This window comes from Idiomarina loihiensis L2TR, assembly GCF_000008465.1.
GTDB lineage: Bacteria > Pseudomonadota > Gammaproteobacteria > Enterobacterales > Alteromonadaceae > Idiomarina > Idiomarina loihiensis.
On sequence record NC_006512.1, the window covers coordinates 2,189,582 to 2,246,489 of the forward strand.

At 46.8% G+C, this 56,908-nt stretch carries 60 protein-coding genes and 1 other RNA gene (2 of these 61 cut by a window edge); 26 read left to right on the forward strand and 35 right to left on the reverse strand.

The window, feature by feature from the left end:
* The 3 genes in view from IL_RS10530 to IL_RS10540 are tightly spaced (at most 41 nt apart) and all read right to left on the reverse strand, a layout consistent with a single transcriptional unit that may run on beyond the window.
* Positions 1 to 354 carry the 5' portion of a cytochrome b gene (locus tag IL_RS10530; RefSeq protein WP_011235279.1) on the reverse strand. 171 nt of this gene lie to the left of the window's left edge, so only the first 354 of its 525 coding nucleotides appear in the window; the start codon lies at positions 352 to 354; the stop codon falls past the left edge of the window.
* Positions 347 to 1,327: a catalase family peroxidase gene (locus tag IL_RS10535; protein ID WP_011235280.1), complete on the reverse strand. Its 981-nt coding sequence runs from the start codon at positions 1,325 to 1,327 to the stop codon at positions 347 to 349. Before IL_RS10535 ends, IL_RS10530 begins: the two co-directional genes overlap by 8 nt.
* A gap of 41 nt (positions 1,328 to 1,368) precedes the next feature.
* A complete protein-coding gene (locus IL_RS10540; RefSeq protein WP_011235281.1) occupies positions 1,369 to 1,767 on the reverse strand; it encodes a thiol-disulfide oxidoreductase DCC family protein in 399 nt (132 codons plus the stop codon).
* Between the two features lie 194 nt (positions 1,768 to 1,961).
* Here IL_RS10540 and IL_RS10545 point away from each other — a divergent pair, with 194 nt between their 5' ends.
* The 9 genes from IL_RS10545 to IL_RS10585 all read left to right on the forward strand — a co-directional run bounded on the left by IL_RS10545 (position 1,962) and on the right by IL_RS10585 (position 10,947).
* The gene (locus tag IL_RS10545; protein ID WP_011235282.1) at positions 1,962 to 2,837 is read left to right on the forward strand and encodes a DNA ligase; all 876 of its coding nucleotides are present in this window, start codon (positions 1,962 to 1,964) and stop codon (positions 2,835 to 2,837) included.
* Positions 2,838 to 2,919: 82 nt separating this feature from the next.
* A complete protein-coding gene (locus IL_RS10550; RefSeq protein ID WP_011235283.1) occupies positions 2,920 to 3,198 on the forward strand; it encodes a type II toxin-antitoxin system RelE/ParE family toxin in 279 nt (92 codons plus the stop codon).
* Entirely contained in the window at positions 3,198 to 3,494 is a 297-nt protein-coding gene (locus tag IL_RS10555) for a HigA family addiction module antitoxin (RefSeq protein ID WP_011235284.1), read from the forward strand. The genes IL_RS10550 and IL_RS10555 overlap by 1 nt, the downstream gene beginning before the upstream one ends.
* A gap of 312 nt (positions 3,495 to 3,806) precedes the next feature.
* Complete coding sequence (locus IL_RS10560) at positions 3,807 to 5,075, forward strand: efflux RND transporter periplasmic adaptor subunit (protein ID WP_011235285.1); 1,269 nt, start codon at positions 3,807 to 3,809, stop codon at positions 5,073 to 5,075.
* 40 nt (positions 5,076 to 5,115) lie between these two features.
* Positions 5,116 to 5,814 carry an ABC transporter ATP-binding protein gene (locus IL_RS10565; protein ID WP_011235286.1) on the forward strand — a complete coding sequence of 233 codons (699 nt, stop codon included), beginning with the start codon at positions 5,116 to 5,118 and terminating at the stop codon, positions 5,812 to 5,814.
* Between the two features lie 10 nt (positions 5,815 to 5,824).
* Complete coding sequence (locus IL_RS10570) at positions 5,825 to 7,123, forward strand: ABC transporter permease (RefSeq protein WP_011235287.1); 1,299 nt, start codon at positions 5,825 to 5,827, stop codon at positions 7,121 to 7,123.
* A gap of 5 nt (positions 7,124 to 7,128) precedes the next feature.
* A complete protein-coding gene (locus IL_RS10575) occupies positions 7,129 to 8,322 on the forward strand; it encodes an ABC transporter permease (RefSeq protein ID WP_011235288.1) in 1,194 nt (397 codons plus the stop codon).
* Between the two features lie 2 nt (positions 8,323 to 8,324).
* A complete protein-coding gene (locus IL_RS10580; protein ID WP_011235289.1) occupies positions 8,325 to 9,650 on the forward strand; it encodes a sigma-54-dependent transcriptional regulator in 1,326 nt (441 codons plus the stop codon).
* Positions 9,651 to 9,699: 49 nt separating this feature from the next.
* On the forward strand, positions 9,700 to 10,947 hold the full coding sequence (locus tag IL_RS10585) for a sensor histidine kinase (protein WP_231378588.1): 1,248 nt from the start codon (positions 9,700 to 9,702) through the stop codon (positions 10,945 to 10,947).
* On the opposite strand, the gene IL_RS10590 is transcribed toward IL_RS10585, so the two are convergent.
* Positions 10,931 to 11,506 (reverse strand): hypothetical protein, encoded by a 576-nt coding sequence (locus IL_RS10590; protein ID WP_011235291.1) that lies wholly within the window; start codon positions 11,504 to 11,506, stop codon positions 10,931 to 10,933. The genes IL_RS10585 and IL_RS10590 overlap by 17 nt on opposite strands.
* 177 nt (positions 11,507 to 11,683) lie before the next feature.
* Here IL_RS10590 and IL_RS10595 point away from each other — a divergent pair, with 177 nt between their 5' ends.
* Positions 11,684 to 12,994, forward strand: coding sequence for a methyl-accepting chemotaxis protein (locus tag IL_RS10595; protein ID WP_011235292.1), 1,311 nt, complete (start codon positions 11,684 to 11,686; stop codon positions 12,992 to 12,994).
* A gap of 29 nt (positions 12,995 to 13,023) precedes the next feature.
* Here IL_RS10595 and IL_RS10600 read toward each other — a convergent pair whose 3' ends face one another.
* The 10 genes from IL_RS10600 to IL_RS10655 all read right to left on the reverse strand — a co-directional run bounded on the left by IL_RS10600 (position 13,024) and on the right by IL_RS10655 (position 19,494).
* Positions 13,024 to 13,950 (reverse strand): diguanylate cyclase, encoded by a 927-nt coding sequence (locus IL_RS10600; RefSeq protein ID WP_231378589.1) that lies wholly within the window; start codon positions 13,948 to 13,950, stop codon positions 13,024 to 13,026.
* Between the two features lie 56 nt (positions 13,951 to 14,006).
* Positions 14,007 to 14,213 carry a ParD-like family protein gene (locus IL_RS10605; protein WP_011235294.1) on the reverse strand — a complete coding sequence of 69 codons (207 nt, stop codon included), beginning with the start codon at positions 14,211 to 14,213 and terminating at the stop codon, positions 14,007 to 14,009.
* 188 nt (positions 14,214 to 14,401) lie between these two features.
* The gene (locus tag IL_RS10610; protein ID WP_011235295.1) at positions 14,402 to 14,713 is read right to left on the reverse strand and encodes a cupin domain-containing protein; all 312 of its coding nucleotides are present in this window, start codon (positions 14,711 to 14,713) and stop codon (positions 14,402 to 14,404) included.
* An 80-nt stretch (positions 14,714 to 14,793) separates the two neighbouring features.
* Positions 14,794 to 15,339 carry a GNAT family N-acetyltransferase gene (locus IL_RS10615; RefSeq protein ID WP_011235296.1) on the reverse strand — a complete coding sequence of 182 codons (546 nt, stop codon included), beginning with the start codon at positions 15,337 to 15,339 and terminating at the stop codon, positions 14,794 to 14,796.
* Positions 15,340 to 15,722: 383 nt separating this feature from the next.
* A complete protein-coding gene (locus IL_RS10625) occupies positions 15,723 to 16,061 on the reverse strand; it encodes a thioredoxin family protein (protein WP_011235297.1) in 339 nt (112 codons plus the stop codon).
* A 132-nt stretch (positions 16,062 to 16,193) separates the two neighbouring features.
* The gene (locus IL_RS10630) at positions 16,194 to 16,475 is read right to left on the reverse strand and encodes a type II toxin-antitoxin system Phd/YefM family antitoxin (protein WP_011235298.1); all 282 of its coding nucleotides are present in this window, start codon (positions 16,473 to 16,475) and stop codon (positions 16,194 to 16,196) included.
* A 91-nt stretch (positions 16,476 to 16,566) separates the two neighbouring features.
* A complete protein-coding gene (locus tag IL_RS10635) occupies positions 16,567 to 17,094 on the reverse strand; it encodes a DUF4269 domain-containing protein (RefSeq protein ID WP_011235299.1) in 528 nt (175 codons plus the stop codon).
* Complete coding sequence (locus IL_RS13565; RefSeq protein WP_016341389.1) at positions 17,091 to 17,480, reverse strand: hypothetical protein; 390 nt, start codon at positions 17,478 to 17,480, stop codon at positions 17,091 to 17,093. The genes IL_RS10635 and IL_RS13565 overlap by 4 nt, the downstream gene beginning before the upstream one ends.
* A gap of 52 nt (positions 17,481 to 17,532) precedes the next feature.
* Positions 17,533 to 18,072, reverse strand: a complete 540-nt coding sequence (locus IL_RS10645) for a ClbS/DfsB family four-helix bundle protein (protein ID WP_011235300.1) — start codon at positions 18,070 to 18,072, stop codon at positions 17,533 to 17,535.
* Between the two features lie 390 nt (positions 18,073 to 18,462).
* Entirely contained in the window at positions 18,463 to 19,494 is a 1,032-nt protein-coding gene (locus IL_RS10655) for a DUF4062 domain-containing protein (protein WP_011235301.1), read from the reverse strand.
* Between the two features lie 336 nt (positions 19,495 to 19,830).
* Between IL_RS10655 and IL_RS10660 the strand changes: the two genes are divergently transcribed.
* Entirely contained in the window at positions 19,831 to 20,178 is a 348-nt protein-coding gene (locus IL_RS10660) for a VOC family protein (protein ID WP_011235302.1), read from the forward strand.
* Here the strand turns inward: IL_RS10660 and IL_RS10665 are convergent.
* Entirely contained in the window at positions 20,144 to 21,724 is a 1,581-nt protein-coding gene (locus IL_RS10665; protein WP_011235303.1) for an ATP-binding cassette domain-containing protein, read from the reverse strand. The two genes, IL_RS10660 and IL_RS10665, sit on opposite strands and share 35 nt — an antisense overlap.
* 348 nt (positions 21,725 to 22,072) lie before the next feature.
* Here IL_RS10665 and IL_RS10670 point away from each other — a divergent pair, with 348 nt between their 5' ends.
* The 7 genes from IL_RS10670 to IL_RS10700 all read left to right on the forward strand — a co-directional run bounded on the left by IL_RS10670 (position 22,073) and on the right by IL_RS10700 (position 25,524).
* The gene (locus tag IL_RS10670) at positions 22,073 to 22,711 is read left to right on the forward strand and encodes a Crp/Fnr family transcriptional regulator (RefSeq protein ID WP_011235304.1); all 639 of its coding nucleotides are present in this window, start codon (positions 22,073 to 22,075) and stop codon (positions 22,709 to 22,711) included.
* A 93-nt stretch (positions 22,712 to 22,804) separates the two neighbouring features.
* Positions 22,805 to 23,431 (forward strand): nitroreductase family protein, encoded by a 627-nt coding sequence (locus IL_RS10675; protein ID WP_011235305.1) that lies wholly within the window; start codon positions 22,805 to 22,807, stop codon positions 23,429 to 23,431.
* Positions 23,428 to 23,880 (forward strand): DMT family transporter, encoded by a 453-nt coding sequence (locus IL_RS10680; RefSeq protein WP_011235306.1) that lies wholly within the window; start codon positions 23,428 to 23,430, stop codon positions 23,878 to 23,880. Before IL_RS10675 ends, IL_RS10680 begins: the two co-directional genes overlap by 4 nt.
* Positions 23,877 to 24,620: a GNAT family N-acetyltransferase gene (locus IL_RS10685; protein WP_011235307.1), complete on the forward strand. Its 744-nt coding sequence runs from the start codon at positions 23,877 to 23,879 to the stop codon at positions 24,618 to 24,620. The genes IL_RS10680 and IL_RS10685 overlap by 4 nt, the downstream gene beginning before the upstream one ends.
* A gap of 47 nt (positions 24,621 to 24,667) precedes the next feature.
* Positions 24,668 to 24,883: a DUF4177 domain-containing protein gene (locus tag IL_RS10690; RefSeq protein WP_011235308.1), complete on the forward strand. Its 216-nt coding sequence runs from the start codon at positions 24,668 to 24,670 to the stop codon at positions 24,881 to 24,883.
* 8 nt (positions 24,884 to 24,891) lie between these two features.
* Positions 24,892 to 25,131, forward strand: a complete 240-nt coding sequence (yidD, locus tag IL_RS10695; RefSeq protein ID WP_011235309.1) for a membrane protein insertion efficiency factor YidD — start codon at positions 24,892 to 24,894, stop codon at positions 25,129 to 25,131.
* A gap of 9 nt (positions 25,132 to 25,140) precedes the next feature.
* Positions 25,141 to 25,524, forward strand: coding sequence for a TM2 domain-containing protein (locus IL_RS10700; protein WP_011235310.1), 384 nt, complete (start codon positions 25,141 to 25,143; stop codon positions 25,522 to 25,524).
* A gap of 7 nt (positions 25,525 to 25,531) precedes the next feature.
* On the opposite strand, the gene IL_RS10705 is transcribed toward IL_RS10700, so the two are convergent.
* From IL_RS10705 to IL_RS10735, 7 genes are all read right to left on the reverse strand, one after another.
* Positions 25,532 to 26,857, reverse strand: a complete 1,326-nt coding sequence (locus tag IL_RS10705) for a type II toxin-antitoxin system HipA family toxin (protein ID WP_011235311.1) — start codon at positions 26,855 to 26,857, stop codon at positions 25,532 to 25,534.
* Entirely contained in the window at positions 26,854 to 27,174 is a 321-nt protein-coding gene (locus IL_RS10710) for a helix-turn-helix domain-containing protein (protein WP_011235312.1), read from the reverse strand. Before IL_RS10710 ends, IL_RS10705 begins: the two co-directional genes overlap by 4 nt.
* 239 nt (positions 27,175 to 27,413) lie before the next feature.
* Complete coding sequence (locus IL_RS10715; protein WP_011235313.1) at positions 27,414 to 27,656, reverse strand: hypothetical protein; 243 nt, start codon at positions 27,654 to 27,656, stop codon at positions 27,414 to 27,416.
* Positions 27,657 to 27,743: 87 nt separating this feature from the next.
* Positions 27,744 to 28,304, reverse strand: a complete 561-nt coding sequence (locus IL_RS10720) for a hypothetical protein (RefSeq protein WP_011235314.1) — start codon at positions 28,302 to 28,304, stop codon at positions 27,744 to 27,746.
* Between the two features lie 55 nt (positions 28,305 to 28,359).
* Positions 28,360 to 29,409 carry a DUF4062 domain-containing protein gene (locus IL_RS10725; protein WP_011235315.1) on the reverse strand — a complete coding sequence of 350 codons (1,050 nt, stop codon included), beginning with the start codon at positions 29,407 to 29,409 and terminating at the stop codon, positions 28,360 to 28,362.
* Between the two features lie 385 nt (positions 29,410 to 29,794).
* Positions 29,795 to 30,634 carry an alpha/beta hydrolase gene (locus IL_RS10730; RefSeq protein WP_011235316.1) on the reverse strand — a complete coding sequence of 280 codons (840 nt, stop codon included), beginning with the start codon at positions 30,632 to 30,634 and terminating at the stop codon, positions 29,795 to 29,797.
* A 229-nt stretch (positions 30,635 to 30,863) separates the two neighbouring features.
* Positions 30,864 to 33,455 (reverse strand): AAA family ATPase, encoded by a 2,592-nt coding sequence (locus IL_RS10735; protein ID WP_011235317.1) that lies wholly within the window; start codon positions 33,453 to 33,455, stop codon positions 30,864 to 30,866.
* A gap of 555 nt (positions 33,456 to 34,010) precedes the next feature.
* On the opposite strand from IL_RS10735, the gene IL_RS10740 reads away from it, so the two are divergent.
* Both IL_RS10740 and IL_RS10745 read left to right on the forward strand, forming a co-directional pair.
* Positions 34,011 to 34,586, forward strand: a complete 576-nt coding sequence (locus tag IL_RS10740) for a hypothetical protein (RefSeq protein ID WP_011235318.1) — start codon at positions 34,011 to 34,013, stop codon at positions 34,584 to 34,586.
* A gap of 46 nt (positions 34,587 to 34,632) precedes the next feature.
* The gene (locus IL_RS10745) at positions 34,633 to 35,610 is read left to right on the forward strand and encodes a hypothetical protein (protein WP_231378590.1); all 978 of its coding nucleotides are present in this window, start codon (positions 34,633 to 34,635) and stop codon (positions 35,608 to 35,610) included.
* Between the two features lie 205 nt (positions 35,611 to 35,815).
* On the opposite strand, the gene gcvP is transcribed toward IL_RS10745, so the two are convergent.
* From gcvP to gcvT, 3 genes are all read right to left on the reverse strand, one after another.
* Positions 35,816 to 38,704, reverse strand: a complete 2,889-nt coding sequence (gcvP, locus tag IL_RS10750) for an aminomethyl-transferring glycine dehydrogenase (RefSeq protein ID WP_011235320.1) — start codon at positions 38,702 to 38,704, stop codon at positions 35,816 to 35,818.
* 125 nt (positions 38,705 to 38,829) lie between these two features.
* Positions 38,830 to 39,219, reverse strand: a complete 390-nt coding sequence (gene gcvH, locus IL_RS10755) for a glycine cleavage system protein GcvH (protein WP_011235321.1) — start codon at positions 39,217 to 39,219, stop codon at positions 38,830 to 38,832.
* Between the two features lie 50 nt (positions 39,220 to 39,269).
* A complete protein-coding gene (gene gcvT, locus IL_RS10760) occupies positions 39,270 to 40,349 on the reverse strand; it encodes a glycine cleavage system aminomethyltransferase GcvT (protein WP_011235322.1) in 1,080 nt (359 codons plus the stop codon).
* A 141-nt stretch (positions 40,350 to 40,490) separates the two neighbouring features.
* On the opposite strand from gcvT, the gene IL_RS10765 reads away from it, so the two are divergent.
* Positions 40,491 to 41,333: a LysR family transcriptional regulator gene (locus IL_RS10765; protein ID WP_011235323.1), complete on the forward strand. Its 843-nt coding sequence runs from the start codon at positions 40,491 to 40,493 to the stop codon at positions 41,331 to 41,333.
* Positions 41,334 to 41,507: 174 nt separating this feature from the next.
* On the opposite strand, the gene IL_RS10770 is transcribed toward IL_RS10765, so the two are convergent.
* Genes IL_RS10770 through IL_RS10785 form a run of 4 tightly spaced genes read right to left on the reverse strand, consistent with a single transcriptional unit; the run spans position 41,508 to position 45,744 of the window.
* Entirely contained in the window at positions 41,508 to 42,686 is a 1,179-nt protein-coding gene (locus tag IL_RS10770) for an FAD-dependent oxidoreductase (RefSeq protein ID WP_011235324.1), read from the reverse strand.
* A complete protein-coding gene (gene ubiH / locus IL_RS10775) occupies positions 42,683 to 43,849 on the reverse strand; it encodes a 2-octaprenyl-6-methoxyphenyl hydroxylase (protein WP_011235325.1) in 1,167 nt (388 codons plus the stop codon). The genes IL_RS10770 and ubiH overlap by 4 nt, the downstream gene beginning before the upstream one ends.
* Positions 43,831 to 45,153: a Xaa-Pro aminopeptidase gene (pepP, locus tag IL_RS10780; RefSeq protein WP_011235326.1), complete on the reverse strand. Its 1,323-nt coding sequence runs from the start codon at positions 45,151 to 45,153 to the stop codon at positions 43,831 to 43,833. Before pepP ends, ubiH begins: the two co-directional genes overlap by 19 nt.
* Positions 45,154 to 45,177: 24 nt before the next feature.
* Positions 45,178 to 45,744 (reverse strand): UPF0149 family protein, encoded by a 567-nt coding sequence (locus IL_RS10785; protein ID WP_011235327.1) that lies wholly within the window; start codon positions 45,742 to 45,744, stop codon positions 45,178 to 45,180.
* A 133-nt stretch (positions 45,745 to 45,877) separates the two neighbouring features.
* Here IL_RS10785 and zapA point away from each other — a divergent pair, with 133 nt between their 5' ends.
* Both zapA and ssrS read left to right on the forward strand, forming a co-directional pair.
* Complete coding sequence (gene zapA / locus IL_RS10790) at positions 45,878 to 46,189, forward strand: cell division protein ZapA (RefSeq protein WP_011235328.1); 312 nt, start codon at positions 45,878 to 45,880, stop codon at positions 46,187 to 46,189.
* Positions 46,190 to 46,224: 35 nt separating this feature from the next.
* Positions 46,225 to 46,409, forward strand: a non-coding RNA gene (gene ssrS, locus IL_RS13675) — 6S RNA.
* Between the two features lie 3 nt (positions 46,410 to 46,412).
* Here ssrS and IL_RS10795 read toward each other — a convergent pair.
* Positions 46,413 to 47,984, reverse strand: coding sequence for an amidohydrolase family protein (locus IL_RS10795; RefSeq protein ID WP_011235329.1), 1,572 nt, complete (start codon positions 47,982 to 47,984; stop codon positions 46,413 to 46,415).
* A 50-nt stretch (positions 47,985 to 48,034) separates the two neighbouring features.
* Here IL_RS10795 and IL_RS10800 point away from each other — a divergent pair, with 50 nt between their 5' ends.
* The 3 genes from IL_RS10800 (at position 48,035) to serA (ending at position 50,593) form a co-directional block, all read left to right on the forward strand.
* Entirely contained in the window at positions 48,035 to 48,622 is a 588-nt protein-coding gene (locus IL_RS10800; RefSeq protein ID WP_011235330.1) for a 5-formyltetrahydrofolate cyclo-ligase, read from the forward strand.
* A 73-nt stretch (positions 48,623 to 48,695) separates the two neighbouring features.
* On the forward strand, positions 48,696 to 49,367 hold the full coding sequence (gene rpiA / locus IL_RS10805) for a ribose-5-phosphate isomerase RpiA (RefSeq protein WP_011235331.1): 672 nt from the start codon (positions 48,696 to 48,698) through the stop codon (positions 49,365 to 49,367).
* Complete coding sequence (serA, locus tag IL_RS10810) at positions 49,367 to 50,593, forward strand: phosphoglycerate dehydrogenase (protein WP_011235332.1); 1,227 nt, start codon at positions 49,367 to 49,369, stop codon at positions 50,591 to 50,593. The genes rpiA and serA overlap by 1 nt, the downstream gene beginning before the upstream one ends.
* On the opposite strand, the gene phoU is transcribed toward serA, so the two are convergent.
* From phoU to IL_RS10835, 5 genes are all read right to left on the reverse strand, one after another.
* On the reverse strand, positions 50,590 to 51,309 hold the full coding sequence (gene phoU, locus IL_RS10815; protein ID WP_011235333.1) for a phosphate signaling complex protein PhoU: 720 nt from the start codon (positions 51,307 to 51,309) through the stop codon (positions 50,590 to 50,592). The genes serA and phoU overlap by 4 nt on opposite strands.
* A 10-nt stretch (positions 51,310 to 51,319) precedes the next feature.
* Positions 51,320 to 52,138: a phosphate ABC transporter ATP-binding protein PstB gene (gene pstB / locus IL_RS10820; RefSeq protein WP_011235334.1), complete on the reverse strand. Its 819-nt coding sequence runs from the start codon at positions 52,136 to 52,138 to the stop codon at positions 51,320 to 51,322.
* 46 nt (positions 52,139 to 52,184) lie between these two features.
* On the reverse strand, positions 52,185 to 53,840 hold the full coding sequence (pstA, locus tag IL_RS10825; protein WP_011235335.1) for a phosphate ABC transporter permease PstA: 1,656 nt from the start codon (positions 53,838 to 53,840) through the stop codon (positions 52,185 to 52,187).
* Positions 53,841 to 53,863: 23 nt separating this feature from the next.
* Positions 53,864 to 56,128 (reverse strand): ABC transporter permease subunit, encoded by a 2,265-nt coding sequence (locus tag IL_RS10830; protein WP_011235336.1) that lies wholly within the window; start codon positions 56,126 to 56,128, stop codon positions 53,864 to 53,866.
* A gap of 162 nt (positions 56,129 to 56,290) precedes the next feature.
* Positions 56,291 to 56,908, reverse strand: the 3' portion of a protein-coding gene (locus IL_RS10835; protein ID WP_011235337.1) for a PstS family phosphate ABC transporter substrate-binding protein. It continues 360 nt past the right edge of the window; only the last 618 of its 978 coding nucleotides appear in the window; its start codon lies beyond the right edge, outside the window; it ends in the stop codon at positions 56,291 to 56,293.

Here is a 56,908-nt window from a genome sequence, read left to right on the forward strand (position 1 = left end):
GCCAAATACGTCAATTGGCCGCCCGGCAAAGTACTGCATTAAGTACCCTGAAATTGGCATGGCGAACAACAGCAAATAAAGCAGCCAGTGAGAAGCCTTGGCGACAAATGTCTGCAAGCTTGATAAGTCTCCGGGTAATGCCGGAATTTGATGGAACAAACGATTCATTAAACGTGCAATAACCAGTGCGGCCGCCACAACACCAAAGGCTTTGTGCACGGTTAAAATGCTTAACTGCCAAGGTTCTAAAGAACGAACCATCAATAGACCAGCCGCCAGCATCGAAATAACCAAAGCCGCCATAGCCCAGTGGAACAAGCGCATCGACAAGGAAAACTGTTGTGTGTTATTCATTACCCTGGTCCTCCCGCTCGCCCATTAACGCTTCTTTTGCTCTGCGCCTATAAGACTCAGCATAAGCCGCGGAACGAGCCCGTAGTATGGGATCTCGGGTTGCCTCAATACCGGTTGGTAACACCAGAGGATCGTAATTTATACCGTGGCATTCACCCTGTAACTGCGGCGTTACCCCGGTAATAACAATTTGTCCCGCTGTAATCTTCTCACGGCTGTCCGGCCATGCTTTTGCTGGATTGTTCTCATCATCTTTCTCATTTGCCAAAGTAAAAACCCAGTCGAAAATGATATTTTCTTTCGCTACCCGGTTGGTAATTTCCTGGTGCAGAGCATCCACACCCTCTAAGTTGTCAGCAGAAACTGAAACCGTCGGCTGCATAGTCCAGCGCACGGCTTGCTTTTCACCGTTTGAATTCACCAGATAAAACGCGTTAATACTGTTATAAGTCTCGGCAGCAAAGCTTCCGCCGGGTTGATATTGCGCTTTCCAGCTTAAAAAGTCACTGCTCTCCGGGTGTTCGGCAAAAAACGTTTGTATTGCTTTGGGGCCTGCCTGAATCGCCTGAATTTGCTGATAAAAAGTATGCGGATCTTTAACCGCCATAACTGGCGGCGTATTCATTGCAATACGCCATTGCTCGGTCGAATTCATGGCAAAGCTCAGAGCTAAACTGCGTACCGGTGCTTTTAAGTCAGGCGCTGTTGGATTATTACCGGCTACCGAAAATCGGCCGATAAAAGACATGGATCCCGTTTCAAATAGTGCCGTTTTTGAATAGCTGGCTAACTGCCCGTTTGAACGAAACTCACCACTAACGCAAATGCCTTTTGCGTGAGCACGCCGAAAGCCTTCATGGGCGGTTTCTCCCTGCTGTAAATTCACAAACTCTTGCGCACTAACTTTGGGGGGATCATCGGCTGCCACGCTCATTATTGGCGCCAACAATAATGCCAGATATTGTTTTTTCATGTCGAAAGTACTCTTGTTATCATTCTTTCGGTTAGAGTATATCAGTCAATCGAGCACTGCGAGCAGCGTTCTTTACCTGTTAATAGCTTGGAAATGCGGTTGCGGTAACGCGCGAAAAATAAGTACGCTTTATCGGCAAACCATCGAATCACAGGCCAGCGTAAAGGGGCAATCATCCAGCCTTTCCCCACCAGCGACCAGGCCGCATAGGTGACATCCAGACCATAAATCATTTCACCTGAACGGGTCTGTCCGTGTAAATACTGGTTAGCCTTAGCAACGTCTACTGCAGGATAGCGCTGATTAAAATCCGACTCGTTAATATTCTCAAATTGGATCTTTCTTTGTTCATCCAGCTTCCTTAAATGACGCATCTCTTTCACGCATAACGGACATCCACCGTCGAAGAAGATAACAAGTTTCGAACTTTGCTCTGACATTAGAACCACCGTTTTGCGAATTACACCTTCTTATACGCTGTTTTTGCGTATTTGACTCATAATGTAATGCGAAAATCGGTCTGCTTATCTCACAATACGACATTGCCACGCAGCCAGACTTAATAAGCAGTGCTAGTCTCTTTATGATACTTGGCGCAGACGCGCTGCAACTCGCTCCAAAATAAGAGGCAAGGATGCCAAAACTCTCTAGAATTCATCTTGTTTATTTAGTGGCATTTTTTATCGCTGCCTTTTGTACCTTGCCTGCAGCCGCATGGCAGAACTCAACGCAAACCCAGCTCGCAAAAGTGTATGAACAGGACAATACCATCCCCATTAGCAACTACTTAGTAAGTGAAAAATACGATGGTATCCGGGCCATTTGGACAGGATCGCAACTACTGACCCGACAAGGCAACCTGATATCAGCTCCGGAATGGTTTACTGCACCGCTACCCGCCGTTTGGCTTGACGGTGAACTGTGGACAAAACGTCAGAACTTTGAGGCGCTAAGCTCTATTGTGCGCACCCAAACACCAAAGGACAACCGTTGGCGGAAAGTGAAGTATATGGTGTTTGATATGCCTGACGCACAGCTACCTTTTGAGGAACGATACAAAAACTACTCAAAGTTAATTGAGCAAGTAAACGCTGAACATATTAAAGCAGTACAACAACAGCGGTTTCATTCCAATCATGAATTAAGCGAGCACCTGCAAGCCATGGTTGATCAAGGCGCAGAAGGCCTGATGTTGCACTTAGCTACAGCGCTTCATCAGTCGGGTAGAAGCGACGCTTTATTGAAGCTAAAGCCCTATTTCGATGAAGAGGCCGAGGTCATCGCGCATTTACCCGGCAAAGGTAAATACACCGACATGCTCGGTGCGCTGCGCGTGCGCAATCAGCAAGGCATTGAATTTTCTGTTGGCACCGGATTCACCGACGCGGAACGCGCTAACCCTCCGCCTGTCGGCAGTATCATTACCTACAAGTATCACGGCTACACCAGTAATGGCGTGCCACGCTTTGCCAGCTTTTTACGAATTAGGGAGGTTGTAGAGGGTGAATAAGCTTTTAGACACGGTGCGTATGCAAAAAATACAAAGAAACCACGAATTGACAACGTTGCGCAACACGCTACACTAAGAGCTCATGATCAAAACTTTCAAGCACAAAGGACTGAGGCTTTACTTCGAAATTGGAAGTACTCGTGGAATTCAAGCGAACCATGCAGCAAGGTTACGTATGCAGTTAGTGGCATTAAATACAGCTATGAAAGTTTCAGATCTCGACATTCCGGGATACAAACTGCACCCGTTAAAAGGTAGTCGAAAAAATATTTGGTCGATAGCGGTTAGTGGCAACTGGCGTTTAACCTTCGAGTTTCGTGATGGTCATGTATATCTACTTAATTACGAGGATTATCACTGATGTCTATTATGTTTAACCCAGCCCACCCAGGCGAATTTATTCTAGCAACTTATATGCAGCCTTTTGGCTTGAGTTGCCGGTATTTAGCTACAAAGTTAAATGTTTCTCCATCCACTTTAAACAGAGTTTTGAAATGCCAAAGTGGTATAAGCCCTGAAATGGCGTTGCGTTTATCCAAAGCTTTGGGCAGAAGTCCGGAGAGTTGGCTAGCGATGCAGGATGCATACGATTTATGGCATGCTGGAAAAAACTTAAGTTTAGATAAGGTTCAGAAGCTTGATCTTACGATCGCATGATAAATGCCTAACAGGCTCGCTGCTATATCCAGCGTTGACTCGCGTAAACGCTCAAATACCTACATTCGATGAGCGCAATACAAAAGATCAAGTTAAAGCGCGTTTGCATGGCAAAAAGCCAAGCTGATTAAGAATACAAAACAGCAGACCATTGTCCGCGAGATCATAACGGACAGTGTGACTGTCCGCGGACACTTGATTAAAAACTCAAAAAATAACTAAATCCTTTAAAATCAAAAGGTTAAATTCTGGCACCGAAAATGCAATGGAGATATAAGACTTAAACATATCGCATCGCCAGGATAACAACGCATGATTGAAGGAACCAGCCAACAAGACCATATTATTCAGCGTCCAGCGAAAAGCACGCTACGCCGATTTCTCCCTAGCGTCGCCGCTGTCAGTCTTCTGCTTGTGTTGGCAGTGGCTATTTTTCAGTCGTTTGGACAAAGCGCCAGTTTGACTTTACCGCGTAACCAGATGCAATTCGCCACCGTACAACGTGGCGATTTAGTACGCGACATTTCAGTGCAAGGTAAAATTGTGGCTGCCAACGCTCCTACGCTGTACAGCCAAGAAATCGGTCAGGTGCAGCTGTTTAAACAGCCCGGTGAAGCTGTAAAACAGGGCGATTTACTCGCGACTATCACCAGCCCGGCGCTACAGAATGATTTACAGCAGCAAGAAGCCGTGCTCGCCGGAATGCAAAGCGAAGCCGAGCGCGCTGAGTTGGCCGCACGCGAGCAGCAATTAGATACTGAACAGGTCATGAATACAGCTCAGGTCAACTTGTTGGCTGCACAGCGTGAGCTGCAACGAGCCCACCAAGCCATTGAATTCGGTGTTATCCGACAACTGGATTTCAACATTGCTGAAGACAACCTGGCAACCTCCGAGCTTGAATTCGAGCATGCCAAACGCAAAGTCGAACTGGCTCGCGATAAGCTGAGCTTTGAACAGAGTTCCCGCGTCCAGTCAATTCACCGCCAGCAACTGGTAGTCGACGAGCTACAACGCAAAGTGAGGGCTCTCAATATTACCGCTCCTGTCACGGGTCAGCTGGGTAACTGGCTGGTTGAGCAACAAAGCCACGTACTACCGGGACAAGCGCTGTTGACCGTAATTGATTTAAGCCAGTATGAAGCAGAACTCTCGATCCCGGAAAGCTACGCACGCGATTTGCTAGCCGGGCAAGCAGTGGAAGTGCAATTAGGTCGACAGCAGTTGCGCGGAGCCATCAGTTACATAGCGCCGGAAGTACGTGACAACCAAGTTAGCGCCCGGGTGCGCTTCAGCGAAGCGGACAGCAGCCAGTTACGCCAAAGCCAGCGCGTGACCGCCCGCGTGGTTCTGGAACATAAGGAAGATGTACTGATGATTGCCCGCGGTGATTTTGTCAGCTCAGGAGGTGGTCGAGAAGCCTACCAGGTTATCGATGATCAGGCCGTGCGTAAACCGGTACAACTCGGAGCACTGTCGGTGCAGTGGGTAGAAATACTTGAGGGTGGCACCGAAGGCGAGCAATGGGTGATTTCAAATCTGAGTGAGTTTAAAGGCCAGGACAGGGTCAATCTAAATTAATAACACGACAAATTTTATGACTTAACACAAGGAACAACCAATGATAACGCTAACAAATTTAAGCAAGATCTTCCGCACTGAGCTCATTGAAACCCATGCGTTGCGCGAGGTGAATTTGCAGGTCAACGAGGGCGAATTTGTCGCTCTCACCGGCCCTTCCGGTTCAGGCAAGTCAACGCTGTTGAATATTCTAGGCACCCTTGAGGGCTTTGATAGCGGTGACTACTTACTTGATGGGCAATCCGTAAAAGGCTTGTCGGACTCAGCGCTGTCACAGTTACGCAACGAAAAAATTGGTTTTATCTTTCAAAGTTTTAACTTAATTAAAGACTTCAGTATCTACGACAACATCGAGCTGCCTTTACGTTATCGTGGCTTAAAAGCAGCGGAACGCAAACAGCGTATCGAACAAGCATTAGAGCTCGTCGGCCTCCACGCACGACGTGACTATCTGCCTGCTCAGTTGTCCGGTGGTCAGCAGCAGCGTGTCGCCATCGCTCGCGCAATTGCCGGTCAACCCCGCATTCTGCTTGCCGATGAGCCCACCGGTAACCTCGACTCGTTAATGGCTCGTCAGGTTATGGAACTGTTAGAAAAAATTAATCAGCAAGGCTGTACCATTTTAATGGTTACCCACGATCCGGATCAGGCTCGCCGTGCTGCCCGCAATATTCAAATTGTCGATGGCCAACTGCATGACAGCACGCTGTACGAGCCACTGGCAGCTCACAGCGCTTAAAGGAAAGACTATGGAACAGTTTATTTATTACCTTAAAGTGAGTCTACTCAGCATTAAGCGAGCACCACTACCTTACGCCTTAACCGTTTTTATTCTGAGTGTCGGCCTGGGCGTATTTTTCGCTAATGCCACTTTCTATTACCAGTTGAACTCTGACCCATTGCCGCACAAAAGCGACAAGCTGTTTTTTCCCATGACATTGATAACACCAAACGACTGCAATAACTGTCGCCCTCCCCGAGTGCTTAGTTACAGCAATGTCCAGAAACTGTCAGCAAGTGATATACCTTCCGCTCAGGCGGCTATGTATAGCAGCGATGGTTACGCCCGGTTAAGCGTTGACCAGCCACCAACCCCAGTTTCTATACGTATTACCCAACGTGACTTCTTCAAAATGTTTGAGGTGCCGCTATTACACGGTTCGATGTGGGCCGACGATGAAGCCCACAATGAAGTTTTGCTTACCCGCGCCATGGCATTAAAACTACTCGGTCGTACCGACGTGGTGGGCGAATCAATACTGCTGGATGACCGCAATGTCAGTGTCATCGGGGTTCTGGATGACTGGCAGATGTTACCGCGCCTATATGATGCGAATGGACGTAATCATTTAAGTGCTGGCGAAGACATTTTTCTCCCTCTGGAAACGGGTTACGACCTAAATTATCTGTCTAGAACCAACTCACAAACCTTTGACGATACAGACTATCGTCAATTAGCCACGGAAGGTCGAACAGGTGCCTTGCACCAGTTGCAATACTGGGTGCAACTGGATACTGAAGAACAACAGCAAGCTTACAAACAATTTATGCAAAGCCTGGCCGAAGACGAAAAAGCAGCGGGTCGCCACCCGGCTCCGATCAATAATCAGCTTGTACCCATGCGTAATATTGTCGACTACTTTGGGGACGACCCCGGCGATATCAAAGCCTTTGCTCTGGTCACTTTGCTGTTCCTGGTGGTGTGTTTGTTTAATGCCAGTCATTTAGCGCTCAACCGTTATTTGAGTAATCAATATGAATTTAGCCTGCGCCGGGCGTTGGGGGCCAGCCGTAGCCAGTTACAGTTGCAAATGCTTGCTGATGTGCTTTTGATGACATTCCTTTCCATTACCGGCGCATTAATTATTGGCTACGCAGGCGTTTCATTAATGAATACGCTACTACCCCGCAATAGCCTGTTCTCTGACTGGAACCTTACCTTAATGGCAGGGCTAATGTTGACTGCGTTTTTCTGTAGTTACCTAGTCACTCTGTACCCGTCAATTCGTGCCTCGTTTGGTTCATTGAATCAGCAGTTAAAGGAATAAACACCATGTCATTACCACTACTTTTCAAAGTATTGCTGACCCGTAAAGTGGTTACCATTTTATTGCTGTTACAGCTGGCTATTACTCTGGCACTCTTACTCAACAGTGTGCTGCTGGCACAGCAAACGCACCAACAACTGAATCAGCCAACCGGCCTCGATTTGGAAGAGACCCTGTTGGTACAAATAAAACCTACCACACCGCAACTTCGGGCGTACCCGCTATTAGAAGATCTGCTGGAACGTCAGCTCAATGCACTGCGGAATATTCCCGGTGTTGTCGCAGCAGCCTATAGCAATCAGGGCATGCTGCTCCAGGGAGGAAATAATGGCAACGTCTATAATGTCGATGACGAAGAGCGAAGCAACACCTCAAGTGTGCCAATCTACTTCGTCTCAGCCGACTATTTTAAGGTTCTGGGCGTCGATGTGTTGCAGGGTAGACTTCCACAGCAGTCCAGCCTTTTTACTAAAGAGAGTTTCCCCAGCGTGGTCCTCACTCAAAGTCTCGCTGAACATCTGTTTCCAGAGCAGTCAGCTGTGGGCCGCCAGCTTAACCGCGGTTCGGTAAGTGCGGTAATAAGTGATTTTTATGGTCAACGTAATGGTGAGAACGTAATGTATAACAGCATTCAGGTTACCCGTCCCTTCAGCGTAGACTGGGGGTACACATTGTTGCTGAGAACATCGCCCGGTCAAACCTCAGCTGTTCGCCAACAATTAACCACCGTATTACAGCAGGTCGAACCCAACATCGAAATTTTCCATATTCGGAGCCTTGCCGAGCAGCAGCAACAGCTCTATCGCAATGAATATGGCCTGGCTACTCTGCTCACTATTCTCAGTGCTTTAATGCTAGTCGTCACCATGATTTCGAGCTACAGCAGTACCCACTTTCAGGTATTAAAACGCCAGCAGGAAATTGGCATCAAGCGCGCTTTGGGTGCCAGTAAGCGGCTGATTTTTATTGAGCTATTAAGTGAAGGTTGGTTATGTACCTTAATCGGTACACTGCTTGGCATCGGTTGCGCGCTGCTTCTCAACCATGGTTTATCACAGGTTATCAGCTTGCCATCACTCAACTGGTGGCTGCCGTTGTTGACCGGCGCTATTTTGTTATTCTCTGTCACCCTGGCCATATGGTATCCTGCAACCATTGCTACCCGGGTGTCTCCCGCCACTGCTACCAAAGCTTTATAACAATGCTTAATATATTGGTTATTGATGACAGTTCATCCATTTGCCAGGCTCTGCAGACGCTGTTTTCTCTGCAGGGCTACCAAGTGTGCTGCGCAACAACGCCTGAACAGGCGTGGCAGGTGTTAGGTGAACAACCTATCGATTTGATTCTGCAGGACATGAATTTTTCCGTGGGTGAAATGCAGGGGGATCAAGGAAAAGCCTTGTTCTACCAATTGCGCCAGCAATATCCTGGCTTGCCTATTGTGTTGATGACGGCCTGGACTCAGTTGGATATGGTAGTCGAGTTGGTGAAAGCTGGAGCCACCGACTACATTGCCAAACCCTGGGACGATCAGCGTTTATTGCTCACTGTGGCCAATGCGCTCAAGTTAAAGCAGCTAAGCGAGCAACAAGCGCGTAGAGACGAAGAGCGACAGGCAGCTTTTGCCGACAAAGATCTCTGTGGGCTAGTCTTCGCCAGCAATAAGATGCAGCAATTAGTGCAAATGACATTGCAGCTCGCCCCGGCTAATGCAGCAGTGCTTATAACCGGCCCCAATGGAGCCGGTAAAGAAGGCATTGCCAACGTGTTGCACGCTAACTCGCCACGTAAAGACAAGCCGTTTGTTAAGGTCAACATGGGGGCTCTGCCTGCCGACTTAATGGAAGCTGAACTCTTTGGTGCGGAGGCCGGTGCCTATAGTGGTGCGAACAAAACTCGTATTGGACGTTTTGAAGCCGCCGATGGTGGCAGTCTATTCCTGGACGAGATTGGTAATTTGTCATTATCCGGCCAGGCCAAGCTACTGCGGGTACTGCAAACCGGTGAATATGAACGCCTAGGCTCCAGCGTCACTCGCCGCGTTGATGTCCGCCTAATTAGTGCTACCAATACCGATTTAACTACCGCTATTGCGCAGGGAGAGTTTCGTCAGGACTTATACTATCGGGTTAATGTGGTGCAACTTGCCCTCCCCGCATTAGCCGAACGCCCGGACGACATTCTGCCACTGGCACGTTACTTTCTCGGCGGCGAGAAAAACCTCTCCCACGATGCCGAGCAACTCTTGTTAAGCTACCACTGGCCGGGCAACGTGCGGGAACTGCAGAATGCCTGCCAACGGGCGCTTTTGCTAAGTAACAACAGCACTATTAACAGCGCCAACTTAGGACTTCCCGATACATCAAGTGCCGGTAAACGCGCATTGGATGATATTGACCGAAGCGCTATCGACCAGGCCTTACTGCAAGCTGGTGGCGTCATTTCACGCGCAGCTAAACAACTCGGTATAAGCCGTCAGGCACTGTATCGACGCATGGAGTTTTACGGTATTGAAACGCCTTAAATTAAGACCTTCTCAATTTAGATTAGGTACGAGTCATCGACTCATTCTGGTGTGCATATTACTAACCTTACTGGCGTTAGTCGTTCAGTTTGCTTATTGGGGCTATGCGCCGCTCATCAGCGGTGCCATTTGTGTCGCAGGGTTGTTATTCGCAGGATTGCTGCGATGGATGCTAAGGCCTTTGATGACAGAAATACAAGCTCTCAACCTGCACGCTCAGAACCTACAGGACGGCAGCTTTAATACCAGCGCCAATCAATTAAAAATACGCGAGCTTAGTAGCCTTGCCGAGAGCTTACAAAACATGTCGTCCCAGTTACGGGCTGAACGCGCGAGTTTGTACCAGCGAGAATTGTTACTGGATACGGTATTACAAAATAGTCCGCTGGCTTTACTATTAACAGATGCCAGTGACACCGTCGTTATGAGCAATCCGGCGGCACGCCAGCTATTGAGCGCAGGCAACGCAATTAATGGCAGCAAACTGACTGACGCCGCAGCACAGGTTTCAGTTCTGGCTGATGCAATAGAGAGAAAGCTACAAGGTTTACTGCGTTTACCAGACCACAGTGTGTGGCATCTATCGGTTAATCAATTTAATCTCAATCAAAACCAGCACTGGTTATATCTACTTAAACCCCTAACTCGCGAGATACAACGAGAAGAGTTGACGGCCTGGAAGAAGTTACTACGGGTAATAGGTCACGAGTTGAATAATTCGTTGGCACCTTTATCATCATTAGCCTACTCAGGTCAGCAGCGAGCCCAGCAATTACAGCAGACGGAACTGGCCGGCCTGTTTGAAACCATCAGTGCACGCGCCGCCGATATCAACCAGTTTGTGCAGGCATATATCCACTTTGCCAAACTGCCACCACCACAAATGACTACGGTTAACTGGCCCCGATTAATCAATCAATTGCAGAACTTATACGATTTCGAACTGGTTGGCGATTTGCCGAAACGCCTCTGGCAAGCAGACCCCGGCCAGCTGCATCAGGTACTGTTGAACTTGCTAAAAAATGCCCATGAAAGCGGTTCACAACCAGAGCATATCCGCCTTCAAATCATCGAACACAGCCAGCAACTGGAAATTACTTTACAAGATGGCGGTAGCGGTATGAGCGAACAGCAACTTGAACACGCGCTTATCCCCTTTTACAGCACTAAAGTCAGAGGCTCAGGTATTGGCTTAACACTGTGTCGCGATATTGTTGAAGCCCACGGAGGTAGCATTAACTTACGTAATCAACCGAGAGGGCTTGAGGTTAAGCTGTTGCTTAAACTCCCATCATAACGTCCCAAAACGAATATTGATATTTGTACTCCAGTGGAAGCGTATAAGAAACGGTTTTTTCTTTTCCATTAACAATGAGCTTAAAACTGACTTTTTCCAGGAGCTTTTCAGGCATACCTTTTTCGTAGTGCATAACAACAGACTCCCGGCAACCCACCTTACCCGCGCATTTAGATACAGTGGACTCAACCTTTGACGGTATGATGCGTTCACCCGATTCAGAATAGTGCTCCAGAACCACCGACTCGGGTATAAGCTCTACGCCGGACTCATCACTCAAGTTGAAGCTTAAAAATGACTTTCTCCGGGTCGACTCTGGCGTTCCTTGATGACTATTGTACACATCGTTCAAATGCGTAATCTCGACCAAATCGCTAAACCGACTGTCTGCGTTTACTTTATAAAGAGTGCTGTAAAACTCGTACGGGTTGTCATCATTGTCAGCATACTTATTTTTATAGGGAACAGGTGACCCATCCCGCTTTACGGCATAGTTGTAATGCCCGCAACCAGCGAGCAATAAAGAGGCCAGAGCTGTCAAAATTGTCAGTCGTTTCATAATAAGGTCTCGACACCGTGTAGCCGATTTTCAAATATTTTAAAGTACGCAGTCATCTGCGCAGTAGCAACATCTTTTACAATAAAGGCTACATACTCATGCGTTTTCTTGCCCGTAAGCTCAAGAGCTGGTTAGACCTGCCGATAAAGATGGATTATTGTTGACTGGAATATCCAGATGTTTAATCGCCGCCTCAAAAATGAACTCGAAGATCAGCGTAAAGAATTAGCAATGCTCCGCCAACTGGCTAGCCAGATGGATCGTGGCATGCTGTCCATCACACTGAACTCCGACTTCTGCATATCTGCCGTAAACCAAAGCTTTGCCGATGTTCTAGGCTACCAGCGCGAACAGCTGTTAGGGCGACCCATGTCAGAGATTGTACCAGCTTACGTCCCGAAACTAGCTTGTTTTCGAGACTTTAATCAGGCCGTTGCAAAGCTCGCACCAATAAGCGATGACTACCGCTACTTGCGCGCTGATGACTCCCTTGCCTGGCTTCGTATCAGTTGGCTTCCGATACAGAACCCGGACGGCAAACTATCCCATGTGCAGGGATATGGCCGCGATGTAACCAAAACAATTGAAGGCAAAAAAGAGAGTGAAGCATTCATTGATGCACTGATCCTCTCCACTGCGGTTATTCAGTTCAACCTTGATGGCACCGTAATTACCGCAAACGAACAGTTTCAGCAGGCCATGGGCTATCGGCTCGAACAAATTGCAGGCAAACACCACCGTATATTCTGTACACCAGAAGAGGTTCAGTCGCCCGAATACGCCGCCTTCTGGAAAAAACTAAACAACGGTGAGTACGTAGCGGACCGCTTCAAGCGAGTCGACAGCCGAGGTCAAGAAGTCTGGCTTGAAGCAACTTATAACCCGGTGTACGACGCCGAGGACAACTTATCTAAGGTTGTGAAATTTGCCAGCGTGGTCACCGACCAAGTGGAACGGGAAGCTCAGGTAAGAGAAGGTGCAAGCGTCGCCTACGACGTTTCACAACAAACTGATGTAAGCGCTCAAAAAGGCTCCGCTGTGGTTCAGAAGACGGTCGAAACCATGCAGCAGATAGCCAGACAAATGCAAGGGACGAGCGAAAGCATTGAAGCGCTGGGTAAACAGTCCCTGCAGATAAACGCCATAGTACAAACCATCGGTGGCATCGCAGAGCAGACAAACCTGCTGGCACTAAACGCCGCTATTGAGGCCGCCAGAGCCGGTGAACAAGGGCGCGGGTTTGCCGTGGTTGCCGACGAGGTTCGGAATCTGGCTGCCCGCACCAGTAAAGCCACAGAAGAGATTGTAAGAGTAGTCGAGAAAAACCAAACTCTCTCTGATGAGGTGATGCGTCAAATGTCCAGTACCCGAGAGGAGGCAGAACAAGGCCTGGAATTAGCCAACCAGTCGGGAGCCGTCATTGTCGAGATTCGGGAAGGAGCTAAGCAGGTGGTCAACGCTGTAGAACGCTTTGCCAATGAATTATAGTAATGCCTGATTAAGTCATGACAGCGATGTTAAACATCGAGCACCACACGATCTCGGCCGGCGCTCTTTGCTTCATACATCGCTTTATCAGCACAGTTTATTGACTCTTTAACGGTTTGAGATTCCCTCAGAACTGTGACCCCAAAGGATGCCGTCACCTGAATATCACCAAATTCAAAATGCTGTTCTGAGATAGCCAAGCGCAGTCGCTCCATCATCTCACCGGCTTGCTCTAGGGTTGTGCTGGGCATGCAGATAATAAACTCCTCACCGCCATATCTATAAATTCTGTCGTATGGCCGAAGGTGGGACTTTACGCATTGTACGGTTGAGGCTAGCACCGTATCACCAGCAGCATGGCCGTATGAATCGTTGATCCTCTTGAAATGATCAAAATCCAACATAGCCAGTGCATACGTTTGCTTTCCCCTAAGAACAAGAGAGTGCTGTTTTCGAAGGTCTGCAAGCAGGCCGGTTCGGGTTTGAGCTTCGGTCAGTGAGTCTCTATTTTTAAGGGTTTCAGCAAACTCATGTCGTGCCGCCCAAATTTCTCGCCGCATTCTTTCTCGACCACTTTCGAAATTGTCCCAGTCATCAACAGGAATAACTAAACCATTCGAAATCCGCTGAAATAAATGTCGCGCACCACTATGTACTTTTTTATGTGCTTCAAAAAGTGATTTAAGCTGCTGACTTTCAATAAAAAAACTTTCAGAGTGGTCTTCATACCATTTCCCGAAAGCGCATTTTAGATGTGCATCTGGCATCAAATCTGATTGCTCGGGTGATACCCGAGAAACCAATACACGCAGCAAATTTTTGTACCACTGATCATGGAGATAAATCGCATGGTCAAGTTCTGCAATACCCGCCTGCAATTGTTGGTTAGTTAAGGAATCCAAATTTATGTCTCTTCGAAGTTTAACAGTGCCAGTGATGGTCAAAAACCATTGCAAGAAGACGGCCTGACTCACGCATGACATTTAATTCGTCAGTACTTTTCAGCTTTACACTAGCCACCAACAGCCTTCCTTATGTCTACGTCGGCCAACTTCATTTGGTCGCGCATGATATCCGAAAAAGACATGTTGGGGTTCGCCTCAGCAAGCATACCTACTTTTATCCAATACTCGGCCTGAGCATTAATAGAGCGAACCATAACTGCACTCGCCTTGCGAATTTCCCCATGCAGTTCGTCATCAATTTTGACAATTCCCATAGCAGCCCCTGAATATATGATTTGTATACGAATCATATATTCAAAATGGGAGTCTTGCAATGTTAGCGCTTATTATGCCTTCTTCTTTTTGCTGAAGTGTTCCATACGAAAACAGTAGTAGTATTGTTACTCCAATATTTGGGTTTCATTAAATGTATAGCGCCCCGGCATACTTAGTAAACGCTTGGTTATACGCTGCCTTCACGTTCTACCACCAGAATTCGAGCCGAGCCTTTGGGGTGAGCAACATGCTCGGTACCAATTGAAGCAAAGAAAATGTCCCCGGCGTTTAGTGTCGCAGATTTCACTTCGTTATTTTCTTTGTACAGCATTTCTACAGTGCCATCCATTACAGCGAAAACCTCTTCGCCGTCATTTACGTGCCACTTATAAGGTTGATCTGTCCAGTGCAACCGAGTGGTAACGCCGTTCATGTTGGCAATATCTTTTGCACCCCATGCCTTATCTGCTGTGAATTGCTTACTTCTAATGACTTCCAATTTATTATCCTCCTTACTGCTACTTTTAAAAACGCATCGGCGAAGTGGAGACGAAAATAAACGTCACCGTACAGGCTAAATTATAAGGAGTGTTGCTCCCACTGCTCTCTGTTTATCTTATACAAAACGTGCTCACAAAGCGGGTGAGAAGGTTCTAAGTCTGGGTGCTTAAAATTACAGGCATAGGACATTCCAATTTTTTTCATGACGGCTTGAGAACGTATGTTTTGCGCTGTTGTAAAAGAGACCACCTCTTCTAAACCCAAGTGAGTAAAAGCATAGTGCAGTGACGCTTTAGCAGCTTCAGTCGCATAACCCTTTCCCCAATATGGTTTCGCCAGGCGCCAGCCAACTTCAACACATGGTGAGAACGGCATATTTTCTTTGGGGGTGTGCAGCCCGACAAATCCGATAAATTGACTCTGTTCAGGAAGCTCTACAGCCCAGAAGCCCCAACCTCGATCAGCAATGAGAGACTGAATTCGTCTCGCTCCACTAAAACTTTCTTCCGCTGTCAGAAGCTTCGGAAAAAACTCCATCACGTCCTTATCGCTACACATCTGCGAAAAGAGCAGGAGATCTTCGTCATCCCATTGCCGAAGTATCAGTCTTTCCGTTCTAATCATAATTCATGTCATTTGATGCCATGTTTGCTAAATGCTTATCTCTTTTACTATTGCCCACAAGGAAAAGACTATGCTGACAATAAAGCCCAGGGCCACGAGCCCTAATAAGGTGTAGAACCCGAATCGAAAGGCGTTCAAAATGCATTCGTAAACTACGGACAGCGGTGGCTTTGCTTTTAATAGAAGGCTTCCTGTCCGAGAATTCGCGCTAAAATAGGCTGTGTAAATTGAATACAATACACCCACCGCCATCCCAACATAAGTGACTGAGAAATATGCTTCAAGAAAATGTATCCAGCCCACTTTTTATCCTATATACATGTAATGCTCTTTAAACAGCGGCTCAGTTTACAGCGTCCGATGCCTTCACTTGTTAGCAGATTCTAATCGACTTCCGAAATGAATTCGCGAACCTCGTCAGAACGTAATGGCCTCACTAGACGAGCCACTTCATTGCCATTGTGCAAGAGTATCAGAGTCGGCCAAAGCTTTACCTTGAACGCGCGCCCCAGCGGTTTGCCTTTGCCGTCGTATATTTTAATATGACGTAGCCCTGCACGTTCAGTTATTGCTTCTTTTATCGCGGGATTTGCCGCCTGACAATGTCCACACCAGGGCGCGCCAAACTCAAGTACAACGTTACCGGATAACTCGCCAGTTTGTTCAAAGGTAAACGCTTCTTCCGCGTAATCGGAGTTAGAGCCAATATCATCGGTTTTCATCCCACTTACTCCTCACCAAGCTCGGACATCCGCAATAGCTGACTACTGCGACGCACAGTCAGAATATCAACCTGATCTTTGATGCTGTAAATAACCCGATACGATCCAGCGCAAGCGGGGATCAGATAATCTTCATTGAGCAAGCCTACTCAAAACCCGAGCCTTCGCATCTTCATGCGAAATACCGTTCCCGGAAGCAATCTGTTCTTCCGCCTTGTACACCTCTTCTAGTATTTCCAGACGTTGTTGCATCTTCTCATATTCGTGAACATCCACCAGTACTGCAACGCCTCGACCTCTTTGTGTCAGCACTATAGGACGACGGGTTTCATGGAGCTGCTTTACGAATGTGGCTACCCCTGCACGAAATTCAGACAGAGGGCGGATATCTTCATCTACTCTAACCCTTGACATGGAAATCACCTCAGTACTTTTTAATGTACATCAAAGAGTACAATAGGGCTTGGAAGCAAGCAAGGTATCTGTAGGAAAAACCAGCGCTCTGCTAAAGAGATGCCTGAGCGAAATTAAGCAACTTCGTAAGCTCCTTTTCGGACCAGTTCTCCAGTTCAAGAACGGCAGCGTAGGGGTCTCCAGAAATTCCCATAACCCGACAAATAGCAGGTTCTGTTTTGAGACCGCTTTCTTTAAGCTGCCGTATTCTGTCGATAAACTCATTGTCCCCGATTTTTACAAGGCGTTTCATCACCTGATAATGGCGATATGCAGTCTGCAACTCCACTGGCGTTTCTGACGCATAGACTTCAATTAAAAATTGGTTACAGTGAAAACGACCTAAAGCGTGATCTTTGCGTGGGCGCATGCTGTATGCTTCATAGCCGGAATATGCCGACTCAAATGCCTCGATAAACGCTTCCTGCTCCTGGTACGTACAAACGATATCGATGTCGCTTTCCTTCGTATCCAGAGAAACAAATATCGTACTAACAACTTCCGGCGAATATGCGTCGAGTTTGATCAGAACTCCCGATTCTTCTATCGCTTTGTTGGCGCGAGCTATTTTGCTATTCATTCCAGTCTATTGTTATATTTTTTTGATTTAAATACATAGAACCTAAATATTAGAGCCTGAAGCGTAGCTGCCACACCGAAAACGATACCCGTCTCTAAGCCACCAAATGTTGCTATAGCGAATACTATCAATGCGCCGGGCAACAAATAGTATAGGTATTTTGGCTTTGACCACTTACATATTGCCCAATGAAACGGGAGACCAATAGTAAGCCAACCCACAACAGATAAAGCAAGGTAAACTGAAGCAACCCACCCAAATAATGCCAGGAAATCTTGTATTGGATACATAAAAACTGGAATACCAATTTCATAAAAAGAGTAGCCCACTCCGAGAAGTAGAACCCACCCAATACTGCGGAATATTGCCCCATCCCAATTACCCATTAACGCTGACTCCTGGTGAAATATAACGCCCACAGCATGGTTATGTGAGACTTCACAGTAACCCTTTATTTTTCTTAAACCGCCTAACCTTACTACGCATGTTTTTCATTGGTGATGATGTATTGAACTGAATCATGCGGCCCAACGTCCATTTATCGTACCAAGTAGTTTCGTAGAGATCATAGTTACTTAAGCTTGAAATCAGTGAAAGCAGTTCATTAACTGTCGATTCAAGCTCCTTTAGCAGGGCTTCATATTTCCAATCAGCATATTGTTCATGGAAATGCTCTGCAAGCAAACCCAACTGATTCCATTTAAAACCTGATTCTGGAAATTCAACTGGCAGCCCTTGAGCCTTCAACCTATGCCATTTCAATACCAACTTACCCCAACCAATAAGGTAAGCAACCGTGTCACAGACGCTTACTTGCGTGCCTTTTATGTTTCCCTCAACATTACGTTCTCGTGTCAATTCGACAGGTATTGTCCGATAATCTGCCATAAGCTTGTCAAATATTGAGTTGATAGCAAGTTCCAACTCTTCTTTTGATTGTGGAATGGATGAGACCGGCTTGTTATGTATTTTTCTCACAACCAGAACCTTGCACAAAAAATTTGAACGCGAAAAATAGCGGCAGCAAAATAGCTGACCAAATAGTTGATAAAAACAAGATAGCCATGAGGATGGATATACCGCCTCCCTCCAGCTCGAAATTAATGGCGTATGCTGTTATCACAGATAAAACCACGCATAAAAAAGTCATTTTAATAGGTGGAAAGTAATACTTCTCAGGAAGCCATTTAGCTGATAGTGACCAAACCAGCAAACATGGCCCAGCCGAAAGACATGCCAGTAAAGCTACTGCGCCTATGAATATGATTATTTCCAACTACAGAATTCTCCCGGATACATAACGCCCGCATTTGCGGTTGGTTTGAAGCGAAGCGGAAAACCAATCCGACAACATGCGCTTGTTAACTTCTAAAAATCCTCTTCAGATTTGTCCTCTAACGTATCTATACCTTCCTCTAGTTGAATTCTCCGAGCTCGCTTCAATATTGAATTTCCTAGTTTAGTAAGACTCCAATATTCTTCTTTATCATTTACTGAATGCTTTTTCTTAGAGGGTTGCACCAAATCTAAAGCGACCAAATCAGCTATCATTCCTTTTATCTTGTTATCTCCTATGGGCCAAGTACGAAACCAATTATTACCAACGTGCTCAAACGCAATTTCTTTAGCAATGGTTTTGCTGGAACTTTCATTGACTAAAGTTGGGGCGATCATTAAGAATATTTCGAGTAACGTGTTTCTTACTTTCTCAGCATCATCCCAGCGTCCTTTATCAGATTTTCTTCTTACCTTGAATTTTCTGGTATTGTCATCAAGGATGTGAACCAATCTCTTTTCTTCGTCTGGTTGCTCAATAGTTTTAAACCCTTCAATTTTTTTTCTAAGTGTCGAATTCTCAGCACTCAATCTAACCAATTCTTGAGTTGCTTCAGTTGTCGGGGCGTCGGTTGCTCTCACCCAGCCAATTCTTGGATTTAGGTTCATAGTTTTCATTAAAGAAATGGAAACTTTCCCATGAAGGTCATCTTTAGATTCCCAAAAATGAACCAATTTAGATTTCACCTTAGATTTAAAGGCTTCAAGTTTTTTAAGTTTTTTATCTGACTTGTCAATTCTACTTGATGGCCAGGAGGCATCATCGGATATAACAAACCCTAGTGTAGGCACTCCTAAAGAGGAAGCATAATCATATTCTTTTTCAGTATAGCTAATGCCATCTTCAGTCTCAGAACCGTATCTGTGCCCAACAATTATTACGTAATAATCTGTTTGTTCTATTTGTCTAGCGATAAGCTTCCATTGTTCTTCATCTCCAGCACTAAACATTTCCATTCCAACAGGAATATGCCCCATTTCGAGTACCGCTTTAATGACCTGCTCTCGTTCTTCTTTCAAATCATCGTAAGTTGAGCTAATAAATACTTGATATTTTTTATTCATTGTTCCCTCAGTTCGAACAGGAAGTTAACCTTTGTATATTGTGCATGCGCACTTTGTAACTCACTCAATTTCTAATTCTCAGTCTTTAAGCTACTGATACAGAAAATATTTTCATCAAGTAACCAACTAAAAAACGAAAGCAATTTAAGCATGCTCATTTCTACTCTAACGGGTGCACAATACCCAACGTTGAATTTCAATTATGTATCTGACATTAAACGAGTTAATTAGCCGATACAACAATAAATGAGCAATAATACTGATAAAAATGAGCGTTAGGTTAAACTAGAACTAAAGGTAAAATCGTTTCTCAAAAAGCCCTATGCGAGGCACACCATGAACTCAACTAAGATTAATTACATTGAACTTCCGGCGCGGAGCCTTGAAGCAACCAAGCGCTTCTTTCAACAAGCTTTTGGCTGGGAGTTTGTAGACTATGGTCCAGAATACGCGGCTATTCAAAATGCCGGAATTGACGGCGGCTTTTACCAATCAGACTTAGTTGCTCAAACGTCGAGCGGCAGTGCGCTGGTGGTGTTATACAGCAAAAACCTTGAGCAAAGCCTGAAAAGCGTTGAGGACGCAGGGGGTAAAATCATTAAGCCTATATTTGATTTTCCCGGTGGCCGGCGTTTTCAATTTACTTGCCCTAGCGGCAACGAGTATGCGGTATGGTCAGAGTAGTCAGTCCACACCTTTTTACAAAGCTCTCATCATGGCTCACCAGAATAAGTGCGCCATCGTAATTGAGCAGAGCGTCGGAAAGCATGTCTTTGGAATCGATATCAAGATGGTTGTCGGGCTCATCAAGCAGTAATAGCGGCTGTTGCGGCTGGTTACTCGCAATCAGCATCGCTAGCTTCATTTTCTCTCCCCCACTTAATCGGTTTACCAGTTGGTGAACTTTATCTTTCCTAAGGCCTATACCCGCCAATAGCGTTCTGGCCTTAGTTTCATTCATTCCCCGACATAAATTCAGTATATTATCGAGTACCGAAAAGTGAGCTTGCAGCACATTAAAGTGCTGGTCTAAATAAAACACGGCAGTGTTAATACGAACCTCACCGGCTTTAAGTGCCAGGTCGCCGCGAAGCACTTGCAGTAGCGTAGACTTACCACTGCCATTGGGTCCGACTAAATGCAGTTTGCTATTTCCCTTTACGGTTAAGTTAATGGACTTCATTGAACCATAAGGAAGTTCCGCATTAGTTAACGAAACCAGAGTCTGGTTACCCTTAGCTTCAGAACTTAATTTTAACTTTTGTGCTTTTAACTGCTCCTGCCTTGACTCAAGTTGCCGCGACTTTTGTTGTAATTGTTGCTGCCGATGCGCTTCATTCTTCGCTCGTCCCGAGGCTGAAGCGGAAGCACGGTTACTCATGGCATCCATTAAGATCTTTGCCTGACTTCCTTCTTTACGCAGCTTTTTGCCCGCCGCCGCTCGCTGCTCAGCTCGTTCTTTGTTCTTTTGCGTCTGCTTATCCAAATGCTTCTGCTGTTGCTTTACACTGCTTAATTGGCGTGCCACCGCATCTGACTCTTTGCGCTTTTCTTCTGTGTAAAAATCGTAGTTCCCTCCGTACTGCGTCAAACCTAAACTACTCAGCTCCCATATTTGCTCAACCTCCCGCAGCAATAAGCGGTCATGGCTAATAAGCAAAATATGACCTGAAAAGCTCTTAATCTGCTCTATAAGCCATTGTTTGCCATTGCTGTCCAAATGGTTAGAGGGTTCGTCCAGCACAAGTAAACCAGCGCCGCTGTTAAACAGTTTCCACAACTGAAGTCTCGAAAGCTGACCTCCGCTTAACTGTTTACACTCCAGGTTTATAGAGTCAGGCAACTGTAATTGCTGCAAAAGGTAGGATAGTTCGGCCCTCAAATCCCAGCGGTCACCAACAAACTCAAACCATTTAGGGTCGCAGTCACCCTGCTCTATTTGTTCAATAGCATAAAGCGTGTCTTTCACGTCCAGAAAGTCTGCTACGGTTTGCTGCAACATATGTTCTTGGTTGATTTGCTGATACATGGCTACAGAAGTATTTAATTGCACACTTCCACCCGTAGGTTCTAATTGTTTTGTAAGCAATGAAGCTAAAACAGACTTACCCACGCCATTGCGCCCGACAAGTCCAACACGCTTTTGCGTCATTGACACAGAAAGGTTTCTGAACAGCGTTTCGCCATTTTCAAATTGATAATGCAGATTAATTGCTTGTAAAACTGGCATGTATTGCCTCCCGAAAGCAGGGGCATTAAACGCAGTGAACCCGATAAACGGCTGGTGTTTTTACAAAACTGATATGAGACTTGAACAAGCCAATAGCACTACGCCTACTAACCCTGCGGATCCAAATTAAAGAAATGAAGATGGATGACAGGTATTAGTTGTTCATTTTGGCGTAGACTCCTTCGGGGGTAATGAGATTAATTTAGAGTAATTGAAAATGAACCAACTTTCCACTATTCGGCTCTCGAATGAAGTTGCCCCGGCTACTTCTATCTTTACACCTAAAGCGGCAAAAGTTACTTTAAACTTAAGTTGCCAAAAGGCCGCTAAACCAAAAGACTAAAAAGCATGACCATCCAGAACACCATAGTCGGCAATATAACTTCAGCCATACCAAACGATGCCCTCAAGCACCTGCGTGCCCGCATGGACAGCTATCATGTCATTACGGAAAGCTGTTGGCAGAAATTTCAGAGCCTTCTGAGTTATCGCGAATACGCTCGTGGTGACTTAATTTATTCTGTCGGTGAGCATCCCGACAGCTTTAGTTTTATCCATAAAGGCTTGGCGCGGGTGTTTCATTTGGATGAAAACGGTCAGGAGTACAATAAGCGGTTCTTTAGTGAGGGCGAGTTTCCCGCCTGCATGAGCTCGCTATTAACGACTACGCCTTCGGCATTAAGTGTTGAGTGCTTAGAAAACTCGGCTGTGCTGAAAATTGACTTTCGTGGTTATCGGCAGTTGCTGGAGCAAAGCCCTGACTTAATGCGTTATCACATCCTCTATTTAGAAAAAAACTGGCTGCTGGAAAAAGACGAGCGCGACAATGCCTTTGGTCAAACAACAGCTGGCCAGCGTTACCAAACTTTTGTAGAACAACTTCCACATCTTGTTAGCCGGGTGCCTCAATACCACATTGCCTCTCACCTGGGTATAACGCCGGTGCAACTGTCACGATTACGCAAGCAGTTACAAAACCCTAAGTAATTTTCCACTTATTAAACTATGTTAATGCGGCCCTGCCCGGGCATCTGAATAATAGAGCTCACTTGCAGCAATAGAAGCTAACAGGAGCTCTAAATGTACTTGGAAAAATTACAACAATGGCGTTATGCCACCGCCGACTTCTCTGGTGCCCACATCACTGACGACGTTTTGGATAAACTCTTAAACACCACCCGTTTAACGGCCTCGTCTTATGGTTTACAACCCTACTGCACACTAGTTATTCGCAACAAAGGCCTACGTGAGCAGCTAGTTAATCACTCTTTTGGGCAACAGAAAGTCGCGGACAGCTCAGCGCTGGTCATATTTGCCGCAAAAACAGGGGCGGTTGCAGACATTGTCGACCCTTATATTTCGGAATTAAGCCAACAGCGCCAGCTCACCAACGAAGAGGCGGAGAATACCCGAAACTATTTCACACAAAAGCTACAGGCCATGTCGGCCGCAACGCGTAAAGAGTGGGCAGTGCGTCAGGCCTATATTGGCTTGGGTACGTTTTTGCTGGCCGCCGCTGAACTCGAGGTCGACAGCTGTCCAATGGAAGGCATTGAGCATGACGCCTATGACAATATTCTCTCGCTGAAAGATCTCGGCCTTAGCACCGTATTCGCCTGCCCTGTAGGCTATCGAAGCGAGGCAGATACAACCCAGTTTCAGAAAAAAGTCCGTCAGCCACTATCACGGTTTAAGGTTGTTTTATGACCCAGACAATACTTGTGATATTGGCTATTGCAGCGGGCATGTCAATATCCATTCAGGCCAGTATTAACGCCATGATGGGGCAACTAGCACACAATACGTTCTTGTCGCTGACAATAGCCTTTACTATTAGCGCGCTGTTCTCCGCACTGGCTCTGTGGGGCTTTAGCGAGCGCACCAGCATTACGTTTTTTAGCCTACCCTGGTACTTCTGGTTAGTTGCCGCCATTTTTACCTGCTTTGGTGTCGGCACCATGTACTTTCTCATACCGAAACTGGGCGTGGGACAAGTCATGGCTTACGCCCTCGCAGGCCAGCTCATTGGTGCCATGATCATCAATCATTTTGGCTTTTTAGGGAATACCGCAATTGCGCTTAACAGCTATCGCTTAATTGGCGCTTGTTTTCTTATCGCCGGGGTATTTTTAATTAATATGGGGGCACGGCAATGACAACCGAGCAACAGCAAAACCTTTATAACTTACACCAGCTTTGGCGCATGCAGCCTTATCAGGAATTTACAACCAACCCTGGCGCTAAAATTTACAAGCTAGAGCAATGGCCGCGCAGAATATGGTGCGAACCGGGCAGTTACTCAGAAGCGGAAAAGGAGCAGTTGGTGGCAGAGCTAAGTGCAAAAGCCTCTGACTCTCATATCTTATCCATGCCCGAAATGCTGTTACCAAAAGCCGGAACGGGGTTACTCCTGCTACCGTCGGAGTTAACACCCAGTTTTAGTCAGCAAATGATGGTGAAAACTCTGAGTGCGTCGGCACTTTCAGACCCCGCGCCCAGGCTAACGTTAGAGCCAATAGAACATAACCATGCTCAACAATGGGCGAATACCACCGGCGCATGTTTTGGTTACGAGGTTGAGTCGTCGTCTGTTCAAAACCTGTTACTTGGCGGCGCCTGCTTGTACTTTATAAAATATCAGGGGCAAGTAGCCGGTACCGCCATGACCTTCATCCAGGAACAACAAATGGGTATTCATCAGGTGGGTGTACTGGACAGCTATCGAGGCAAAGGGTTGGCCAGAGACGCCATGCTGTTACTTGAGCAATACGCACTGGACGCTGGCATCAATACCCTTCAACTGCAGGCATCGGCTATGGGAGAGCCTCTTTATCAATCCCTGGGCTATTGCTCATTAGGTGCCATTCATAATTTCATAAAAATTGACGCTATATAACTTTTTACGTAAATTACGTAAATCTCAAATAAAACAAGGAAGAAAGCATGTCTAAGTTTACGGAATACAAAGTCATTCATATAGCTGAAGGCGGCTGTGGTACTTTACTGTTAGGCTCAAGTGGTCTGCCGTTAAAGAAAATTGAATCTACTTTGAACCAGGAAGCTGCCGACGGTTGGCAAATGGTGTTTCAGGTACTGGAACAAAAACGCTTTTGGCTGTTCTGGACACGTGAAGCGGCCATTGTCACTCTGGGTCGATAAAACCCGCCATGGTAAAGCGGCTCATTTTAGCCTCAATTCGTTGGTATCAGCGTCGTGGCGGTTCGCGCCACTTCTTTAATACCGAATGCAATTTTGAGCCGTCCTGTTCGCAGTATACTTATCAGGCCATTAGCCAATACGGCAGCTGGCGCGGTATAAAGCTTGGTGTCGCGCGCATGAAGCGTTGTAACGACCCTGACTGCGTCAACAAAAAGCACGACCCGGTTCCTGAAAAGGTCCTTAAATGAGGTACTCTTATGTCTTCTGAACAGTTACGTGATGAAGAAGAAGCTCTGCGCAAGCAAATACGCGAGCTAACGCCTGAGCAGCGAAAAGAATATTTCCGCCTTGAAGGTGAGCAGATAAAAGACCCCGATACCTACGCGGTACTGAACTGGTTCATTATGGCGGGCCTACATCATTTTTATTTAGGCAACACGCAGCGCGGTCTTATCAACCTTTGCGTCATGCTGCTCGGGCTGGTTCTATTGCCCTTTTTCCCTATTGTCGGAATTATCGTTCTGCTCGGTATTGTTATTGTGGAGCTGCCACAGCTGTTTAAGTCACAACAAATTGTCCATGCTTACAACAATAACGTTATGCGCGAGCTCATTCATAAAGTGAAATCAGATAACGCCTAAACGCCTCTCAGGCAAAGTCTTTCAGCCTGAGATGCCCCTCTATTGAATCGGTAAGCGCTTTTGGCACCTCATGTTCAGTGGCTAACTCCCGCCACTGAGACACCGCGTTAACCACATCATCAATAATGGCATCAATTTCTTTGCGCTCTACCTTGGGTAACTGAACGTCTGCCAGCGCGTAAAAGTCGGCGCGAGTATGGCCACTGCGCTTGCCATTCAACGACATCCAGTGCTGCTCTACCCAGGGGTTTCCGGGTTTGTAGCTAAAGGCAACGTCGTAAGCCGGGCTCAACCGCCACTCCTTGTCTTCCAGCATAAAACCAAAGTTCTTGGAGTGATCATCGTGGTTGGTTGCTACGTGGTTAAACACCATACGGCGAAATAAGTCTACAGCGTCCGCCCGTGGCAACCGCAGCTGGCGGGCAACCTGAAACAGCTCTTCATAAGAAAACGCGCCAATGTCGTGATAGTTCACGTGCTTAATAGCGGTAAGCGTTTGAATGTGCTTTTTCTCATTGCCTATTCTGTCAAAGCGCTTGGTCACAAAATGGCGGCGGTTGCCTTCATCCAGCAAATGGCATGGCATCATATGAATGCCCGCTTTTGTGGCCATTAAGTAATACACATACTCCATAGCACCGTAACCGAGCGGGTCGCCAAAGGTTTGCTGAGATGGGTCGCGCTCTTTTACTCCGTCAAACTTCAGCAAGTAATGCTCAAAGCCCTCGGGCACAAGCCCCTGCCCTGAACGCACCTGGCTGAAGTCCTTATTAAACGCCAGTACCGCTTTTGGTCTTGCGCCACCGGCGCTGGTCCCAACCGCTAATAACGCCTGCATCATTTCTTTGTCTGCCGCGTCGTCAAAGTGCGTGCGCTGACGAAAGCCCTTTCGCGCATCGAGCACTTCCTGCGCTAATCTCATTAAGCTCTCAAGCTCAATGTCTTTGTTTTTGGCGTTGGTTTGATTCTTACGCGCGGGGTGATACTCAAGAGCGCCCATGCCCCGCTCGCCGGTATACTGAAGTCGTTCAAGCGGGCTCAGGGGTTCGGTACGATCGGGCTGTTGCGCAACCCATTGGTTCAGTACCGCATTACCAAAGTCGTCAGGCAAAGAGTCTGCCAACATACCCGGCAGACCTCTGAAGGTATCCCAATTTAACCCCGGAAAAGAGTAAATTCGTCCCTTCTCGGCAGGCATAGTTAAAGGCGCCAACGGAATGTTTTTTTCGACAAATTCAGATAAGTACTCGAACCGCGCAGCCGTGTCGCCTTTGTTATAACTTAAGGCACCGACAGGCTCGCCTTTGTAGCGAACTTCAATGGTATTAATCACCAGTCCAGCTCCTCATTGTCAGCAGGTTTCACACGCGTTTTACCGCTCGCCCGCTTCTTCTGCTTGGTGCTGCTTTTGAGTAGTTGCACAGGAGAAACGCCCTCGTCCGGGAACGCAGCCAGTAAATTGTCGATATGACCCAAAGCCTGAAGAATTGCGACATACGTCGGTAAGGTGCTTTTACCACCCTCCGCGGATTTAACGGCATTCAGTGAGACATTAGCTAAGGTAGCCAAGTCCTCCTGAGTTAAATCCTGGTTCAGCCGATACTGCCTGACTCGCTGACCAATGATTGATGAAACACGATCAGAATCCATATAACGAACCTTAAATAGGTTTTAAACTGATAATTAGAGTATAGCAGACTATTTAAGGAACGTAATTATTTTTATACAAAAGGCTTTAAATGGACTATAAATTAGTTAATTCATTTTATAAGCCTTTTAAAGGGCTATAAAAAACACTTGAAAGAGGGTTGTTAATAGCACTTGGTTTCGGTATGAATCGATAGTCCTATTTGACTGGCCTTGTTAGAGATATCGAGCTTTCCACAAAGCTACTCTTCGCTGCCCTTCATATACTCTTGATATCTACGACTAGCCTCTTCTTCGCTTATGTCTGGAGTTATTTGTAGAAACTTTTTAGCATATTTTTCAAATGCTTGAGCTTTGACTTTGGCAACCTCAGACTGAAGCTTAACTTCAACTTTCGCAAGAAGTTTCTGAAGTCGAGCAATTTCTCTTTTTTGTTCTACCACTACTTGTTTGTAATATCTAACATCGTATTTGTTTTCTTCCAATGCTGAATCTCCTTTTTGCAGTGGTTGGAGGCTATAGGACTGGCATCTATAACGCCTAGCGCATCAGCACGACAAGTACAAGTGCCATTACTTGGCTGCAGATTTAAGTGCCTTGAAGAATGCATCTTGTTCCGGCGCACCCTGGTCGTTATACAGAGCTTTATTCATAAGATTTGACCATGTATGAATGACATACCCACCATAGTTTTTTTCTTCAACCAAATCCCTAAGTGAATTTGCACCAAGCATCTTTTTAGCTAATTCAGTCGCAGCAGATTTCGTAATATGAATTTGTTCCCGATACTTTGTCACGTAAATCTTACTTTTGAATTTGACAGGAACACCAACTACGACAATTTCCTCATACGAGGTATGTAAAAACGTTTTATAGACACCATACAGAATGTCCCGGCGGGTACTGGCTCGGATCACATCTGGTAAATCACCAGGAAATATCTGAGTCGAAAGCTGGATTGTCGGTAGGGTGCCTAAATCGAGAACCTTGAAGGTACCATTTTCTTGACTGTAATCACTTTTGTCACTAATCATCGCACGTATCGAGTCGTACTGTTTGAGTTCAGCAGAATTAGCTGGCGAAACTGCGAACGCGACAAAAAACACCGTAATGATCAAGTTTGTAAATTTCATATTAAACCCCTCCTGTCCACCGACAGTTCTTGAAGCATCTAACGCTTTGCTAAGCTTACTTTAGCAACTCATTCAATATTTTTACTCGCTGCTCCTTTGTAGACTTTAAAACACCTTTCTCGTAGTTCACATATAGTGGACGTTTATTTTTCACGTAACCTTCTACTCCAAAGCAATATTTTCCAGTGGTGAACATAAGGTGTGGTTCGTTTTCTTCTACACCAAAATCACTTTCGTAGAAAAGGCCTGTTTCTAATAAGTAATCTACCCACGATTTATTCTCTGGAGTAACAGAGGCGATTTTATTGATCTCTGTATCTCCAATAAATGCATCAAGTTCTATAGTGATTGGCATCTCGTCGTCCAAGTTAAATATTTCAGCAAAAAACTTTTTAGTATTTGCATAAGTCTCTATCTCGCTTATAGATTCCTCTACTTTAGCTTCGTCAGCGCTAGATGAACGATATAAACTCTTAACAAGAGCTTCTAATTTACCATTAGAATCTTTCAAGTTACTCAATAAATGATTCGTAGCGTCGATTTGAGTTTTTACTTCTCTAGTTCTCAAAAACTCAAAGAAAAGTCCAGCCCATTGTTTACGTAAATGAACTTCTATATCATTGAAATTAGAGAAACCTTCAAAAGCATTATTCACCGGAGAGCGACGAACGTCATCAATAAACTTAAATATATTTTCTGCATCATCCTGTTTTTCTACCGCAGGGAAATTTATTTTATCAATGAATTTTTGATTTCTATTTTCTCTATATATGTGATGATTATTAAGAACTGAATTTCTTATATATGTGAAAACAGGAACATTTGCAGCTTTAGCTGCTTCATATTCAGCATTAGTAATAGATTTCGACTTATCTTTAACATACCCACCACCAAATCGACCTCCAATTATTAAAATAAAAAGTTGGCAATTTGATACTTCATGTACGCAAGCATCATGAGTATGAAGGTCAGGATGATAGAATACATCTCCATGTTCACTAAGAATTGGATCGAAACCAAACGATCTAACGAATTTGTTCAGTTGCTCTCTTACTTCAGATAAATCAAAACACGTAGAGCTGATAAAAACTTTTGGGATAGCCAATTGCTTCTCCTTTAAACTTAATATTTATATATTGTGCTTGCACACTTTGTAACTCGTTCAATTGATAGTTATTGGTTCTTAACTTACTGATAAAATGAAAATTCTGATCTTGAAGCCCTCTGAACAAGAAAAGGCAATTTGAGCATACTCAGTTACACTTTAATGGGCGCACATGTCTAAATTTAATTTTTCTTTATGTGACTGACAATAAACGACTTAAATGCACAGCACAATAACAAAACGCGCAATATTGTTGAGATAAGCGTGCAGTGCACGGTTAGCGTCATCCACTATTATTAATAACAGGATGACTAATCATTAATTGAAGTAGACAAAGAACTTTAAAAATACCAAAGGTGGACTCATAGATGACTAGTGAGAAGTTTCAGCGCTGCTCTACCTTGGGTTTTCCATAAATCCAATCTAAACCTTGCGTTAAGGTCGTTGGAAATGCGGTGGCATGCTTTGCATCCTCGACGATATTGAACTTGAGCGTGACAGATTCACCGGCTTCGGTAACAATTTTTTCCTTCAGTTTGTTGGCTCCGGCAACCATATCCTGCTTTTCTCCAAACTGCGGACGCTCAAGGCTTCCAACTGATATATAGACTTTAATGGGGCTGCGTGATTCATTCGGTTTTAAGCTCAACAAATGATGGTTGTTGAACCAAATTGACGGACTACCAAGCACATAACTACTAAACATAGTTGGGTGTTTAAACAGTATATAAGCACCGAACAACCCGCCCAACGAGTTTCCCACGTAGGTGCGCTCAGTTGCGCTTACTCGATAATTAGCCGCCATATATGGAAAAACCACTTCTCGTATGAAAAGCGCGTGCCCCTCAGCATTGCCAGTTGGCAACTTCCAATCATCTGCACGGCTTGGGGTGTAGTCACGAATACGGCTCGATGCACCTTTCGACCCTTTGGAGTATGACAAGCTGACAATAAAGGCTTCCTCCATTGCTCGACTATTCATCGGGAATCTTGTGGCACCAGAGGCTATTTGAAAGCTATACATACCATCGGTCAGGTAAATAACGGGGTAGACCTTATCAGTACTAGACCTATATGAGCGCGGCGTCTTAATGAAGACTGGATAGACGAGTTTACTCGCGGGGTCAGTTAACTCAACTGTCTTGCTTCTGGGGATTTCTACGGCGTCATTGGCGAAGGTTACTGGGCAGAAGATGAATAGGATGAGCACCCAAACTAACTTCATTATTGATTTCCTATCAGCTTGAGCAAGACGCTCAGAATGGTTAACGTACTTAACCAGTTTTCACTCTTGCATTCAATAGCTTTTACCTCGACCTCTGAATAACCTTTTGCTTATGTCCGCTAAGAGCGAACAACGGACACTTCGTATCTCTAACTTTTCACTCAAGTTGGCTAGTAAGAGTTTGGACTCATAAGTTTGAAATTTCGCGCTCCTATATCTTGGATCGCTATTAGGTCCTTTTTCTATCTTTACCCTGAAGTTCACTTAAATATTCACTTATTTGTTTCAGATCTTCTGCCATTTCTCCGATGGTAGGATAAGGGTCGCCTACAGAGGGGGCACTATCATGCCCAGTAAAGTATTTACTGCATTTAGCCATCGCTGCATTAATTTTTGAGACATCTATATCACTAATGTCTGTTAATTGCCCCAAGCGCTTTGTTTGAATCGCACGCTCGAATCTATTAACAACCTTGTTCAATAGCTTTTCTTCAATCAGTCGCTCCCAGCTCTCCCTCAGTAGACCGTAGAATTCGCGCGACACTCGTCTGAACTCACTATCAGTTCCATTTTGATCAATCCTTCTTACTGCTTGTAACTCTGCGTTAAGTTGTTTCACACGCTTGCTGGTCGTTAATGCTTCCCATGGAGCGCTATCTCTTACTATACCTGCGAAACCTCTTCTGGAGCGTTCTAACGCACAGCTACCATGAGGAGCATTCTGTTCTTCAGCAGCTTCAAGCAATAGTTTATAAAAAACAATGTCATGAGTGAAAACAATAACTTGTCGTAAAAGAGACTCTTTAACGAGTCTTTCTGCTACACGACTTCTCCACTGATGGCTAAGCGAGTTAACAGGATCATCAAAGATTACTGCCGATTTTCTATGATCAGCTTTCATCTCTGCCAGAAAAGCAGCTATCGCTATACAGCGCTGTTCTCCCTCACTGGCAATTTTTGATACCAAAGGTTCGCCACCCTCTTCAATCACAAGCTTTAGTTGTTGCGTGCCACTTCTGTTTCTTGTTTGGGCTTTTACAGAAAAACGGATAAATCCGAATTGTTTTAGCTCTTCAGAAAAAGCCTCCAATAGTGGAGTGACCACACCATTCTGGTAGATTTGAGATGCTAGAGTCGAGACAGGCCTTGTACTACATTCTCGGCCCAAAGCCTTCATTCTAGTGATAACTTTGTGCCTTCGAATGTTACTTATTATTGCTTCACGATTTTCAGTGACAAACTTTTTATCCTCGATCTGCTGTAGCTCTGTTTCTTTCTTTTGAATTAACTTTTGTAAGTCGGCGTTCGACTTGATGTTTTCATGCTCTGAAACAATTGATTCAATCAATTGCTTGAGTTCTTCCAGTACAGATATGTCAAGAGCATCTATCGACTCAGGGAGACGCGAAGGATCAATGAATAGGGGCTTGCGCGAGTTTAGTTGTTGAAATAATAACTCAAAACGTTTTTCTGTTCCGGGCCGTAACTTCTCAAACTCAATTAGCGCTGCCCTGTGCTCTTTTAGAGAAGGGGATTGGGATGAAATTAAATTAACCGCATGAGTAACTAGTTTTAGTGCGTCAGTTGCTTCTGTTGCAGCATTATCCGCTAAGAACTTACTGAGAGACTTAAGCCTTTCGGCACTCGTATCGGATACTCTCTGTAGGCAAAAGGGGCATGTATCTCCTTCTAATGGTGGAAAACTATGGCTTTTTTCCTCTTGCTCAATAAAACTTTTCGCCGCATTCCACATCGCTTGCCAACTGACACCTGCAACCGTATCTAAAGGCAAGTCCTTCAAAATAGCCACCTTTAGTTCATCAGCTTTCTTTTGTTTTTTAATATAATCTGATTGCAACAGCCTGAGTTTTCCGGCAGCTTTGTCTCCCAAGTACCGTAAGATGTCTTTAGACATATTGAGAAGCGGAGTTAAAAGTTCTTTCTGTTGATTGAGAGACGACTTTTTAGACTCTGCTGTCTGCATTTTATCTCTAATTATCGCTGAGCGAAGAGCCTCAATAGATTCAACCTCTTTAGATGACACAGTATATTGCTCAAGTTCACTTTCTTCGCTTTTGGAAGATAGATTGTTTAAAAATCGGGCTGCAGAAGTTGTCGAGTTAAGAGTTGGAATTGTTACTAGGCCATTTCCCGGCATAATATCCTCGTCAACTCTTGCCTTCACTTGGTTAATCGCTTTTGTTAACTCGGCAAGAAGGTTAAGTCCTGTGGGTTTAAAGCCCAATTCATCTTCTTTGTTGACATAATGGTAAGCAGAGGAGCTATCGAATACTCGAATAGCTTTCAAGGCATCATTACCAATAGCACCGGGGGTCCAGCGGAAGGTATAATTATTAGCGTTTACTTCTACGGTTATGCCTGCCTCAGGTTGAGGGTTTTGAGCCTCAAAAACATTTCCGATAATTTGAGGGCTATCGCCCCGAGTCAAACAAGCGTCCTTTAATATGTTTGTATAGCTAGACTTTCCCGCACCATTATCACCGTAAACGATAAACAATCCAGATTTTGAGAAGGTTAGACACTGATTTTCAGCTAATATTCCAACTCCTTTTACTTCGGATAGCTGAGCTAGATTGACTGTCTGTTGTTCATGCGTGAGCCCCGAGAAGTTAAGGGGCTCTTCAGCGGTGTTGACGTTAAGGTGGGTGGGTTCTATTTGATGTTCTTCTAAAGCAACGTCATATACTTCATCCAAGTGTTCCTGTGTCAACTCGCCATGTTTTAGAGTTAACCTAACTGTATGCTTCCACCATATTGGCTTGTCCTCTATCCATTGAGAAATATGTTCAATTGGTGTCATAAATTAATCCTTTAAATTCAATTAGATCCAGAGCAAGCTGTAGTGCCCTCAGCGTAAAACGTGGTTATTACACTATAGTTGCCCACGTTAAAACGAAAAGCTCTAAACGACTACTTTGTATTATTAGTTAAATTTAATCAATGACTAAGCTATTAGAAGCATATGGAGTTAAGTTAATTCCTTATGAATTATTACAACTGGGAGCGACCACATCAATTTAATAATGGCCTACCACCGGCTAAAGCAGAGAAATTAGCTAAAAAGGTGTCCGGGTTTTGTTGACCACTACACTTAGAATAGTGCGCGTTTTGTTATTGTGTTGTGTATTTAAGTCGTTTATTGTCAATTACATAACAAGAAATCAAAGTTGGATATTGTGCGCCCGTTAGGATCTAATTAAGCATACTCCATTTACTTTCGCTTATTCAGAGCGTTTCAAGGTTGAAATCTTTTTAGCTCAGTAACTTAAAGCTAGGTAACTAGCAGTTTAAGGAGTGACAAATTGTGCGCGCACAATATACTAATGTTATACGCTAAATAAGCTTGAGTAGAATCATGGAATTTATAGATAGTCATTTAGATCGTGTTAGCCCAAAACCATTTGTCGCTTGGTTTTTGGTAAGTGCTTTGCTTTGGGGGGCGTCAATTTTTGGGATGCCATTAGATTTCGTTATTGGCAACGCGACTTACCTTAACGTCGTTTATGGAACTGTAATATGTACGGTGATTATGTTTTTGAGCTGTATTCTTCTTCCTTGCTCGTGGGTTAAAGATCGGTTTTTCGAAAAGGCGCATAGTGTCTCTAAGTTGTTTTCTGACACTGCCCTAGGTGCATCGGGGGTCATCGCAATCGTAGCCTTACATAATGATAAATATAAAGCGTCAGCATTGCTCCTGCTAGGTGTTTTGGTCTATGTGCTGGTCGGAAACCATATTTTCCATAGTATATTTAACGAAAATAAAGGAAGCCGCAGGTTCTTTAGGAAGATTGACGAGATATCCGGAACAAAGCTAGGCGATGACGCAGAGATGGAGAGAAATATAGAAAAAACGGCGTTGGCTGTAACTGCTTTAGTGGTCTCGATGGTGGTTGGCGGGCTATTCTATGTTTTTTCTACCATTCGCCCATAACAAGTCGCGCCACTCGGACGCACTAAAAGTGCGCCGGTGGTGCGCTTTGGCGTTAAGTGATAAGGAAACTTTCTTGATTTTTCGCACTTTCATCGTTGTTCTTTGCTTAATTCCATGCTTCTCTTACGGTAGTGAAGCGTACTTGAACGCCGCAGAAAAACAGTTCGAGTCGTTGCTGGAGTTATTACCTGAAGATGAAAAAAGAGAGTGGAAACATAGAGACTTTGAAGAAGTCATGGATTACTCCAATAAACTGGATGAATTAAAAAAGACTGCTGAGTACATACGAAACCAATCGGACTCTAGTGACGTCGATGGAATACTAGCTTTCTCATTTTTAGCAGATGCTATTCAATACGAGCTAGACTTAAAAACTTCGCTCGTAAATGATCTTGGACTACACCTTTATAGATCTTATGAGATCAATAATGTAAATCCCGTAAGAAAAGCAATAGAGGCAGAGCTAGTGGCGTTGCAAAATGCGAGCGGGGCACTACAACTACAAAGTAAGTTAACAAAGTACTTTAAACTTCAGCGAGAGATAGCAGAGCTTTCGAAGAACCCTCCAACCAAGATGACTCTAGAATATAGGCCTCAGGACAATGCATGGGATAGCGACCCAGAATTAGTGAAAAAATATGTACTTTTTGACTGGTTAAGTGCATTAAGCAAATTGAAAGAAAAGTTATATGAGCTACAAAAAATAAAAGATAGTTTTGCTTCGTTTAACTATTTGAGGTTAAAAGACCCAATAGCATTTGTGTCGCTGGGAGCTCAACTTGCGATATTGTTAGTGGCAGTAGCGGGATATTTGATAAGTTACACTGAAAAACCATCGATTAAGGTCGTCGCGTCTCTAGTGGCAGCATCAATGCTTTTGTCAGTGTTCTTGGTTTTTGTTAGCTCTAGCACGATTTTCAATCTTATTGTTCAAGCGAGTATTCCAAGTTTGTTTATCGCGTATTGGGTTTATCGCAATTCACATAACAAGAAAGTGCAGCCAACCGCTGACGGCCGCGGCTGATTTAAGGGTCAGCGTCCGCTCCTAGCACAGGGCTGCCGTAGCAGCCCACTAACAATCAAACCTCAATCGACTCCGAAATATCAAGTGCGTCATCCACTTCAATTCCAAGGTAGCGCACAATTCTGTAAAACTAGTAATAAAAAAAGCCCGCTAAAAGCGGGCTCCAGAATCATGTCAGTGAGGCATCGAACCTGACAACGTCAGGCTACCGATACTCTTCAATGCTCGGGCATGAGCACATCAGGTTACGGTCGCCGAATACGTCATCTATACGGTTTACTGTTGGCCAGAACTTGTCGTAACCAACGGCTTCAACCGGGTAGGTTGCCGTTTTTCTGTCGTATGGGCGGTCCCATTCTGCGTCGGTAATATCGGCCAGTGTATGCGGTGCATTTACCAGCGGGTTGTTGTCTTTTGGCCATTCACCGGCGGCTACTTTCTCGGCTTCGGCTTTAATACTAACCAAAGCTTCAATAAAGCGGTCCAGCTCAGCTTTAGACTCAGACTCGGTCGGCTCAACCATAATAGTACCCGCTACCGGGAAGCTCATGGTTGGCGAGTGGAAGCCGTAGTCCTGCAGGCGCTTAGCCACATCAATTTCAGCAATGCCGGCGGCGTCTTTCATTGGGCGCAAGTCGATAATGCATTCGTGCGCGACACGGTTGTTGCGACCACGATACAGAATTTTGAAGTGCTTACTCAGCTTCTCAGCCAGGTAGTTGGCATTCAAAATAGCGGTTTCTGACGCTTCACGTAAGCCGCGGCCGCCCATCATGGCAATGTACATCCACGAGATGGTCAGAATGCTGGCACTACCAAACTGCGCTGCAGATACCGCGCCGTTACCGGCTTTAGGCCCGTCTATATTCACAATGGAGTGGTTTGGCAGGAATTCAGCCAGGTGCTGCTTCACACCAATAGGACCCATGCCAGGGCCGCCGCCACCGTGCGGAATACAGAAGGTTTTGTGCAGGTTCAGGTGCGATACGTCCGAGCCAATGTAACCCGGTGAGGTTACGCCAACCTGTGCGTTCATGTTGGCGCCGTCCATGTAAACCTGACCACCGTAGTTATGAACCAGGTCACAAATGTCTTTAATGCCTTCTTCGTAAACGCCGTGCGTTGAAGGGTAAGTCACCATAATGCACGACAGGTTTTCGCCAGCTTCTTCTGCTTTGGCTTTTAAGTCGTCCATATCCACGTTGCCGTGCTTGTCACAGTCAACCACCACTACTTTCATGTTCATCATCTGAGCTGAAGCTGGGTTGGTACCGTGGGCAGAGCTTGGAATAAGGCAAATGTTGCGGTGCCCATCGCCGCGGCTTTCATGATACTTCTGAATAGCCAACAGGCCTGCGTACTCACCCTGCGCACCAGAGTTCGGTTGCATAGACATAGCGTCGTAACCGGTTACGTCAATTAACCATTCCGACAAAGTGGAAACTAACTCGTAATAACCCTGCGCCTGCTCTGCCGGGCAGAACGGGTGCAACTGACCAAACTCAGGCCATGTCACCGGAATCATCTCGGCGGTGGCGTTAAGCTTCATGGTGCACGAGCCCAGAGAAATCATTGAGTGGTTCAGGGCTAAGTCTTTGTTTTCCAGCTTTTTAATATAACGCAGCATTTCGGTTTCTGAATGGTACTCGTTAAACACCGGATGCTGTAAATACTGAGACTGACGAACTAAGTCAGCTGGAATAGATTCTACGTCACCACCGGCAACACGGCTGTCTAATACGTCGATATCTAAACCGTGGTTGTCGCCAAACAGCGCGGCAAATAAGCTTTCAACGTCGTCACGCGTTTTGGCTTCGTCCAGGCTGATACCGAACATGCCTTCGCCGTCAACGCGTAGGTTAAGACCCAGCGCTTTGCTGCGCGCCAATACGTCTGCGGCGTTTTCTTTCATTTCAAAGGTTAGGGTGTCAAACCAGTGGCTGTTCACCAGCTTCACGCCTTTGTCCTGCATGCCTAAGGCGACAATGTCGGTTAAACGGTGAATGCGGTTGGCAATACGACGCAAGCCGTCAGGGCCATGGTACACAGCGTAAAACGACGCCATGTTCGCCAGCAGAACCTGCGCGGTACAAATGTTCGAGTTCGCTTTTTCACGGCGTATGTGCTGCTCACGGGTCTGCATGGCCATACGCAATGCAGGGCGTCCGCGCGAGTCTTTAGAAACACCAATAATACGGCCAGGCAAAGAGCGCTTAAATTTGTCACGGGTAGCGAAGAACGCGGCGTGAGGACCACCATAGCCCATTGGCACACCAAAGCGTTGCGCGTTACCGAACACCATGTCCGCGCCCATTTCGCCCGGTGACTTCACCATTAACAGGCTCATTAAGTCAGAAGCAACGGCAACAATGGCCTTCTTCTCCTGCAACTCGCCGATTAACTGTTCAATGTTGTGCAGCTGGCCTTGTTTGTCCGGGTACTGTAATAACGCACCAAACACGTCATGATCGGAAGCTTCACGCGCCGGTCCGACAATAATGTCGAAACCAAAGTACTCGGCACGGGTTTTCACCACGTCGATGGTTTGCGTGTAAACGTTGTCAGCAATGAAAAACGCGTTGGATTTTTTGTTTTTAGAAACCCGCTTCGCCATGGCCATAGCTTCGGCAGCGGCAGTCGCTTCGTCCAGCAATGAGGCGCTGGCTAAATCTAAGCCGGTTAAGTCCATGGTCATTTGCTGGAAGTTAAGCAGTGCTTCTAAACGGCCCTGAGCAATTTCCGGCTGATACGGCGTGTACGCGGTATACCAACCCGGGTTTTCCAGCACGTTACGCAAAATAACGTTCGGCACTACGGTGTCGTAGTAGCCCATACCAATGTACGAGGTACAAATTTGGTTCTTTTTCGCGATGTTTTTAAGACGAGCCAGAGCTTCGCGTTCAGTTTGCGGCTCCCCTGTCTGCAGGAACGGTTCACGCAGAATCGCACCAGGCACAGTGTCTTTGGTTAATGCTTCTAAAGAATCTACACCCAGCTCAGCCAGCATGGCTTTTTGCTCATCAGCACTTGGGCCAATATGGCGGCTAATGAATTCATCGTGGTGCTCTAATTGCGTCAGGGTAGTACTGCTCATTTAACTCAGCCTCGTACATTTATCGGAAATTTATCGAAAACTTATCGGATACAAAAAACAATGAACCCCGGCTAATTTCCGGGGCTCAGGACGCTCTGTGTCATTGGTGCTATGCGCCAATGGCCTCAGTCTTCGTCGATTGAAGCCTCGTAAGTGTTGGCGTCCAGCAAGTTGTCCAGCTCGCTGCTGTCATCTGCTTTTATACGGAATAACCAGCCGTCACCGTAAGGGTCGTTGTTAACGGTTTCAGGGGCATCTTCCAGGTCTTCGTTAATCGCAACCACTTCACCTGTCATTGGTGCGTAGATGTCGGATGCTGCTTTTACAGATTCAGCTACAGCAATGTCGTCGCCTGTTGCCACTTTGTCACCTACGTCAGGTAACTCAACAAACACCATATCGCCAAGAAGTTCCTGCGCGTGCTCAGAGATACCTACTGTAAAGGTACCGTCGCCCTCGTCACGAACCCACTCGTGAGTTGATGCGTATTTCAAATCTGCTGGAATATTGCTCATTTTACTTTCCTTCTAACCGGCGTACCCGGAATGTATTGAATCTTGTTCGATTATAAAACAGATTGACCGTTTCTGACGAAACCTGGCTTAACTACCTTCACCGGCATTTGTTTTTTACGCATTTCCACTTCCGCTGTATCACCAACACTTGATGGAACGCGAGCCATTGCAACTGAGAAACCAAGTGTAGGCGAGAATGTACCAGAAGTGATGATACCTTCGCCACCCTCAACGGTTACTTTTTGACCGTGACGCAGTACACCTTTCTCTTCCATCACAAGGCCGACTAACTTGTCGTGACCTTCAGCTTTTTTCTGCTCTAATGCTTTACGACCAATAAAGTCGCGATCAGCCGGTTCAAACGCTACGCTCCAGCCCATATTGGCTTCCAGCGGCGTGATGTTCTCATCCATGTCCTGACCATACAGGTTCATGCCAGCTTCTAAGCGCAGTGTATCACGAGCACCCAGTCCACATGGAGCAACATCGGCTTTTAGCAAGTCATTCCACAGGGCTTCAAGCTGCTCAGCCGGAACCACAATTTCGTAGCCTTTTTCGCCGGTGTAACCTGTGGTCGCAATAAAGTAATCACCAACGTCTTTCCCGACAAAAGGCTTCATGCCGTCAATTTCTGCGTACTGCTCTGCGGTTAATACACCCTGGATTTTGTCAGCGGCTTTAGGGCCCTGCAAAGCCAGCATACCCATGTCGTCACGCTCTTTGGTGGTGACATCAAAATCGGCCGCAACTTTTTCAATCCATGCCAGATCGCGGTCACGGGTTGCTGAGTTAACGACCATGCGGTAGGCATTTTCTGAGAAGAAATACACAATAAGGTCATCAATAACACCGCCGTTTTCATTCAACATACTGGTGTATTGTGCTTTGCCTTCGGTTTTTAGCTTGGCAACGTCGTTAGCCAGCAGGTAACGCAAAAACGCCTGAGCCTGAGAGCCTTCTACGTCAACAATGGTCATGTGCGACACATCGAAAACACCGCAGTCACGGCGTACAGCATGGTGCTCTTCAATTTGTGAACCGTAGTTCAGCGGCATGTCCCAGCCGTGAAAATCAACCATCTTTGCACCCGCTTTTACGTGTGCTTCGTACAGTGGCGTTCTGCTACCCATACCGTGTTCCTTTTCTGTTCACTTTATGTGCGTGTGTATGGGCGCAAATTATAGGCGTGATTCGTTTAAACTTAAAATCAATAATGCTTATAATGGTATTAATTTTTCAAATACCCAGCAATGACTTTATAAAGCGAACCAATGAAACATTTATCCTTAGAAGCCTTACGCAGTTTTAGTGCAGTGATTGAGCTGGGCAGTATGACACTTGCCGGCGAACGCATGGGGCGCTCTCAGCCTGCTATTAGTCTGCAGCTTAAAAAGCTGGAGCAGCAACTGGGCGTTGAACTACTAACGCGCCAGGGCAGCGGCTTTGCTCTTACCGCCGACGGTGACGTGCTGTTTGACTACGCGCAGCGAATGTTGGCGCTGAATGATCAGGCCTGGGCGCAGTTCGAACCGCAACAGGTTAGCGGTAAAGTTAGGCTGGGTATTACCAGTGAATTCGCGTCCAGTCTGTTGCCCAAAGTGCTGGGTCAGTTTGCTCAGGTTTACCCACAGGTGACGCTGCAGGTGACTTCGGCGTTGAGTAAAGACTTACTGTCCGGACTAGGGCAACAGTTTGATATTATTCTGGCACTGCGCGAACAGACCAATAAAAGTGACGTTTTGATTCAGCGCGAAGAGTTGGTTTGGGTGGGCTTACCTGGCTTATTAGAGCAACCCGGCTGGCCTATGGTAGTTGCTCCTGAAGGCTGTATTTATCGTCGCAGGGCAGAACAAAGCTTACAAAGGGCGCATCAGCCTTATCGTATCACTTATACCAATACAGACTTCTCGGGACTGACTGCAGCATTGAACAGCGGACTAGGCATTACCGTTCTGGCTAAAAGTACGGTACCGAAGGATATTCCCATATTGGAAAGTTTTTCTGATAACAAACCCTTACCCAACCCCGGCTCTGTAAACGTCATTATGCGTCTGGCCGGCGGTGCCTCAAGCGCTGCCTCTCAATTAGCCGACTACCTGAAAGCGCGGATTTGAACATCTCACCTGACGTGAACGTCAGGCTACGAGAGCTGAGCTACGGAATAGGTGGCGCCTATGGTTGGTACGTACTGGTCAGGGAGTGTGCAGCGCCATGGATGGCGCTGCCCAAGCCCCCCAGGGATGGGTTCACGGGCGGCTCCCAGACCAGTATGTAGCAACCACCGCCACCTAGCCCAGAGCCACTTCGGCTAGCTTGCGTTTTAAAAAGGTGAGTTTGTTTGGCAGTGCGAAAGCCAGGGCTCGTAGGCCTTTTACTACTGGGTTTGCTGTGCCGAAACCGCGTTTGAACGTTTCCATTGCGGCTATCATTAACTGAGTGTCGGCTTTGCGCTCGCGCTGATACGTACTCAGCGAGCGGTGCAATTGCGCCAGCGAGGATAAATCCACACCCTCAAGTTTCTCGGTTAAGGCTTTCACGTCACCAAAACCTAAGTTTGCGCCCTGCCCGGCCAGCGGATGAATGGTGTGAGCCGCGTCGCCAGCCAAAACAATACGATGCTGATACCATTGGCGAGCGTACTGCATTCTAAGCGGGAAGGCTTTTATATCAGAAACACACTCGCAACCGCCTAATACCCGCCCTGACTCTGTTTCCACCTGTTTAGCAAAGCGCTCAGCGGGCTCATTAAGCAAGTTTCTGGCGAGAGCTTCATCGGCAGACCAGACAATGGAAACCGTATGGGAGTCAGGCGTTGGCAAAAGCGCCAGCGGCCCGGTAGGTAAAAACACCTGACGAGCCACGCCATTGTGCGGTTGTTCGGTGCGAATGTTGGCCACAATGCCTTGCTGCCCGTAGTCCCAGAAGGAAATTGGTAATTCAGCATACTGGCGCACTTTCGAACGGCCACCGTCAGCTCCAATTATAAGATCAGCTGACAGTAACCACTCACCAACTTCTATTTCTGCGGGGTGAGACTCATCGCCGCCGTGAACCATTGTCCACTGCTGCGTCTGCAATATCTCAACACCTGCCTGCTCGGCACGTTGCCACAGAAAATGCTCCACCACGTTGTTTTCAACTATAGCGCCTAGATCTTCGGCGTTAATTTCCTTTGCTGAAAACTCAATGTGTGCCGGGCTGTCTTTGTCCCACACTTGCATGCTCTGGTAGGGGCCGCTTCGGTGTTCCTGCACTAAAGGCCAGGCTCCGCAGTCTTTTAATACGCTGCGACTGCGATCATTCAATGCGCTCACCCGTAAAGCCAGCTCTTCAGAAAGTTCAGGCTGCGAATGTCTTTCCAGCACCATCACTCGCCGGTTCTGTTGAGCCAGGCGTATCGCCAGGCTCAGACCAATCATGCCGCCACCAACAATCACAACATCTAACTTTTTGCGTTTCATGGTCATGGTTTCATCCCCATGGTTAAGCGTGCAAAGGCGGATTTCAGCGGCGAACAATGCTGCAGTAACATCAGCGCACTATTGCGACCCACAACGGTGGGTAAATAATGGTTGGAGAAACCACGCACCAGGCCGTCGGTCAGCTTAATAATGGCCTGATAGTCGCGTTCGCGGTTCTGCTCGTAGCCTTGTAAAACGCGGAAATTACCGGGGTCATCGGTTGTTGCCAGTACTTCACATAAAACTTCGGTGTCCCGCAGGCCCAGATTAAACCCCTGCCCGGCAATGGGGTGTAAGGCATGCGAGGCGTTACCAATAATAACACTGCGGTGATGGGTTGAGCGTTTAGCCCGGCGTAAAATAAGCGGATAAAAAACGCGTTTTGACACACCAGAGAATAAACCGGCGCGGTAGCCAAAGGCCTGCTGACAACGGTGTAAAAATTCGGTATCTGACCATTGTTCGGCGGCTTCACGCTGCTTTTCGGTAAAGCTCCACACCAATGAGGCCTGCGAATTCTGCATAGGCAACAAAGCAATGGGTCCGGCTTCGGTAAAACGCTCAAAAGCCCAGCCATCTAAGGGCTGTTTCATGTCTAAGGTGGCAATGCAGCCAAACTGACCGTAGTCGTAGGTATCGGATTTTAATTCTAGCTGTTCGCGCACTAACGAGTTCTGGCCGTCGGCGCCAATCAGCAATTTGGCCTGCAATTTCTGTGCGTTATCCAGAGTGAGTTCCACGTAATCCTGCTGCTGTTGCAGTGACTCCAGTCGCACACCGGACAACCAGTTTAAATTAGGCTGCTGCTGGCAACTGAGGTACAAGTTATTCACCAGCTCTGAAGCCGAAACAACTCGGCCTAAGGCTTCAACCTTTTCATACTCCGCATGCAATTCGGCGGCTCCCGCAAAACCGCGATCCGAAATGTGAATGTGTTTTATTGGCGTGCTGTCAATGCCATCGAGCGCGCCAAGGCTTTGTAACCGCTTTGCTGAGGCAGCTGCCAGCGCAATAATGCGTTTGTCGGCAGGCGGACCTTCGGCTCGCGGTTCACACACCACAATACGCCAGTCCGGCCGCTGCTGCGCCAGCATTAAGCCGGTTAAGGCACCCACTAAGCTGCCCCCGGCTATAACCACATCAGCCTGAGTTACTGGCTTTTCATCCATTCTTCAATCTCTTCAATGGTTTTTGGTACGCCCGCGGTCATGTTGTCAAAGCCATCGGCTGTTACTACCAGGTCATCTTCTATACGAATGCCAATGCCGCGCCACTTTTCATCAACCTCGGCGTCTTCCGGAATATAAATGCCCGGCTCTACCGTCAGCACCATGCCGGGCTTAAAGGAAACCGGCTCGCCTTCACTGTTGCGATAACGCCCCACATCGTGAACGTCCAGACCCAGCCAGTGGCCTAACCCGTGAATAAAATAGGTTTTCCAGCGCTGCTCTTTGAAGTTCTCTTCAGCGTCACCGGTTAAAATACCAAGCTCCGTCAGACCGTCGCTAATGACCCGCGCTGCGGCTTCGCTCGCATTAACCAGGTTACTGCCGGGTTTTATTTCAGCAAAGGCGGCCTGCTGGGCTTTCAGCACTAAATTGTAAAGTATGCTCTGTGGCTCACTGAACTTTCCATTCACCGGGAAGGTGCGGGTAATATCGGCGGCATAGCCCTGATATTCCGCACCGGCATCCACCAGCAGTAAATCGCCGTCATGCAGAACGTCTCGGTTGTCGGTGTAATGCAAAATGCAGGCGTTTGCACCGCCGCCGCTAATAATGCCATACGCCGGATGCAAAGCGCCGTTCATAGCAAACTCGTGATGCAACTCCGCCGCTACCTGATACTCGTGTTTACCGTCTTCGACAAAACGCATAATGCGACGAAACGCCTGCGTGCTAATACGTGCCGCTTCTTTCATTACCGCTATTTCTGCGGCTGACTTAATTAAACGCATGGCGTCCAGGTCAGGCCGTAAATCAGACAAGCTTTGAGGCGCCAGCTTACCGCTTCGTCTGGCTTTAACACTCACTTCGTCACGAGCCTCGCTGACTAACTCGGCCAGCATTGAGTCTTCGCCCATGGGGTAAAAAACCGATTCAATGCCCTGCAACAATTCGGGTAAGCGCTCGGGCAAGGTATCTAGGTCTTCTGCGCTGTCGACAGCTAAGGCTTCAACGGCATTTTCATAACCCAGACGCAAGCCATGCCAGACTTCGTGCTTCGGGTCCTTGTCCTGACAGAATAAAACACTGCGTGGGTTGCTGTCGTTGATCAGCAGCAATACAGCGTCCGGTTCGTTAAAACCGGTTAAATAGAAAAAGTCGCTGTTTTGCCGGAACGGAAACTCGGTATCGTTGCTACGGGTAACTTCACTGCTGGCTGCAACCAGTGCCAGTGAGTTTGGCGGCAACAATTGCAATAACTGCTGCCGGCGCTGGTTAAATTCGTCCTGCGGAATAACGTCTTTCATCAACGACCTCAACTCCGTCAGTAATTAATGTAAAGTTTTAGGCGGCTGGTTCGCGGGCTGTTCTTTTCGGCCTAACTCGGTGTAACACATCATGGCTGAAATACGCAGATACTCGACAATTTCGGTGTAGGCTCGTTCTTCTTCCTCATCACCGTCATCGGTAAATTCTATTTTTGCCAGCTCGACCATGTCTTCAATGGCTTCTTTTAAGTCACCACTTAAGTTGGTCATATTTTCCTGATTAACACCATAGCCCACTAAAAAGGCGTTAACCCAGCCAGCCAGTGCGCTTAAGCGGTCAGACAACGGTGTGGTGTCTTCAGGTAACAACAAGCGGTAGCCTAAATCTTCATCGCCCAGCGAGTGTTCAATTTCTTCGGCCTGCTGTTGCAGCAAGTTCTCCAGCTCGACGGGCAAGCCCTGGCCGTCGTATGCCAGGTCTGACATTAATATCATTAATTCATTGCTTTTGGCGTCACTACCGGTGGCTATTAGCCCGGTTAACATGCCCTGCACTTCCGACGCACTTGGCGTCATATCGTATTGTGCGTAAAGCTCAACTAAACGGTCATAATTAAAACGAGTCGACATTCACATTCTGCCTTTGGTTAATCTTGCCCTAATCCTAACACTGGCTTTACGTAATCGCTAGCTGACAAACACCGGTAGCTCATGCCATAATGCCGTTATCAACGCTGTTGAGTCAGTTGCAAGGAGTCTTTGAATGACCGCAAAAACCATGGATATAAAATTGCTGGAACGTAATTACAAGGTCGCTTGCCCCATTGGGCAGGAGAGTGCGTTACAGCAAGCGGCGGATGCGCTTAATGAAAGGCTTGAAGAAACCAAAGAACGGACCCAACTGACCAATGTGGAACAGATAGCAGTAATGACAGCCCTGAATTTGTGTCATGAATGGATTCAGGATCAAAATGAACAGTCTGCAAAAACTGCTAAACTGGAAGAGAAAATTCAGTTGCTTCAGGCAACCATTGAACAGGCTATGAGTGAGCAACGCTCACAACGTAATCGTTAACGGTTAACCTAAAGCAACAATGTAAACCCTTTTGCGGTTTCCTGGGGTGTTTGCCAGCAGGCTTATGTCCCTGAGCCGATGCTTGTATTAAAAGGGGATCACTGGCCTGCCATGAGCAAGCCCGGCTTGAACCGGGAAGCCTACGGCAGATACCATTTGCTCCCCGCCTTGAACCAATGGGTTCAAGGGCTACAGCCAGCAGCGGCACCTTGGGAAGCCACCCTCATTTTTGGCGATCCGCCTTTTCTTCAGCAACAATGGCTTTAACGTCCTGCAACAGTTGCTGAGCATCGAAAATAATACCGTCTTTAATGGTATACTGAATACCTTCGGTACGCATTGGCTGATTATTATCATCCAGTTTAAAATGCCCGGTGCCATACAGCACTTTAAAGTTGTCCATCGGGTTTTCGTTCACAATGACCATATCGGCTTTTTTACCAATGGCCACTGAACCAATGTCGTCTTCCATATTCAGTGCTTCGGCACCTGCCAGGCTGGCAGCATGAATAACCTCTAACGCGTTTAAACCCGCTTCACGCAGTAATTCCAGTTCACGGATGTAACCAAAGCCATAAATTTTGTAGATGTAGCCTGAATCCGAGCCGGTGGTAATACGGCCACCGTTTTCATGGAAGTCCTTCAAAAACGTCATCCATTTCTGATAGTTCTTTTTCCAGGCAATTTCGTTGTCCGTGGTCCAGTCAAACCAGTACGAACCATGCGCATAGCGGCTGGGTTCAAAAAAGTCCCATAACCGGGGCAGAGTATATTCGTCATGCCAAATGGCCTGACGCTCACGCATTAGGTCACGCGAGGCTTCGTAAATGGTTAAGGTGGGGTTAATGGTAAAGTCGAGTTCAATGAGTTCGTCACGCACCGCGTTCCATTTTTCAGAGCCCGGCTCTGCCGCCTGCTTCCATAAGCGCCCGGCTTCTTCAAAACGGTTTTGTTCGTTGTTGTAATTATAATCTGCCGGGTAGTCCTGCACGCGCTGCTCTTCAAACAAGGCTTCCGGCAAACCATACCAATGCTCCATTGAGGTTAAGCCTGAACGTGCTGAATCTAATGCGTTCATTGACATCACATTAAGCTGCGCATGATGCATCATAGTGCCTAAGCCCTGCTTGTTGGCTTCGTCCAGCGCCGCTTCCATAACCTTACGCGAAGCACCGAAAAACTTAATGCCTTTTGCGCCCTGGTCTTTTATATAACGAACCCACTCGCGTGCCTGTTCGCCATTATAAATGGGCTTATCCCAGCCTTGTCCAAAACCAACGTAGGGAATAATTCGCGGCGACGTAATGCGGTTGTCCGCAGCGCGTTTCTCATGCCACTGAACCCAGTCCAGGCCATTAAAACTGCCCGGCTCTCGAATGGTGGTAATACCATGTCCTAACCATAGCTTCAGCACGTATTCCGCCGGAATGCCTTTTGCCGAGCCGCCAATGTGCCCGTGCATATCGACAAAGCCGGGCAGAATGTATTTGCCGCTGACATCCAGTTCTTTGTCGTTAGCGCCCGCTTCGGGCCGCCCTTCCGGCTTAATTGGCACGCCTGGGTTACCCACGCTGACAATATTCACAATACGGTCGTTCTCAATGACAATATCCACCGGGCCAAATGGCGGCGCACCTTCACCGTTAATTAATGTGCCGCCACGTAAAACAAGGCGTTCGTATGGACCTTCGCCACGGTCACGTTCCGGGGCTTTAGGTGGCGCTTGCACAGCATAGGCTGCAACCGTAAAAGCCATGGCAACCATGGCTAAAGCTATCGTTTTTATTGTTTTCATCGGTTATCCTCAGACCATTCTTCAGCGTTTTTCTAAAAGCAGACTCTAGCATGACCCGACACAATCTCCGACGCAAGTTACAGCAGATTCGCCGCAATTTACCCGCCGAACAGCAACAGACGGCGGCGCGCGAGGTTGCCAACAGACTGCAACAGCGTTTAAGTCATCTGCAACCAGAACAAACCACAGTAGCCGTATATAAAAGTTTTGACGGTGAACTGCCGACCTTTCCCGTTATTGAAACACTGTGGCAACTAGGGTTTAACACCGTTTTGCCGGTGCTTCACCCTTTTGCTAAAGGTCATTTGCTGTTTTTACGCTATACTCCTGATACCCCAATGACGCTCAACAAGTACGGTATTCAGGAACCTGAATTAAACGTACAGAACATGGTGCCGCTATCGAACATTCAGATACTACTGATGCCGCTTGTCGGATTCGATCAAAACGGAAACCGGCTGGGTATGGGCGGCGGCTATTATGATCGCACTCTGGCTCAATGGCATAATGGCAACAGACCGAATTTATTTCCTATCGGGTTAAGTTATAACCAGCAACAGGTTGAGCACATTCCTGTCGAGAGCTGGGACATTCCATTGCCGGAAGTGATAACACCGGCAAAACACTGGCGTTTCTGAAGCAAAGAAACGTCGATAAAAACCAACAAATTCCTTATACTGGCGTATAAAAAACAAACGGAGAAAAACGCTCATGTCAGGCAACGCTGATGCACTCAAAAAAGCGGCAGCAGAAGCTGCTATGCAATACATTGAAGACGGCACTGTGGTCGGAGTCGGCACCGGCTCAACGGTAAACTTTTTTATCGATGCCCTGGCCGAACGAAAGCATGACATAGAGGGTGCGGTATCCAGCTCTGAAGCCTCAACCGAGCGCCTGAAATCGCACGGCATTGAAGTGTTTGAGCTTAACTCGGTTGTGGAGGTACCCATTTACGTAGACGGGGCTGACGAAATTACTGAGCACGGTCAAATGGTTAAAGGCGGCGGTGGCGCATTAACGCGCGAGAAAATTATTGCCGCAGTAGCCAGGAAGTTTGTTTGCGTTGCAGATGAAAGCAAAATGGTTGGCCGCCTGGGTCAATTCCCGGTGCCGGTTGAAGTTATTCCCATGGCGCGTTCGTACGTGGCCCGAGAAATTGTGAAGCTGGGCGGAGACCCGGTGTGGCGTCAGGGTTTTACTACCGACAACGGCAACTGGATCCTCGATGTGCATAACTTCGATATTATGGAGCCAATGAAACTTGAAGCTGAGCTGAATAATATTGTCGGCGTGGTCACTAACGGGCTGTTTGCCCAGCGCGGCGCTGATATCGCTTTAATTGCTCGTGAAGACGGAGTACAAACCCTGAAGGTAAGTGGCTAATGCAGATATCCCTGGCAAAAGACAAAATCAAAGTTTTGCTGCTGGAAGGCGTTCATGAAAGCGCCATTCAGCTATTTCGGCATCATGGCTATCATAATCTGGAAATACTGCAGACTTCGCTAAGCGAAGACGAGCTGTGCGAAAAAATTAAAGACGCCCATATTCTTGGTATACGCTCGCGCAGCCAGTTAAACGACCGTGTGTTTGCCGCTGCCGAAAAGCTCATTGCCGTAGGTTGCTTCTGCATTGGTACCAATCAGGTTGATTTAGAAGCAGCGAAAAAGCACGGTGTTATTGTTTTTAATGCGCCATTTTCAAATACCCGCAGTGTTGCTGAGCTGGTTTTAGCCGAAATTATTATGTTGTTGCGCGGCATTCCGGAAAAAAATGCCGTAGCCCACGAAGGCGGCTGGCTTAAATCAGCCAAGCAGTCTTACGAGGCACGCGGAAAAATACTCGGCATCGTCGGCTATGGCCACATAGGCAGTCAGCTCAGTGTTCTGGCCGAGCAGCTGGGCATGCACATTCGTTACTTTGATATTGAAGACAAACTGCCTATGGGCAATGCTCAGTCGGTAGCCACGTTGGATGACTTACTGGCACAATCCGATATCATCACTTTGCACGTGCCGGAAAATGAGCAAACTCAGTGGATGATAGGCCGCCGCCAAATTGAGCGCATGAAGCCCGGCAGCCTGCTGATTAACGCGTCGCGCGGAACGGTTGTGGATATAGACGCTCTTGCTGAAGCCTTGTCTTCACGGCATCTAGCCGGCGCTGCTATTGATGTGTTTCCGGTTGAACCCAAAGGCAACAGCGATGAATTTCTGTCGCCTTTGCGCGGCCTGAAAAACTGCCTGTTAACCCCCCACATTGGCGGCTCAACCTTAGAAGCTCAGGAAAATATTGGCGTTGAAGTGGCCGGAAAACTGGTGCGTTATTCCGATAACGGCTCAACCCTGTCTGCGGTGAACTTCCCTGAAGTTAGCCTGCCGACACACGCAACAGCGCAGCGCCTGCTGCATATTCATAAAAACCAGCCGGGTATGCTAAACGCCATTAACCGCATTATTAGTGACAATGAAATTAACGTGGTAGGTCAGTACTTACAAACGGATGAGAACGTTGGTTACGTAGTGATGGATATCGACAGCGATAACGGTGCCGATGTATTGCAGCAACTGAAAGACATTCCGGGCACAATTCGTGCCCGGCGCTTATTCTAGTCTTTTTTACCCATAACCGTGCGTTCCATGCTCTCTGGCGAGACATGGCGCACGTCTTTGCCTTTCACAAAGAAGATAATGTACTCGGCAATGTTCTGACAACGGTCACCAATACGCTCTAAAGAACGTGCAGACCATAGAACATTCATGATTTTTGGAATAGAACGAGAGTCTTCCATCATGTAAGTCATAAGCTGGCGTGTCAGCGCTTCATATTGACGGTCAGCCTGTTCGTCCTGCTGATGCACGTCATAAGCCGATTCAAGATCCATGCGCGCGAAAGCATCCAGAACTTTATGCAACATGCTTAATACTTGTTGCCCAAGGTTTTCCAGACTCACCAACAGCTGTTGCTGGTCGTTGTTAAAGCTTTCTTTCGCAACCTTAGCAATGCGCTCGGCTTCGTCGCCAATACGCTCTAAATCAGCAATGGTTTTGATAATAGCAATAACCAGACGCAAGTCACTGGCAGCGGGCTGACGTTTAGCAATAATGTGTACGCACTCTTCGTCAATCTGCACTTCCAGCTTATTGACTTTGTGGTCACTGCTCAGCACTTTTTCGGCCAGATCGGCGTCGCCTTTCTGAATTGCCAGCAACGCATCCTGCAATTGCTTTTCAACCAAACCGCCCATACTCAATACACGGTTACGCACAGCCTCAAGTTCCTCGTTGAACTTGCCGGAAATGTGCTTGTTCATATTCATCTTATCCATGACACTCTCCTTAACCGTAACGACCGGTAATATAATCTTCTGTTTGCTTCTCAGACGGGGTCGTAAACAGAGTATCAGTATCGGCGTACTCAATCAGTTTACCCATATACAAAAACGCTGTCTGGTCTGAAACGCGCGCGGCCTGCTGCATGTTGTGCGTGACAATAACCACGGTATATTTGTCTTTCAAATCGGTGATCAGCTCTTCAATGGTCAAAGTCGAAATAGGATCCAAAGCAGACGTTGGTTCGTCCAGCAACAGAATTTCCGGCTCAATGGCAATAGAACGCGCAATAACCAGACGTTGCTGCTGACCACCCGACAAACTGAAAGCACTGGCGTTTAGGCGGTCTTTTACTTCATCCCATAAGGCTGCGCCACGCAATGACGTTTCTACCGCTTCATCCAGCACTCGTTTGTCTTTTACACCCTGTAAGCGTAGACCATAAACCACGTTCTCATAAATAGACTTAGGGAACGGGTTAGGGCGCTGAAACACCATACCGACACGACGACGCAGTGACGCAACATCGACATTCTTGCCGTAAATATTGTGGCCGTGCATATCAATTTGCCCCTCAATACGACAAATTTCAACCAAGTCGTTCATGCGGTTAATGCAGCGCAGAAGCGTTGACTTACCACAGCCCGATGGTCCGATAAACGCCGTTACGCGGTTGTTCGGAATGCGCATAGAAATATCATACAACGCCTGATCTTCACCGTAGTAAAGATCCAGGTTTTTAATATCTAAAGCAGTCTGTTCTGCTGGCAAGTTGTGTAAGTCCAGCTTTTCTAAGTTGCTTGTACTCGGATTTACCGAAATCATAAGTTCAGACCTTTTCGCTAATTCATCAAAACTTTCGTGCTCAACTTTAATGCTCAAGTGAGCGGTATTTTTCACGTAAGTGGTTACGTACGCCAATGGCTGTTAAGTTCAAACCGACAATAACGGTTATCAACAAGAAAGACGTAGCGTAAACCAGCGGCCGGGCAGCCTCGACGTTCGGGCTCTGGAAGCCTACGTCGTAAATATGAAAGCCCAGATGCATAAATTTTCTGTCCAGATGGAAGTAAGGAAAGTTTCCGTCCAGCGGCAACATAGGCGCCGACTTAACCACACCCACCAGCATCAATGGTGCAACTTCACCTGCAGCACGGGCAACGGCCAGGATCAAACCGGTCATAATAGCCGGTGACGCCATAGGCAGAACAATGCGCCAAATGGTTTCCCACTTAGTAGCCCCCAAAGACAAACTACCTTCGCGCAACGAGGGTGGAATACGGGACAAACCTTCTTCGGTCGATACAATCACCACCGGTAGAGTCAGAATAGCCAGAGTTACCGCAGACCACAGAACGCCTGGCGTACCAAAGGTCGGGCTGGGCAAGGCTTCCGGATAAAACACCTGGTCGAGACTACCGCCCACCATGTAAACAAAGAAACCTAAACCAAACACACCATAAACAATAGATGGCACACCCGCGAGGTTGATAACCGCTATACGAATCAGCTTGGTCACGGCGTTTTTACCCGCGTACTCGTGCAAGTAAACAGCCGCAATAACACCAAAGGGCGTCACAATAATCGACATTAACAGCACCATAAAAACGGTACCGAAAATTGCCGGGAATACACCGCCCTCGGTATTGGCTTCACGCGGAGGTTCAGATACAAACTTACCAATTTGCTGGAAGAAATGCCCTATTTTTGAGAAAAAACCCATGTCGTTAGGGAAGTTCACATCCAGCACCTGATACATAGGTACTTTTATTTCCTCACCACGCATGTCGCGCATAATCAGTGAATCGCGACCCGCTTTATCGCGCAGTGCAAACAGCTCTTTTTCATACTCAAGATACTCGTTATGCAGCTCTTCGCGACGACGTTCAATGTCGTCCATGGCTTCCTGAGTTAAGTTCCCCTCAAGCTCAAGACTGCGGCTCTCAAGATTGAGCTGGTTTAGCTTGTAATTAACCGCACCTATTTCGCCTTCCTGCAGCGCCATGGCTTCTTCATTAAGCTCTACCGCTCGTTCCATGCGTTGAAACAGCTCTTCACGCAAGTTGCCTTGTGTCGCAACTCGCTCCCCCTGCTGCTCAATCGCAACTGGATAACCATAAAAGTTACCGTCTTTGGTTCGTTCAATAACGGCCAGATCAGCTGGCGTTTCGTCCGCACGAATCGCAGGCCCTAACACCCAGGCAAAATCGAGAGGCACATACTCACGGTTACCAATTTTCATTAGGTAACGAGTCACTTCCTCTTCTTCATAGCCGTCCATGATAGTGCCTGCGTCACTCACTCGTGACGTTGGCACCGACTCGCTTTCATAAATTTCACCAATTAACGTGCGCGTTGAACCGTCAGCCTGTTCAATAGACATTTCGTGAATAGCTGAAGGCCAGAAAAAAGACAGCCCGCGCCAGCCAATCATAAGCACCAGCCCGATAACGGCTATCAGACTGATACTAACTGAACCGGCGGTTAACCAGATCCAGGGCTTTCCGGATTTAAACCATGTATTCATTGCTATAAACCTCTGTTCCGGAATTACATCGAGCTGTATTTGTCACGCAAGCGTTGACGGACAAATTCAGCAATGGTGTTAAAGAAGAAGGTAAATATGAACAGCACAAAAGCTGCCAGGAACAAGATTCGGTAGTGCGAGCTACCAACCTCAGATTCCGGCATCTCGACCGCAATGTTGGCAGATAAGGTGCGCATACCTTCGAAGATGTTCCAGTCCATAATTGGCGTATTACCGGTAGCCATCAGAACAATCATGGTTTCGCCCACAGCGCGCCCCAGACCCATCATAACCGCCGAGAAAATTCCCGGACTTGCAGTTAACAAAATGACTTTAGTCAGTGTCTGCCATGGGGTAGCACCCAATGCCAGAGAGCCATTAGATAAATGCTTAGGCACACTGAATACCGCATCTTCGGCAATAGAGAAGATGGTTGGAATAACCGCAAAGCCCATGGCGATACCCACAACCAGCGAGTTACGTTGGTCAAAGGTTATGCCTAGTTCATTGGTTAAATAGCCACGCACATTACCGTCAAACAGGACTTCCTCAACCCAGGGGCTCAGACCAAACGAGAACCAGCCAACCAGCAGAACCACAGGAATAAGCAGCAATGCAGCGCGACCGTCAGTTACGGTGTTACGAATATTCGGCGGTAGCTTTGACCATAAAAATGCCGTTAGTATGATGGTTGCCGGCACCAGCAACAGCACCGCTATCAGCCCGGGCAGGTACCTCTCTATGACAGGTGCAAGCCAAAGACCCGCTAAGAAACCAAGGATAACGGTAGGCAGAGCTTCCATGATTTCTACCGTCGGTTTTACGTATTTACGCACCGAAGGCGACATGAAATAGGCGGTATAAACCGCAGCCGCTAAACCAATGGGTACTGCGAACAGCATCGCGTAGGCGGCAGCTTTTATAGTACCGAAAGAAATAGGCACCAAACTGAATTTAGATTCAAAGTCATCGGAGCCGGAGGTCGACTGCCAGGTGTAGTCAGGCTCCGGGTAACCTTCGTACCAGACTTCCTGCCACATAGCGCTCCAGGTTACCTCAGGGTGCTCATTATCAACATCGAAGACACTAAAGCGATCGCCGCTTTGCATAATCAGATAATTTGCCCGCGGATCTACCATGACATTCTGTAGCTTGTCTTCTAACGGTTTGCCCCGGTATAAATCGGCTTCAGAGGTGGTGTGGAAAATACCCAAATCGCCATTTTCAGAAACCGTGTAAAAGGTCCGGCGATAGTATTCAACTTCAATGTTCTCAACCGGAGAGCCTGCGTCAAAAGAGCGGATGTACTGGTATTCACGCCCCTCGTCGGTCGATACCTGGAACCACTGAGAAATAAGCCCGGAGTCGTGAGTTAAGAGCACCGAACTGGCGCCGGCCAACAAGTACATACCCGTTGCATTGCCTTGCTCGCGAGAATCAATAATGATCAGTTCGCGCTCTTTTACGTTCCCGGCTAAGTCCACATCAAAGACGTGTACCCGGTTACCACGACGAGCCATAACCTGACGCAAATCCGGGGTGACAATCAAATCATCAATATTGCCGTTGAGGCTGACGCGATGAAAAACGGGCTTTAAGGTTACCTCGCCGGTCATGAAGTTTTCTTCAGCGGCGTACTTAGTAATCAATAAGTTATTGCCGCCCTGAACAGCCGCAAACAGCATTGCTTCGCCATCGGTATCGTAAGCCAGTTTTTCCAGCGCCTCGCCATTCTCATCAACCACCAGTGGTTCGCCATCATTCAGGGTCTCAATGCGTGGCGTAATGGTGCGCTCGGTTAGACCGGTTTCCGGGGTTTCCGCGAAAGTGACCCCGAATTTAGGTTGCAGAACAACCGCGGAACCGTCATTTAAGCCGTAGGCATATTGCTTGTTTACCGGAAGGCTACTGGCAAAACTGGTAATTTTGTCGCTATCGGCAACCTGCTCCCAGCTAATAATATCACCGGCTTTGCGCTCAGCAGCCGCTTTATCCTGTAAAGCAAAAAACTGAAACTCGCCGGTGTCCATCAGGCGATAACCAATTTCGGCCTGCTCTTCCATACCCACAGCATTAACACCGGCACTGTTTGGCAAAGAGAAGCTTTGTTGCTCAGTTAAGTCAACTGAGCGAAAAATTGGCTGGACAACATAGAGTAGGTAGAAAAAGATAAGCAACAGTGCTACCAGAACCATAATACCACCTAAGGTGACACCATAGCGTGCGGCACGATCTTTAAATAATCGGCCCCGATTAGCGGCTAGTTGTTGAGCTGACAGTGATGCCATCAGAAACCTCAAGTTTGAATACGCGTTACTAAAAGTCTGCAGACAGTTTAGTTGAATAATATGACAGTATTGTTACACCGCTGTCATAATTTCTTAATAATGCCGTAATAGTTATAAAAAAAGCCGGCAGCAAGCTACCGGCTATTCCTTTAGAAGGTTAAATTAATCTAAACCAAGCTTCTTCAGTTCAGCTTCAACTACCGCTTTTGGTAAGCCGATATAACCGTCTTTATTGACGATATCCTGACCTGTTTTTGACAAAATCATGCGCAGGAATTCACCTTCCGCTTTGCCCAAAGGTTTAGTCGGGTGCTTGTTCACGTAGATGTACAGGAAGCGCGCTAATGGATACTGACCTGCCAACGCATTCTCAGCTGTCGCGCCAATAAATTCCTGGCCTTCGGCTTTGGCGATAGGTACCGCTTTAACGCCTGACGTTACATAACCAATACCGGAATAACCAATCGCATTAATTGAGGTAGAGACTGACTGCACAACAGACGCTGAACCTGGCTGCTCATTCACGTTCGAACGGAAGTCGCCATCACATAACGCCACTTCTTTAAAGTAACCGTAAGTGCCGGATACCGAGTTACGGCCATAAAGCTGTAAGTCGCGGTTGCTCCATTCACCATCCATATCCAGGTCGCCCCAGCGGTTCACTTGCTCGTTCAGGCCACATTTACGAGTTGATGAAAATATTGCATCAACTTCAGGAATTGTCAGACCTTCAATTGGATTATCTTTGTGTACGAATACCGCCAATGCATCAATGGCAAC

Excerpts from the sequence above, each read along its gene's own strand:
- IL_RS10580 (WP_011235289.1), top strand. The coding sequence starts at position 8,325 with ATGCTTAATATATTGGTTATTGATGACAGTTCATCCATTTGCCAGGCT.
- IL_RS10740 (WP_011235318.1), top strand. The coding sequence starts at position 34,011 with ATGGAATTTATAGATAGTCATTTAGATCGTGTTAGCCCAAAACCATTT.
- IL_RS10710 (WP_011235312.1), bottom strand. The coding sequence starts at position 27,174 with ATGGATTCTGATCGTGTTTCATCAATCATTGGTCAGCGAGTCAGGCAG.
- IL_RS10795 (WP_011235329.1), bottom strand. The coding sequence starts at position 47,984 with ATGAAAACAATAAAAACGATAGCTTTAGCCATGGTTGCCATGGCTTTT.
- gcvT (WP_011235322.1), bottom strand. The coding sequence starts at position 40,349 with ATGGGTAGCAGAACGCCACTGTACGAAGCACACGTAAAAGCGGGTGCA.
- IL_RS10555 (WP_011235284.1), top strand. The coding sequence starts at position 3,198 with ATGTCTATTATGTTTAACCCAGCCCACCCAGGCGAATTTATTCTAGCA.
- phoU (WP_011235333.1), bottom strand. The coding sequence starts at position 51,309 with ATGGATAAGATGAATATGAACAAGCACATTTCCGGCAAGTTCAACGAG.
- IL_RS10675 (WP_011235305.1), top strand. The coding sequence starts at position 22,805 with ATGTACTTGGAAAAATTACAACAATGGCGTTATGCCACCGCCGACTTC.
- IL_RS10630 (WP_011235298.1), bottom strand. The coding sequence starts at position 16,475 with ATGTCAAGGGTTAGAGTAGATGAAGATATCCGCCCTCTGTCTGAATTT.
- IL_RS10665 (WP_011235303.1), bottom strand. The coding sequence starts at position 21,724 with ATGCCAGTTTTACAAGCAATTAATCTGCATTATCAATTTGAAAATGGC.
- zapA (WP_011235328.1), top strand. The coding sequence starts at position 45,878 with ATGACCGCAAAAACCATGGATATAAAATTGCTGGAACGTAATTACAAG.
- IL_RS10625 (WP_011235297.1), bottom strand. The coding sequence starts at position 16,061 with ATGAAAACCGATGATATTGGCTCTAACTCCGATTACGCGGAAGAAGCG.
- IL_RS10615 (WP_011235296.1), bottom strand. The coding sequence starts at position 15,339 with ATGATTAGAACGGAAAGACTGATACTTCGGCAATGGGATGACGAAGAT.
- IL_RS10720 (WP_011235314.1), bottom strand. The coding sequence starts at position 28,304 with ATGAAATTTACAAACTTGATCATTACGGTGTTTTTTGTCGCGTTCGCA.
- IL_RS10570 (WP_011235287.1), top strand. The coding sequence starts at position 5,825 with ATGGAACAGTTTATTTATTACCTTAAAGTGAGTCTACTCAGCATTAAG.
- IL_RS10685 (WP_011235307.1), top strand. The coding sequence starts at position 23,877 with ATGACAACCGAGCAACAGCAAAACCTTTATAACTTACACCAGCTTTGG.
- IL_RS10595 (WP_011235292.1), top strand. The coding sequence starts at position 11,684 with ATGTTTAATCGCCGCCTCAAAAATGAACTCGAAGATCAGCGTAAAGAA.
- IL_RS10590 (WP_011235291.1), bottom strand. The coding sequence starts at position 11,506 with ATGAAACGACTGACAATTTTGACAGCTCTGGCCTCTTTATTGCTCGCT.
- IL_RS10690 (WP_011235308.1), top strand. The coding sequence starts at position 24,668 with ATGTCTAAGTTTACGGAATACAAAGTCATTCATATAGCTGAAGGCGGC.
- IL_RS10655 (WP_011235301.1), bottom strand. The coding sequence starts at position 19,494 with ATGAATAAAAAATATCAAGTATTTATTAGCTCAACTTACGATGATTTG.
- IL_RS10830 (WP_011235336.1), bottom strand. The coding sequence starts at position 56,128 with ATGGCATCACTGTCAGCTCAACAACTAGCCGCTAATCGGGGCCGATTA.
- IL_RS10800 (WP_011235330.1), top strand. The coding sequence starts at position 48,035 with ATGACCCGACACAATCTCCGACGCAAGTTACAGCAGATTCGCCGCAAT.
- IL_RS10545 (WP_011235282.1), top strand. The coding sequence starts at position 1,962 with ATGCCAAAACTCTCTAGAATTCATCTTGTTTATTTAGTGGCATTTTTT.
- IL_RS10575 (WP_011235288.1), top strand. The coding sequence starts at position 7,129 with ATGTCATTACCACTACTTTTCAAAGTATTGCTGACCCGTAAAGTGGTT.
- IL_RS10770 (WP_011235324.1), bottom strand. The coding sequence starts at position 42,686 with ATGACCATGAAACGCAAAAAGTTAGATGTTGTGATTGTTGGTGGCGGC.
- IL_RS10785 (WP_011235327.1), bottom strand. The coding sequence starts at position 45,744 with ATGTCGACTCGTTTTAATTATGACCGTTTAGTTGAGCTTTACGCACAA.
- pstB (WP_011235334.1), bottom strand. The coding sequence starts at position 52,138 with ATGATTTCGGTAAATCCGAGTACAAGCAACTTAGAAAAGCTGGACTTA.
- pepP (WP_011235326.1), bottom strand. The coding sequence starts at position 45,153 with ATGAAAGACGTTATTCCGCAGGACGAATTTAACCAGCGCCGGCAGCAG.
- IL_RS10670 (WP_011235304.1), top strand. The coding sequence starts at position 22,073 with ATGACCATCCAGAACACCATAGTCGGCAATATAACTTCAGCCATACCA.
- IL_RS10700 (WP_011235310.1), top strand. The coding sequence starts at position 25,141 with ATGTCTTCTGAACAGTTACGTGATGAAGAAGAAGCTCTGCGCAAGCAA.
- IL_RS10550 (WP_011235283.1), top strand. The coding sequence starts at position 2,920 with ATGATCAAAACTTTCAAGCACAAAGGACTGAGGCTTTACTTCGAAATT.
- rpiA (WP_011235331.1), top strand. The coding sequence starts at position 48,696 with ATGTCAGGCAACGCTGATGCACTCAAAAAAGCGGCAGCAGAAGCTGCT.
- gcvH (WP_011235321.1), bottom strand. The coding sequence starts at position 39,219 with ATGAGCAATATTCCAGCAGATTTGAAATACGCATCAACTCACGAGTGG.
- IL_RS10540 (WP_011235281.1), bottom strand. The coding sequence starts at position 1,767 with ATGTCAGAGCAAAGTTCGAAACTTGTTATCTTCTTCGACGGTGGATGT.
- ubiH (WP_011235325.1), bottom strand. The coding sequence starts at position 43,849 with ATGGATGAAAAGCCAGTAACTCAGGCTGATGTGGTTATAGCCGGGGGC.
- pstA (WP_011235335.1), bottom strand. The coding sequence starts at position 53,840 with ATGAATACATGGTTTAAATCCGGAAAGCCCTGGATCTGGTTAACCGCC.
- gcvP (WP_011235320.1), bottom strand. The coding sequence starts at position 38,704 with ATGAGCAGTACTACCCTGACGCAATTAGAGCACCACGATGAATTCATT.
- IL_RS10735 (WP_011235317.1), bottom strand. The coding sequence starts at position 33,455 with ATGACACCAATTGAACATATTTCTCAATGGATAGAGGACAAGCCAATA.
- IL_RS10730 (WP_011235316.1), bottom strand. The coding sequence starts at position 30,634 with ATGAAGTTAGTTTGGGTGCTCATCCTATTCATCTTCTGCCCAGTAACC.
- IL_RS10680 (WP_011235306.1), top strand. The coding sequence starts at position 23,428 with ATGACCCAGACAATACTTGTGATATTGGCTATTGCAGCGGGCATGTCA.
- IL_RS10635 (WP_011235299.1), bottom strand. The coding sequence starts at position 17,094 with ATGAATAGCAAAATAGCTCGCGCCAACAAAGCGATAGAAGAATCGGGA.
- IL_RS10560 (WP_011235285.1), top strand. The coding sequence starts at position 3,807 with ATGATTGAAGGAACCAGCCAACAAGACCATATTATTCAGCGTCCAGCG.
- IL_RS10565 (WP_011235286.1), top strand. The coding sequence starts at position 5,116 with ATGATAACGCTAACAAATTTAAGCAAGATCTTCCGCACTGAGCTCATT.
- IL_RS10765 (WP_011235323.1), top strand. The coding sequence starts at position 40,491 with ATGAAACATTTATCCTTAGAAGCCTTACGCAGTTTTAGTGCAGTGATT.
- IL_RS13565 (WP_016341389.1), bottom strand. The coding sequence starts at position 17,480 with ATGGGTAATTGGGATGGGGCAATATTCCGCAGTATTGGGTGGGTTCTA.
- IL_RS10660 (WP_011235302.1), top strand. The coding sequence starts at position 19,831 with ATGAACTCAACTAAGATTAATTACATTGAACTTCCGGCGCGGAGCCTT.
- yidD (WP_011235309.1), top strand. The coding sequence starts at position 24,892 with ATGGTAAAGCGGCTCATTTTAGCCTCAATTCGTTGGTATCAGCGTCGT.
- IL_RS10605 (WP_011235294.1), bottom strand. The coding sequence starts at position 14,213 with ATGGGAATTGTCAAAATTGATGACGAACTGCATGGGGAAATTCGCAAG.
- serA (WP_011235332.1), top strand. The coding sequence starts at position 49,367 with ATGCAGATATCCCTGGCAAAAGACAAAATCAAAGTTTTGCTGCTGGAA.
- IL_RS10535 (WP_011235280.1), bottom strand. The coding sequence starts at position 1,327 with ATGAAAAAACAATATCTGGCATTATTGTTGGCGCCAATAATGAGCGTG.